This is a genomic window from Streptomyces sp. NPDC107575 (genome assembly GCF_055657265.1).
The window spans coordinates 334,638-392,058 of sequence record NZ_JBVKBG010000007.1 but is presented as its reverse complement, the minus strand read 5'-3'; the positions used below and the strand labels follow the sequence as shown (position 1 = coordinate 392,058).

Annotated in this window: 51 protein-coding genes and 2 tRNA genes (1 of these 53 running past the window's edge); 9 read left to right on the top strand and 44 right to left on the bottom strand. The window is 70.3% G+C overall.

What is annotated here, in order from left to right; translation table 11 throughout:
- The 11 genes from ACZ7L4_RS34245 to ACZ7L4_RS34195 all read right to left on the bottom strand — a co-directional run.
- On the bottom strand, positions 1–392 hold the 5' end (the start) of the coding sequence (locus tag ACZ7L4_RS34245) for an aminopeptidase P family protein (RefSeq protein WP_472108670.1). Its footprint begins 727 nt before the window's first position; 392 of the gene's 1,119 nt are visible here — the first part of the coding sequence; the start codon lies at positions 390–392; its stop codon lies beyond the left edge, outside the window.
- A gap of 1,252 nt (positions 393–1,644) precedes the next feature.
- The gene (locus tag ACZ7L4_RS34240) at positions 1,645–2,523 is read right to left on the bottom strand and encodes a Pro-rich N-terminal domain-containing protein (RefSeq protein ID WP_472108669.1); all 879 of its coding nucleotides are present in this window, start codon (positions 2,521–2,523) and stop codon (positions 1,645–1,647) included.
- 134 nt (positions 2,524–2,657) lie between these two features.
- Positions 2,658–3,758, bottom strand: coding sequence for a 3-dehydroquinate synthase (aroB, locus tag ACZ7L4_RS34235; protein ID WP_472108668.1), 1,101 nt, complete (start codon positions 3,756–3,758; stop codon positions 2,658–2,660).
- Entirely contained in the window at positions 3,755–4,273 is a 519-nt protein-coding gene (locus ACZ7L4_RS34230; protein ID WP_472108667.1) for a shikimate kinase, read from the bottom strand. Before ACZ7L4_RS34230 ends, aroB begins: the two co-directional genes overlap by 4 nt.
- On the bottom strand, positions 4,270–5,454 hold the full coding sequence (gene aroC / locus ACZ7L4_RS34225) for a chorismate synthase (protein ID WP_385763055.1): 1,185 nt from the start codon (positions 5,452–5,454) through the stop codon (positions 4,270–4,272). The genes ACZ7L4_RS34230 and aroC overlap by 4 nt, the downstream gene beginning before the upstream one ends.
- Before the next feature lie 130 nt (positions 5,455–5,584).
- Entirely contained in the window at positions 5,585–6,418 is an 834-nt protein-coding gene (locus tag ACZ7L4_RS34220) for a shikimate dehydrogenase (RefSeq protein WP_472108665.1), read from the bottom strand.
- Positions 6,399–8,027, bottom strand: a complete 1,629-nt coding sequence (gene mltG / locus ACZ7L4_RS34215) for an endolytic transglycosylase MltG (protein WP_472108664.1) — start codon at positions 8,025–8,027, stop codon at positions 6,399–6,401. Before mltG ends, ACZ7L4_RS34220 begins: the two co-directional genes overlap by 20 nt.
- Positions 8,028–8,155: 128 nt before the next feature.
- Positions 8,156–8,620: a Holliday junction resolvase RuvX gene (gene ruvX, locus ACZ7L4_RS34210; protein WP_326014249.1), complete on the bottom strand. Its 465-nt coding sequence runs from the start codon at positions 8,618–8,620 to the stop codon at positions 8,156–8,158.
- Positions 8,620–11,292 carry an alanine--tRNA ligase gene (alaS, locus tag ACZ7L4_RS34205; protein WP_472108662.1) on the bottom strand — a complete coding sequence of 891 codons (2,673 nt, stop codon included), beginning with the start codon at positions 11,290–11,292 and terminating at the stop codon, positions 8,620–8,622. The genes ruvX and alaS overlap by 1 nt, the downstream gene beginning before the upstream one ends.
- A complete protein-coding gene (locus tag ACZ7L4_RS34200; RefSeq protein ID WP_472108661.1) occupies positions 11,292–11,633 on the bottom strand; it encodes a DUF6167 family protein in 342 nt (113 codons plus the stop codon). Before ACZ7L4_RS34200 ends, alaS begins: the two co-directional genes overlap by 1 nt.
- 8 nt (positions 11,634–11,641) lie before the next feature.
- Positions 11,642–12,040: a DUF948 domain-containing protein gene (locus ACZ7L4_RS34195; protein ID WP_450816517.1), complete on the bottom strand. Its 399-nt coding sequence runs from the start codon at positions 12,038–12,040 to the stop codon at positions 11,642–11,644.
- 185 nt (positions 12,041–12,225) lie between these two features.
- Between ACZ7L4_RS34195 and ACZ7L4_RS34190 the strand changes: the two genes are divergently transcribed.
- A complete protein-coding gene (locus tag ACZ7L4_RS34190) occupies positions 12,226–14,469 on the top strand; it encodes an ATP-binding protein (protein ID WP_472108659.1) in 2,244 nt (747 codons plus the stop codon).
- A gap of 39 nt (positions 14,470–14,508) precedes the next feature.
- Here the strand turns inward: ACZ7L4_RS34190 and rpsD are convergent, their stop codons facing one another.
- From rpsD to ACZ7L4_RS34165, 5 genes are all read right to left on the bottom strand, one after another.
- The gene (gene rpsD, locus ACZ7L4_RS34185; protein WP_327664298.1) at positions 14,509–15,123 is read right to left on the bottom strand and encodes a 30S ribosomal protein S4; all 615 of its coding nucleotides are present in this window, start codon (positions 15,121–15,123) and stop codon (positions 14,509–14,511) included.
- 365 nt (positions 15,124–15,488) lie between these two features.
- On the bottom strand, positions 15,489–16,856 hold the full coding sequence (locus tag ACZ7L4_RS34180; RefSeq protein WP_472108657.1) for a replication-associated recombination protein A: 1,368 nt from the start codon (positions 16,854–16,856) through the stop codon (positions 15,489–15,491).
- A gap of 69 nt (positions 16,857–16,925) precedes the next feature.
- Positions 16,926–17,567, bottom strand: a complete 642-nt coding sequence (locus ACZ7L4_RS34175; protein WP_450816512.1) for a vitamin K epoxide reductase family protein — start codon at positions 17,565–17,567, stop codon at positions 16,926–16,928.
- A 179-nt stretch (positions 17,568–17,746) separates the two neighbouring features.
- A complete protein-coding gene (gene hisS / locus ACZ7L4_RS34170) occupies positions 17,747–19,009 on the bottom strand; it encodes a histidine--tRNA ligase (protein ID WP_472108656.1) in 1,263 nt (420 codons plus the stop codon).
- A 13-nt stretch (positions 19,010–19,022) separates the two neighbouring features.
- The gene (locus ACZ7L4_RS34165) at positions 19,023–19,733 is read right to left on the bottom strand and encodes an MBL fold metallo-hydrolase (protein WP_472108654.1); all 711 of its coding nucleotides are present in this window, start codon (positions 19,731–19,733) and stop codon (positions 19,023–19,025) included.
- Positions 19,734–19,875: 142 nt separating this feature from the next.
- Here ACZ7L4_RS34165 and ACZ7L4_RS34160 point away from each other — a divergent pair, with 142 nt between their 5' ends.
- Both ACZ7L4_RS34160 and ACZ7L4_RS34155 read left to right on the top strand, forming a co-directional pair.
- Positions 19,876–20,655, top strand: coding sequence for a peptidylprolyl isomerase (locus ACZ7L4_RS34160; protein WP_450816506.1), 780 nt, complete (start codon positions 19,876–19,878; stop codon positions 20,653–20,655).
- A 203-nt stretch (positions 20,656–20,858) separates the two neighbouring features.
- Positions 20,859–22,091, top strand: a complete 1,233-nt coding sequence (locus tag ACZ7L4_RS34155) for a DUF349 domain-containing protein (protein ID WP_472108653.1) — start codon at positions 20,859–20,861, stop codon at positions 22,089–22,091.
- A 66-nt stretch (positions 22,092–22,157) separates the two neighbouring features.
- Here the strand turns inward: ACZ7L4_RS34155 and ACZ7L4_RS34150 are convergent, their stop codons facing one another.
- The 15 genes from ACZ7L4_RS34150 to pgsA form a co-directional block, all read right to left on the bottom strand.
- On the bottom strand, positions 22,158–24,680 hold the full coding sequence (locus ACZ7L4_RS34150) for a RelA/SpoT family protein (RefSeq protein ID WP_450816502.1): 2,523 nt from the start codon (positions 24,678–24,680) through the stop codon (positions 22,158–22,160).
- Between the two features lie 170 nt (positions 24,681–24,850).
- Entirely contained in the window at positions 24,851–25,390 is a 540-nt protein-coding gene (locus tag ACZ7L4_RS34145; RefSeq protein WP_403848026.1) for an adenine phosphoribosyltransferase, read from the bottom strand.
- A 155-nt stretch (positions 25,391–25,545) separates the two neighbouring features.
- Positions 25,546–26,682 (bottom strand): protein translocase subunit SecF, encoded by a 1,137-nt coding sequence (gene secF / locus ACZ7L4_RS34140; protein ID WP_472108652.1) that lies wholly within the window; start codon positions 26,680–26,682, stop codon positions 25,546–25,548.
- A gap of 1 nt (position 26,683) precedes the next feature.
- Positions 26,684–28,438, bottom strand: a complete 1,755-nt coding sequence (secD, locus tag ACZ7L4_RS34135; protein ID WP_472108828.1) for a protein translocase subunit SecD — start codon at positions 28,436–28,438, stop codon at positions 26,684–26,686.
- A 140-nt stretch (positions 28,439–28,578) separates the two neighbouring features.
- The gene (yajC, locus tag ACZ7L4_RS34130) at positions 28,579–29,082 is read right to left on the bottom strand and encodes a preprotein translocase subunit YajC (protein ID WP_450816497.1); all 504 of its coding nucleotides are present in this window, start codon (positions 29,080–29,082) and stop codon (positions 28,579–28,581) included.
- Positions 29,083–29,246: 164 nt separating this feature from the next.
- Positions 29,247–30,326, bottom strand: a complete 1,080-nt coding sequence (ruvB, locus tag ACZ7L4_RS34125) for a Holliday junction branch migration DNA helicase RuvB (RefSeq protein ID WP_385763020.1) — start codon at positions 30,324–30,326, stop codon at positions 29,247–29,249.
- Positions 30,327–30,372: 46 nt separating this feature from the next.
- Positions 30,373–30,984 carry a Holliday junction branch migration protein RuvA gene (gene ruvA / locus ACZ7L4_RS34120; protein WP_385763018.1) on the bottom strand — a complete coding sequence of 204 codons (612 nt, stop codon included), beginning with the start codon at positions 30,982–30,984 and terminating at the stop codon, positions 30,373–30,375.
- Positions 30,981–31,538 (bottom strand): crossover junction endodeoxyribonuclease RuvC, encoded by a 558-nt coding sequence (gene ruvC, locus ACZ7L4_RS34115; protein WP_450816494.1) that lies wholly within the window; start codon positions 31,536–31,538, stop codon positions 30,981–30,983. The genes ruvA and ruvC overlap by 4 nt, the downstream gene beginning before the upstream one ends.
- Positions 31,539–31,642: 104 nt before the next feature.
- On the bottom strand, positions 31,643–32,395 hold the full coding sequence (locus ACZ7L4_RS34110; RefSeq protein WP_385763013.1) for a YebC/PmpR family DNA-binding transcriptional regulator: 753 nt from the start codon (positions 32,393–32,395) through the stop codon (positions 31,643–31,645).
- 44 nt (positions 32,396–32,439) lie between these two features.
- Entirely contained in the window at positions 32,440–33,045 is a 606-nt protein-coding gene (pdxT, locus tag ACZ7L4_RS34105; protein WP_472108651.1) for a pyridoxal 5'-phosphate synthase glutaminase subunit PdxT, read from the bottom strand.
- A complete protein-coding gene (gene pdxS / locus ACZ7L4_RS34100) occupies positions 33,045–33,944 on the bottom strand; it encodes a pyridoxal 5'-phosphate synthase lyase subunit PdxS (protein ID WP_472108649.1) in 900 nt (299 codons plus the stop codon). The genes pdxT and pdxS overlap by 1 nt, the downstream gene beginning before the upstream one ends.
- 109 nt (positions 33,945–34,053) lie before the next feature.
- Positions 34,054–34,599, bottom strand: coding sequence for a LemA family protein (locus ACZ7L4_RS34095; RefSeq protein WP_472108648.1), 546 nt, complete (start codon positions 34,597–34,599; stop codon positions 34,054–34,056).
- A gap of 32 nt (positions 34,600–34,631) precedes the next feature.
- The gene (locus ACZ7L4_RS34090; protein WP_385763005.1) at positions 34,632–35,792 is read right to left on the bottom strand and encodes a glycosyltransferase family 4 protein; all 1,161 of its coding nucleotides are present in this window, start codon (positions 35,790–35,792) and stop codon (positions 34,632–34,634) included.
- Complete coding sequence (locus ACZ7L4_RS34085; RefSeq protein ID WP_472108647.1) at positions 35,789–36,703, bottom strand: phosphatidylinositol mannoside acyltransferase; 915 nt, start codon at positions 36,701–36,703, stop codon at positions 35,789–35,791. Before ACZ7L4_RS34085 ends, ACZ7L4_RS34090 begins: the two co-directional genes overlap by 4 nt.
- Complete coding sequence (pgsA, locus tag ACZ7L4_RS34080) at positions 36,700–37,416, bottom strand: phosphatidylinositol phosphate synthase (protein WP_472108646.1); 717 nt, start codon at positions 37,414–37,416, stop codon at positions 36,700–36,702. The genes ACZ7L4_RS34085 and pgsA overlap by 4 nt, the downstream gene beginning before the upstream one ends.
- Before the next feature lie 208 nt (positions 37,417–37,624).
- Here pgsA and ACZ7L4_RS34075 point away from each other — a divergent pair, with 208 nt between their 5' ends.
- Positions 37,625–39,841: an elongation factor G-like protein EF-G2 gene (locus ACZ7L4_RS34075; protein WP_472108644.1), complete on the top strand. Its 2,217-nt coding sequence runs from the start codon at positions 37,625–37,627 to the stop codon at positions 39,839–39,841.
- A 162-nt stretch (positions 39,842–40,003) separates the two neighbouring features.
- Complete coding sequence (locus tag ACZ7L4_RS34070) at positions 40,004–41,776, top strand: hypothetical protein (RefSeq protein ID WP_472108642.1); 1,773 nt, start codon at positions 40,004–40,006, stop codon at positions 41,774–41,776.
- A gap of 9 nt (positions 41,777–41,785) precedes the next feature.
- Here ACZ7L4_RS34070 and ACZ7L4_RS34065 read toward each other — a convergent pair whose 3' ends face one another.
- Complete coding sequence (locus tag ACZ7L4_RS34065) at positions 41,786–42,349, bottom strand: HIT family protein (protein WP_472108641.1); 564 nt, start codon at positions 42,347–42,349, stop codon at positions 41,786–41,788.
- Between the two features lie 67 nt (positions 42,350–42,416).
- Between ACZ7L4_RS34065 and ACZ7L4_RS34060 the strand changes: the two genes are divergently transcribed.
- Positions 42,417–43,121, top strand: a complete 705-nt coding sequence (locus ACZ7L4_RS34060; RefSeq protein ID WP_472108640.1) for a potassium channel family protein — start codon at positions 42,417–42,419, stop codon at positions 43,119–43,121.
- 3 nt (positions 43,122–43,124) lie between these two features.
- Here ACZ7L4_RS34060 and thrS read toward each other — a convergent pair whose 3' ends face one another.
- Complete coding sequence (thrS, locus tag ACZ7L4_RS34055) at positions 43,125–45,104, bottom strand: threonine--tRNA ligase (protein WP_472108639.1); 1,980 nt, start codon at positions 45,102–45,104, stop codon at positions 43,125–43,127.
- Between the two features lie 157 nt (positions 45,105–45,261).
- On the opposite strand from thrS, the gene ACZ7L4_RS34050 reads away from it, so the two are divergent.
- The gene (locus ACZ7L4_RS34050) at positions 45,262–45,816 is read left to right on the top strand and encodes a DinB family protein (RefSeq protein WP_472108637.1); all 555 of its coding nucleotides are present in this window, start codon (positions 45,262–45,264) and stop codon (positions 45,814–45,816) included.
- 3 nt (positions 45,817–45,819) lie between these two features.
- Here ACZ7L4_RS34050 and ACZ7L4_RS34045 read toward each other — a convergent pair whose 3' ends face one another.
- Together ACZ7L4_RS34045 and ACZ7L4_RS34040 are read right to left on the bottom strand one after the other, a co-directional pair.
- Entirely contained in the window at positions 45,820–47,040 is a 1,221-nt protein-coding gene (locus ACZ7L4_RS34045) for a hypothetical protein (protein ID WP_472108636.1), read from the bottom strand.
- Positions 47,041–47,076: 36 nt separating this feature from the next.
- Positions 47,077–47,643, bottom strand: a complete 567-nt coding sequence (locus ACZ7L4_RS34040; RefSeq protein ID WP_266725606.1) for a DUF4365 domain-containing protein — start codon at positions 47,641–47,643, stop codon at positions 47,077–47,079.
- A 184-nt stretch (positions 47,644–47,827) separates the two neighbouring features.
- Between ACZ7L4_RS34040 and ACZ7L4_RS34035 the strand changes: the two genes are divergently transcribed.
- Positions 47,828–48,553, top strand: a complete 726-nt coding sequence (locus ACZ7L4_RS34035; protein WP_472108634.1) for an exonuclease domain-containing protein — start codon at positions 47,828–47,830, stop codon at positions 48,551–48,553.
- 75 nt (positions 48,554–48,628) lie between these two features.
- Here ACZ7L4_RS34035 and ACZ7L4_RS34030 read toward each other — a convergent pair.
- The 9 genes from ACZ7L4_RS34030 to ACZ7L4_RS33990 all read right to left on the bottom strand — a co-directional run bounded on the left by ACZ7L4_RS34030 (position 48,629) and on the right by ACZ7L4_RS33990 (position 56,708).
- Positions 48,629–48,700, bottom strand: a tRNA-Val gene (locus ACZ7L4_RS34030).
- 53 nt (positions 48,701–48,753) lie between these two features.
- A complete protein-coding gene (locus ACZ7L4_RS34025) occupies positions 48,754–49,209 on the bottom strand; it encodes an SRPBCC family protein (protein WP_472108632.1) in 456 nt (151 codons plus the stop codon).
- Positions 49,210–49,264: 55 nt separating this feature from the next.
- Entirely contained in the window at positions 49,265–52,009 is a 2,745-nt protein-coding gene (locus ACZ7L4_RS34020) for an exo-rhamnogalacturonan lyase family protein (RefSeq protein ID WP_472108630.1), read from the bottom strand.
- 118 nt (positions 52,010–52,127) lie between these two features.
- On the bottom strand, positions 52,128–52,727 hold the full coding sequence (locus tag ACZ7L4_RS34015) for a hypothetical protein (protein WP_472108628.1): 600 nt from the start codon (positions 52,725–52,727) through the stop codon (positions 52,128–52,130).
- On the bottom strand, positions 52,724–53,596 hold the full coding sequence (locus ACZ7L4_RS34010) for a carbohydrate ABC transporter permease (RefSeq protein ID WP_472108627.1): 873 nt from the start codon (positions 53,594–53,596) through the stop codon (positions 52,724–52,726). Before ACZ7L4_RS34010 ends, ACZ7L4_RS34015 begins: the two co-directional genes overlap by 4 nt.
- Positions 53,593–54,549 carry a carbohydrate ABC transporter permease gene (locus tag ACZ7L4_RS34005; RefSeq protein WP_472108625.1) on the bottom strand — a complete coding sequence of 319 codons (957 nt, stop codon included), beginning with the start codon at positions 54,547–54,549 and terminating at the stop codon, positions 53,593–53,595. The genes ACZ7L4_RS34010 and ACZ7L4_RS34005 overlap by 4 nt, the downstream gene beginning before the upstream one ends.
- Before the next feature lie 41 nt (positions 54,550–54,590).
- Positions 54,591–55,913: an ABC transporter substrate-binding protein gene (locus ACZ7L4_RS34000; protein ID WP_472108623.1), complete on the bottom strand. Its 1,323-nt coding sequence runs from the start codon at positions 55,911–55,913 to the stop codon at positions 54,591–54,593.
- 189 nt (positions 55,914–56,102) lie between these two features.
- Positions 56,103–56,174 (bottom strand) — tRNA-Val (locus tag ACZ7L4_RS33995).
- Between the two features lie 63 nt (positions 56,175–56,237).
- Positions 56,238–56,708 (bottom strand): TIGR02611 family protein, encoded by a 471-nt coding sequence (locus ACZ7L4_RS33990; RefSeq protein WP_472108621.1) that lies wholly within the window; start codon positions 56,706–56,708, stop codon positions 56,238–56,240.
- A gap of 190 nt (positions 56,709–56,898) precedes the next feature.
- Here ACZ7L4_RS33990 and ACZ7L4_RS33985 point away from each other — a divergent pair, with 190 nt between their 5' ends.
- Complete coding sequence (locus ACZ7L4_RS33985; RefSeq protein ID WP_004002642.1) at positions 56,899–57,312, top strand: SsgA family sporulation/cell division regulator; 414 nt, start codon at positions 56,899–56,901, stop codon at positions 57,310–57,312.
- Positions 57,313–57,421: the final 109 nt, after the last annotated feature.

The window sequence follows — 57,421 nt, the reverse complement described above, 5'->3', positions numbered from 1 at the left end:
TCGAGCAGGCGGAGCCGGGGCGCGACGGAGCCGAGCGCGCGGTGCCGGGCCACGGTCAGGTGGTGCTCCTCGACGGCGAGCGAGTCCGCTCCGCGGGAGGCGGCCACGTCCGCGGCGGCGACGGCCGGGTCGCCCGCGGGCACGTCCAGGACCTGTACGCGCAGCGCCTCGTCGATCCGGCCTTCGACGGGTTCGTCGCCGGGCGCCCGCGCGCACAGCAGGAGATCATCGCTGCCGCCGGGGTCGCGGCCCAGCAGGAGGGCGGCGCCGTTCGGTGCCGTTCCCGCCAGGTAGCGGACGTTGGCGGGCCGCGAGACGAGGGTGGCCGCGCTGCCACCCGCCGTCGCGCGCTCTCTGAGCCGGTCCCGTCGGGCCGCGTACACCTCTGCCATGTCGCCGAGCGTACGAGCGGGTGGGCTCGGCAGCCGCCGGAGCGCGTCCGGACGGGTCCCTCCGGGGGGAACGGGTGGGCTGCCGCCGGTGCGGGTGGGGTTTGCCGGGGTGGGCGGAGCGGTGCGCGGTACCGCGGGGCGTGGGGCCGCCGGGGTTGTGGCCGCCCGGGGCGTGGCCGCTCACCGGGGCCCACGTCTGTCGCGACCCCTGGCGCGGCGCCGCACCACCCCGGCTTCGCCGACCCCGGCCACCTCCCACTCACCCGCCCCCTCCAGGGGTTTCGGCCCGACCGGGGTCCGGCCGCGGATCGTTACGGGTACGGGTCCCGGGCCCAAGAGCTCATTCGAGGTTGACGCCTACCGTGCTGAGCACACGGCACCGAGCCCGGAGCTGCACCGGGGCCGCCGCACCGCGTGATCGACGCAGGCGCCGCATCCCCAACCCCACAGCGCCCGCTCACCTCCCACCCGCCGCCCCCTCCAGGGGCTTCGGCCCGTCCGGGCCCGGCCCGCCGCGTCGGTGTTGGGGCCTGACCTGACAGATACGCGGGTACGGAGTGCCCGACCTCCACCGTGGCCGGAGCCTCATCTCCGTTGCGCGGCACCGTGCGCCGCCTTGCCCACCCTGCCGCCCAAGGCGGCAGATTGCCCAAGGCGGCAGCGGCCGACCGCAACGGGTGGGGAGCCGTCCCCACGGCACAGTGCCCAAGACCGTGACAGCCGACCGCAACAGGGGGGCAGCCGTGCCCCCGTGGCAGATTGCCCAAGACATGGTTCGGTCGACCACGGATGGCGGGGAGCCGTGGCGGCGGCAGGTTGCGGCACCCCGTGAGGCCGACGCCCCCGGAGGGGGCGGGTGGGTGGGAGATGGGCGGAGGAAACTGGCCCGGTGCGCCGCAGGCCCTGGTCAGCCGGAGGCAACCGGCACGGCACGGCACGGGCATCGCACACCCTCATCCGCCGCAATCAACCCGCCCGGCACGGCGCACACCCTCGTCCGACAGACCCACCGTCGCGCCCGGCCCGGCCGACCCGCCGGAACCAAGCCCGCCCGGCCGACCCCACCGGAACCAAACCCGCCCACACCACCGTCGCGCCCGGCCCAACCGACCCCACCGGAACCAACCTCGCCCGGCCGACCCGCCGGAACCCACCTCGCCCGCACCACCATTGCGCCCCGCCGGACCACCAGAACGCCCCCGTCCCCGCCCAGCCACCCCGCCCGAGCCACGCCCCTCGTCCTACCCCACCCTCACCACTTCGGCGGGCTCGCGATCGCTCGGGCCAGGACCTCGTCCAGGACCTGGGCCGTGCCGGGCACGTCCAGCTGGGAGTTGTCGATGATCGGGAGGCCCGAGCCGTACCAGCCGGCCATGCGGCCGTGGATGCGGGCGACCTCCTCGTCGGTGAGACGCCGGTTGCCGCTGCGCCGGGAGTTGCGCTCCAGGACGATCTCCAGGCCGGGCAGGAGGACGACCGGAAGAAGGCCGGGCCCCACGTGCCGCTTCCAGCCGCCCAGGCCCACCACGGGCCGGTCCGGGAACACCGCATCGTCGAGGATGCAGGAGATTCCATTCGCCAAAAAGTTCCGCGCGGCGAAACCGCAGGTGCGGCGGGCCAACCGGTACTGCGCCTCGCTGTTGTCGTTCCACCCCGACTGCGGGTCGGCGAAGCCCGAGCGCACCCATTCACGTACGTCGTCGAGGCTGATGTGGGCCGTTGGGACGCGCCGGCTCTCCGCCCAATGGCGGGCGACGCTCGTCTTGCCCGCGCCCGCGGGCCCGATGAGCAGCACGGCGAGCGTGGTCGAGGTGGCGTCGGCGGGCGCCTGCGCGGGCGGCGGGCTCGGCACGGCGACGGGCGCGCCGGTCGGAAGCTGCACATGACCCGTGGTCTCGCGCGGCGGCTGCTGCGGCGGATGCGCGGCCTGCGGCGGTGGCGGGGCGGGGGCCTGCGGCGCCTGGATGTGCGGCGGCTGCGCGGGCGGGTGGTGCGGCGGCGCTCCGCTGAAGCCCGGCATGCCCGGCGGCGGCGGTGGCTGAGGCGCGTGACTCGCCTGCGGCAAGGGGCCGGACGGCACCTGCCCCGGCCGATGGGGCGGCGGCAGCGGAGACCCCCCTGCGTGCTGCATCCGGTGCCACTCCATCTCGTACGACGGTCAATTGGGCGCCGGCGAACGGGGCGCTACTGAACGGTACCGTCCCCGGCCGCCGTTGTGTGAACGGCCGGGGAGGTCACGACGTGCCCGAACGTGAACGGACCGCCCTATTCCGCCACTTCGCCGTACGCGGCGAGCAGCACGGCGGGGTCGGGCCCCTCGAGAACGGTCGGCCTGCCGAGCCCGTCGAGGACGATGAAGCGCAACAGGTCCCCGCGGGACTTCTTGTCGACCTTCATCGTTTCGAGGAGCTTGGGCCACTGGTCGTAGCGGTACGACAGCGGCAGGCCCACGGACTCCAGGACCGTGCGGTGCCGGTCGGCCGTCGCGTCGTCCAACCGGCCCGCCAGGCGCCCGAGTTCGGCGGCGAAGAGCATGCCGACGGAGACCGCCGCGCCGTGCCGCCACTTGTAGCGCTCGTTCTTCTCGATGGCGTGCGCGAGCGTGTGCCCGTAGTTGAGGATCTCGCGCAGGCCCGCCTCCTTGAGGTCGGACGAGACCACCTCGGCCTTGACCCTGATGGCGCGCTCGATCAGCTCGGCGGTGTGCTTGCCGGTGGGCGTGCGCGCCGACTCCGGGTCCTCCTCGATGAGTTCGAGGATCTTCTCGTCGGCGATGAACCCGGCCTTGATGACCTCGGCGAGCCCGGACACGAAGTCGTGCACGGGGAGGGAGTCGAGCGCCGCCAGGTCGCACAGGACCCCGGCCGGCGGGTGGAAGGAGCCCACCAGGTTCTTGCCCTCGGCCGTGTTGATGCCGGTCTTGCCGCCGACCGCCGCGTCCACCATGGCGAGCACGGTCGTCGGGATGGCGATCCAGCGCACGCCGCGCAGCCACGTCGCGGCCACGAACCCGGCGAGGTCCGTGGTCGCGCCGCCACCGACGCCGACGACGACGTCGGAGCGCGTGAAGTTGGACTGCCCGAGGGCCTTCCAGCAGTACGCGGCGACCTCGGCGGTCTTGGCCTCCTCGGCGTTCGGCACCTGGATGGCGATCGCCTCGAAGCCCTGGTCGGCCAGGTCCGCGCGGAGCGCCTCGCCGGTCTCGGCGAGCGCCTCCGGGTGCACGATGGCGACGCGCTTGACCTTGTCGCCGATCAACGAGCCCAGCTCGCCCAGGAGTTGACGCCCCACCAGGACCTCGTACGGGTCCGTGCCGGCGGTCCCGCCGACGTGGATACGGGTGACCTGCTCCGGCTGCTCGCTCATGCCTGCTTCAACTCCAGTGCGTCGAGGACCGCTTCGGCGACCTCTTCGGGGGTGCGGCCGTCGGTGGCGACGACCACCCGGGCGACCTCGGTGTACAGATGCCTGCGCGCCTCCATCAGCTCCCGCCACTGCTTGCGCGGGTTGACGGCGAGCAGCGGCCGGGCCGCGTTCAGGCCGGTGCGCTTGGCCGCCTCCTCGACGTCCATCGAGAGATAGACGACGGTGGGGTGGGCGGCGAGCAGGGCGCGGGTGTCGGCGTCGAGGATCGAGCCGCCGCCGAGCGCGAGGACGCCCTCGTGCTCGGCGAGCGCCGTCGCGACGGAGGCCTTCTCCAGGGCGCGGAAGTGCGCCTCGCCCTCGTCGACGAAGATGTCGGCGATGGTGCGGCCCTGTGCGGTGACGATGTCGTCGTCGGTGTCCCGGTAGGCGCAGCCGAGCCGCTCGGCGAGCAGCGCGCCCACCGTCGACTTGCCGACACCCATCGGTCCGACGAGGACGACCTGCGGGCCGCTCACCGGATCTGGAGGTTGTCGAGGTACGACGTGACGTTGCGCCGGGTCTCCGGCACGCTGTCGCCGCCGAACTTCTCCGCGACCGCGTCCGCGAGGACGAGCGCGACCATGGCCTCGGCGACGATGCCGGCGGCCGGCACGGCCGAGACGTCGGAGCGCTGGTGGTGGGCCTGGGTGGCCTCGCCGGTGGCGACGTCGACGGTCTTCAGGGCGCGCGGCACGGTCGCGATCGGCTTCATCGCCGCGCGCACGCGCAGCAGCTCACCGGTGGACAGGCCGCCCTCGGTACCGCCCGCGTGCCCGGAGACGCGGCGGATGCCGTCGTCCGTCTTCACGATCTCGTCGTGCGCCTGCGAACCGGGCACCCGCGCCAGCTCGAAGCCGTCGCCGATCTCGACTCCCTTGATGGCCTGGATGCCCATGAGCGCTCCGGCCAGGCGGGCGTCGAGCTTGCGGTCCCAGTGCACGTGCGAGCCGAGGCCCACGGGCACGTCGTAGGCGAGGACCTCGACGACGCCGCCGAGCGTGTCGCCGTCCTTGTGGGCCTGGTCGACCTCGGCCACCATCTGCTTCGACGCGTCGGCGTCCAGGCAGCGCAGCGGGTCGGCGTCCAGCTTCTCGACATCGGCGGGGGTCGGGTAGACGCCCTGCGGCGCCTTGACCGAGCACAGCTCGACGACGTGGGAGACGATCTCGATGCCGGCCGTCTCCTTGAGGTACGACCGGGCGACCGCGCCGAGCGCCACGCGGGCGGCCGTCTCGCGGGCGGAGGCGCGCTCCAGGATCGGGCGGGCCTCGTCGAAGCCGTACTTCTGCATGCCCGCGAGGTCGGCGTGGCCGGGGCGCGGGCGGGTCAGCGGCGCGTTGCGCGCCATGTCCTTGAGGATCTCCGGGTCGACCGGGTCACCGGACATGACCTGTTCCCACTTGGGCCACTCGGTGTTGCCGACCATGATCGCGACCGGCGAGCCGAGGGTCAGTCCGTGCCGGACACCGCCGAGGAACGTGACCTCGTCGCGCTCGAATTTCATCCGGGCTCCGCGGCCATAGCCGAGGCGGCGCCGTGCCAGGTGGTCCGCCACCATCTCCGTGGTGATCGGAACGCCGGCGGGAAGTCCCTCCAGCGTCGCGACGAGTGCGGGGCCGTGCGACTCCCCCGCGGTCAGCCAGCGCAACCTGCTCAACGGTGCTCCTCATGCTCGCGCTCTGTGTATGGGAACGATCCTCCCACGTCCGCGGAGCCCGGCGTTTCCGGTGTCCGGGGTGCGGACGCCACATGAGACGCGTGCCACACGCGCGAGCCCGGCGGCAAGGTCAGCCGAGCGCCTTGACGCCCGCCTCGCGCATCGCGGCGAGCACCGGCCGGGTGTCCCCGGTGAACTGCTCGAACTGGAAGACGGCCTGGTGCACGAGCAGGTCGAGCCCGCTGAGCACCGCCCCGCCGCGCCGCTCCCAGGCCGCGGCCAGCGGCGTGGGCCACGGATCGTAGAGGACGTCGAACAGCGTGCCGACGGTCTCGGGGACCGCCTCGACCAGGTGGTCCGTGCCGCCCTTCGGTGTCGTGGCGATCACCAGCGGCGCCTCGAAGGCCGCCGGTGCCTCGGACCAGTCGGCGGTGCGCACCCGCACGCCGAGGCGCTCGCCCCAGCCGCGCATCTCGTCGGCGCGCTGCTCGCTGCGTACGTAGGTGACGACCTCGCCGGTGCAGATCCGGGAGAGGGCGGCGAGCGCCGAGGACGCGGTGGCGCCCGCGCCGAGGATCGCCGCCGACTCGACCTTCTCCACGCCCCGCTCGTGCAGCGCCGCGATCAGCCCCGGGATGTCGGTGTTGTCGCCGACCTTCCGCCCGTCGGCACGCAGCACGACCGTGTTCACGGCCTCCACGGAACGCGCGGTCTCGGTGATCTCGTCGAGCAGCGGGATCACCGCCCGCTTCAGCGGCATCGTCAGCGAGAGTCCGGCCCACTCGGGCCCGAGCCCGGAGAGGAATGCGGGCAGCGCCGCCTCGTCGGTCTCGAACCGGTCGTACCGCCAGTCGTCCAGGCCCAGCGCCCTGTACGCCGCGATGTGCAGCTGCGGCGAGAGGGAATGGGCGATGGGCGAACCCAGAACCGCCGCCCTGCGCACGTCAGTTGGACTGGCTGGCATTGAACTTTTCCTTCAGCTTCTCGAACTCGGCGTTGGTCTTCGCGAACTCGGTCTTGTGCATGCCGTCCGTGGCCACGAAGTAGATCCAGCCGTCGCTCGTCGGCTTGAGTGTCGCGGCGAGCGCCACGTCGCCGGGGTTGCCGATCGGGCCGGGCGGCAGCCCCTTGCGCGTGTAGGTGTTGTACGGGTCCTTGTTGCTGTTGATCTCGGACTCGCCGATGTTGATGTTGCTCTGACCCTTGAGGTAATTGAAGGTCGAGTCGAACTGCAGGAGCTGGTTGGTCTCCGTGTTCGAGGTCTTGAGGCGGTTGTAGACGACCTCGGCCATCTTCCGGAAGTCGTCGTGCGTCTTGCCCTCGGCCTGCACGAGGCTCGCGACGGTGAGGACCTGCCACGGGTTGTCGAGCTTGAGCTTCTTGGCCTCGCCCTCGAGGTCGAGCTGCTCGTACTTGTCGTTGGCCCGCGCCACCATGTCCTTGAGGACCTCTTCGGGCTTCATGCCCTTGGCGGCCGCATAGCTCGACGGGTAGAGGAAGCCCTCCAGCGGGTCCTTGACGCCGCGCCGGTTCAGCGCCCAGTCGGGCAGGCCGAGGTCCTTGTAGTCCTTCTTCGCGACCTTGGCCGTGGTGCCCTTGGCGACCTTGAGCTTCTTGTCGATGTTCGCGTAGACGGCCGCGTTGCGGGTGCCCTCGGGGATCGTGAGGTTGGCGCGGCTCGACGGGCTGAGCAGCATGTCGACCGCGCTCGACGCGGACATCTGCTTCTCCATGACGTACGCGCCGTCCTGGATCGACTTGCCCTTCGGGTCGGCCGACTGGGCGGCGACGAACGCGTCGACGCTCTGCACGACGCCGGCGTCCTTGAGCTTCTGCCCGATCGTGTAACCGCCGGAGCCCTGCGGGATGACGACGGTGACCTGCTCGCCGTTGCCACTGCCCGCGTAGTCCGGGGCCGCGCCGAAACGGTCCTGGTAGAACTGGTAGCCGAAGTAGCCGACGCCGCCGACACCCGCCGCGAAGATCGCGGTCAGGACCAGGCAGGCGCAGCCGCTGCGCCGCTTCTTCGGCTTCTTGCCGCCGCGGCCCCGGCGCCCGCCGCGCCCCTCGTCGTAGTCGTCCTCGTCGTCGCCACCGCCGTTGAAGAACGCTTCCTCGCCCTGGTCGGGGCCGGCGTCCCAGCCGGTCCCCGGGTCCTGCGGGCGGCGTCGGCCCGGCGGCTCCGGCGGCGGGTAGGCGCCCGGAGTGTTGTAGTAGTCCGGCTCCTCGCCGTTGTACGCGGCGTGCTGGCCGGTGCCGTACGGGTCCGCGGGGTCGACACCGTACGGGGGCTGACCGCCCTGACCGTTGTCCCAGCCGCCCTGGCCCTGCTGGCCGCCGTACGACTGCTGCCCGTAGCCGGGGTCCTGGCCGTAACCGGGCTCCTGCCCGTAGCCGTAGCCCTGCTGACCGGTGTCCCAGTCACCGCCGTAGGCCTGCTGCGGGTCGTAACTCCCCTGGCCGCCGTAGGGCGCCTGGCCGTGCCCGGCCTGCTGCCCCCATCCCTGGTCCCCGTACAGAGGGTCCGCGGGATGCCACGGTTCGGGGCCTTGGCCCCGGCCATACTCAGTCATCGGTCCCCTACAAGCCGCGAGGCGGGGTGGGCCGCTGTCCGATCTGGAAGGTCAACCGTTCCGCCTCTTGATGCTGTGCGGCGGCTATTCGAACACCGCCGGTCGCGCGGAACGTTACCGTATCGCGATCAGACAACCACTTCGACGCCCTCGCCGGGAGCAGTTCCTGACGCCCGTTCGGACTCCAGGGCCTGCTGGAGGATGATGACCGCGGCCGCCTGGTCGATGACAGAGCGGCCCTTTTTGGACTTAACGCCGCTGGCGCGCAGTCCCTGACTGGCCGTCACTGTGGTCATCCTCTCGTCGAGAAGTCTCACTGGAACGGGTGCCACGCCCCGGGCGAGTTCCTGCGCGAAGCCGCGGACCTTGGCGGCCGCGGGACCCTCGCCGCCCTTGAGGGAGCGAGGGAGCCCGACGACGATCTCGATCGGTTCGTACTCCTCGACGATCTGCTTCAGCCGGCGGTGGGCGGCCGGGACGTCGCGTCCCGGCACGGTCTCCACCGGCGTCGCGAGGATCCCGTCGGGGTCGCAGGACGCGACCCCGATCCGGGCGTCCCCGACGTCGATCGCCAAGCGGCGGCCTCGGCGCATCAGTTCGCGGTCTCCGCGACGAGGCGCTCGACGGCGTCGATGGCCTCACCGATCGCGGCCGGGTTCTGGCCGCCGCCCTGCGCGACGTCCGGCTTGCCGCCGCCACCGCCGCCGAGGGTCTTCGCGGCCGTACGGACCAGGTCGCCGGCCTTGAGGCCGCGGTCGCGGGCGGCGTCGTTGGTCGCGATGACCGTGAGCGGCTTGCCGTTGGCCGTGGTGAAGAGGGCGACCACCGCGGGGCGGCCGCCCTGGATGCGGCCGCGCACGTCGAGGACCAGCTTGCGCAGGTCGTCGGAGCCGGTGCCGTCCGGTACCTGGCCGGTGACGACGGCGACGCCGCGGACGTCCTTGGCGCCCTCGGCGAGACCGCCGGCGGCCTGGAGGACCTTCTCCGCGCGGAACTTCTCGATCTCCTTCTCGGCGTCCTTGAGCTTGCCGAGCATCGCGGAGACCTTCTCGGGCAGCTCCTCGGAACGGCCCTTGATCAGCTCCTGGAGCTGGGCGACGACCGTGTGCTCCTTGGCGAGGAAGCTGTACGCGTCGACGCCGACCAGGGCCTCGATGCGGCGCACGCCCGAGCCGATGGAGGACTCGCCGAGCAGCTTCACCAGGCCGAGCTGGGCGGTGTTGTGCACGTGCGTGCCGCCGCACAGCTCCTTGGAGAAGTCGCCCATGGTGACGACGCGGACCCGCTCGCCGTACTTCTCGCCGAACTCGGCGATGGCGCCCTGCTTCTTGGCGTCGTCGATCGACATGACCTCGGCGTGCACGTCGAGTTCGCGCGCCAGGACCTCGTTGATCTTCTGCTCGACGTCCGTCATCACGGCCGTCGGAACGGCGGCCGGGGAACCGAAGTCGAAGCGGAAGCGGCCCGGCTGGTTCTCGGAACCGGCCTGCGCGGCCGTCGGGCCGAGCGCGTCGCGCAGCGCCTGGTGCGTGAGGTGCGTGGCGGAGTGGGCGCGGGCGATGGCGCGGCGGCGCTGCACGTCGATGACCGCCTGGGCGGGGGCGCCGACGGTCACCTCGCCGACCTGGACGACGCCCTTGTGGACGTAGACGCCGGGGACCGGCTTCTGGCAGTCGCGGACCTCGATCACCGCGCCGTTGTCCAGCTTGATGCGGCCGGTGTCGCCGATCTGGCCACCGCCCTCGGCGTAGAACGGGGTGCGGTCGAGCACGACCTCCACCTCGTCGCCCTCGGTGGCGGCCGGCGAGGAGACGCCGTTCACCAGCAGGCCGACGACGCGGGACTCGCCCTCGGTCGAGGAGTAGCCGATGAAGTCGGTGGCACCGGCGGCGTCCGCGATCTCGCGGTACGCGCCGACGTTGACGTGGCCGGTCTTCTTGGCCTGGGCGTCCGCCTTGGCGCGCTCCCGCTGCTCCTTCATCAGGCGCCGGAAGCCGTCCTCGTCCACGGACAGGCCCTGCTCGGCGGCCATCTCCAGGGTGAGGTCGATCGGGAAGCCCCACGTGTCGTGGAGCAGGAACGCCTTGTCGCCGGCGAGGACCGACTTGCCGGCGGCCTTCGTCTCGGTGACGGCGGTGTCCAGGATGTTCGTGCCGCCCTTGAGGGCCTTGAGGAACGCGGCCTCCTCGGCGAGCGCGACCTGCTCGATGCGCTTGCGGTCGGTGATCAGCTCCGGGTACTGCAGGCCCATCGTGTCGATCACGACGTCGAGCAGCTCCTGCACGACGGGGCCGGTGGCGCCGAGGATGCGCATGTTGCGGATGGCGCGGCGCATGATGCGGCGCAGCACGTAGCCGCGGCCCTCGTTGCCGGGCGTGACGCCGTCGCCGATGAGCATCGTCGACGTACGCATGTGGTCGGCGACGACGCGCAGCGAGACGTCCGACTCGTGCTTGTCGCCGTAGCGGACGCCGGTCAGCTCGGTGGCCTTGTCGATGACGACGCGCAGGGTGTCCGTCTCGTACATGTTCTGTACGCCCTGCAGGATCATGGCGAGGCGCTCGAGACCGAGACCCGTGTCGATGTTCTGCGACGGCAGGTCGCCGAGGATCTCGAAGTCCTCCTTGCCGATGCCGGCGCCGCGCTCGTACTGCATGAAGACCAGGTTCCAGATCTCCACGTAGCGCTCGTCGTTGACCAGCGGGCCGCCCTCTTCGCCGAACTCGGGGCCGCGGTCGTAATTGATCTCGGAGCACGGGCCGCAGGGGCCGGGGACGCCCATGGACCAGAAGTTGTCCTTCTTGCCGAGGCGCTGGATGCGCTCCTTCGGCACGCCGACGACCTCGTGCCAGATGCGCTCGGCCTCGTCGTCGTCGAGGTAGACGGTGATCCAGAGCTTCTCGGGCTCCAGGCCGTAGCCACCGTCCGCCACGGAGCTGGTGAGCAGCTCCCAGGCGTACTTGATGGCGCCTTCCTTGAAGTAGTCGCCGAAGGAGAAGTTGCCGCACATCTGGAAGAACGTGCCGTGGCGGGTCGTCTTGCCGACCTCTTCGATGTCCGGCGTACGCACGCACTTCTGCACCGAAGTGGCGCGCGGCGCGGGCGGCTTGACCTCGCCCAGGAAGTAGGGCTTGAACGGGACCATGCCCGCGGGGACGAGCAGCAGAGTCGGGTCGTCCGCGATGAGCGACGCCGAGGGCACGACCTTGTGGCCACGCTCCTCGAAGAAGCTCAGCCAGCGGCGACGGATTTCAGCCGACTCCATCAGTGGTCCTCATTCCGATTGTTGATCGAGTACCTGGTGTTCTCGAGGTACTTGGGTTGCTTGGTGTTCTGAATGACGGCGAATCGGCGCTGCGGCAGCCCATCGGGCTCCGGACGCTCATTGATGCCGAGGGCGTCGCCGAGCTCGGCCTCGCGCTCCGCCATGTTGTCGCGGACGTCGAGCGCGAAGTCCTTGAGCTTGTGGCCTGCCTCGACCGCCTTGTTCGCTGCCTGCGCGGCGAGCGACTCCGGCGTCAGCTGCTTGAGCTTGCGGTTGACCTTGGTGGTGGCCCATACGCCGGCGGCTGCGCCCGCGGTGAACCAGAACGTACGACGGAACATGTCTGCGGTCAGTCCCTCTTCACGATCACGGTACGACGCTGCTGCTTGGCGGGCGCGTCCTTGCCCCGGCCACCGATGGCCCGGCGCACTCCGTAGCCGAACGCGGCCACCTTGACCAGCGGGCCGCCGAAGGTGGAGGCCACGGTGGAGGAGAGCGCCGACGCGTTCGAGGTGACTTCCTGGACGTCCGAGGCGATCGAGTCGACGCGGTCGATCTGGGTCTGCGCGGAGCGGACCGCGGCGGAGGCGTCGGCGAGCAGCGGGACGGCCTGTTCGGTCACGTCCGCGACCAGCTTGGTGGTCGCCCTGAGCGTCTGGGCCAGCCTCACGAGCGCCACCGCGAGGAAGGAGACCAGGATCGCCCAGAAGACAGCCACCAGAATCCCGGCAACCTCTCCACCGGACACTTGGCACCGCTCCCTAGCTCTGTGCGAAAGCCCTGTGCGAAAGCACAGCTGCTGAACATCGAAAAGTCGTCCCCCGAGCCTATCGCGCCCGACCCCGCGCTCCGTACCGCATTCGCGTCCCGAGCGGTGGATGTTCGACGATCCGATTGTACGGACCGCACACGCCTGAGTACGCTCTGTGCCCCATGCGACGCACTTCGCGCCCCACTGATGTCCCCGCCGGTCCCCCACAACCCGGCAACCTCCCCCACGAACTCAATCGCTTCGTCGGCCGCGCCGGCGAACTCACCGCACTGACGGCGGCCCTGGAGGCGGGGCGCCTGGTCACGGTCACCGGGGTCGGCGGCGTCGGCAAGTCCCGCTTCGCCTCGCACGCCGCCGCCCGGGTTCCGCGGTCCCTGTGTCCCGACGGGGTGTGGCGGGTGGAGCTGGCGAGCGTGCGGCTGCCGGAGCTCGTCGAGTACACGCTCGCCGAGGCCCTCGGCCTCACCGACCACACCACTCGCGCGCCCCGCCAGGTCCTCGTGGACCACCTCGCCGAGCGCCGGATCGTCCTCGTGCTCGACGGGTTCGAGCACCTCGTCGACGCGTGCGCCTCCCTCGTACGGGACCTGCTGCGCGCGGCGCCGGGGCTCCGGGTGCTCGCGGTGGGCCGCAGGCCACTGGCGGTCGACGGGGAGCAGGTGTTCCCGCTGGCCCCGCTGCCGCCGGCCGACGCGGCGGAGCTGTTCGCGGACCGGGCCACGGCGCTGCTGCCCGGGTTCCGGATGGACGGGCGCACGCTGGTCGACGTACTGGAGGTGTGCCGGCGTCTCGACGGTCTGCCGCTCGCGGTGGAGCTCGCCGCCGGGCGGCTGCGGGTGCTTTCGCCGCCGCAGCTGATGGAGCGGCTCGACGACCGGTTCCGGCTGTTGCGGGGCGGCGGCCGGGATGTGCTGCCGCGCCACCAGACGCTGCGCACCACGATCGGCTGGAGCCATGAACTGTGCACGCCCCAGGAGCGGTTGCTGTGGGCACGCCTTTCGGTGTTCTCCGGCTCCTTCGACCTGGAGGCGGCGGAGTACGTGTGCGGTGGCGAGAGCCTGCCGTCGGACGACGTCGTCGACGTCCTCGACGAGCTGCTCGCGCAGTCCGTGGTCGTCCGCGAGGAGGCCCGGGTCGAGGTGCGCTACCGGATGCTCGACACGGTGCGCGCGTACGGGGCCGAGTGGCTGGACGCCCTGGGCGACGGCCGCCGGATGCGGCGCAGGCACCGCGACTGGTACATGGGCCTGGCCACCTGGTGCGAGCTGGACTGGTTCTCGCCGCGGCAGGGCGACGTGGCCTCCCGGATCGAGACGGAGCTGCCGAATCTGCGCGCCGCCCTCGAACACTGCCTGACCGAACCGGGCGAGGCGCATCTGGGCCAGTACCTGGCCGGCACGCTCTGGTTCTACTGGGCGGGCTGCGGGCGGCTCTCCGAGGGGCGGCACTGGCTGGACCGCAGCGTCGGCCTGGACGTCGGGTTCGACGACGGCGACGTCTGCCCGGGAGGCGGTGACGGGGAGGCGGAGTACGCGGCCTCGCGCCTCAAGGCGCTGTGGGTGCTCGGCTACGTCGCGATCCTGCAGGGCGACACGGTGCCCGCGCTCGCCGCGCTGCAGGAGTGCCGCGACGAGGCGGAGCGCACCGGGGACGCCACGGCGCTCGCGTACGCGGTGCACCGCACCGGGTGCCTGGCCCTGGTCACGGACGACATGCCGCGGGCCGAGGACCTGCTGCGCACCGCGCTGTCCAGCTACCGGGAGATCGGCGAGCTCAACAGCAACGTCCTGATGGGCCAGGTCGAGCTGGCGATGGCGCTCGCGTTCCAGGGCGATCTGGCGGAGGCCGTGGCGCTGTGCGCGGACGTACGACAGGTGTGCGAAGACCACGGGGAGCGCTGGACCCTCGCGTACGCGCTCTATGTGCTGGCGTACGCGCAGTGGACGGAGGGCGGCCACGCGCAGGCCCGCGCGCTGCTCGACGAGTGTCTGGCCATCGACCACGAGTTCCACGACCTGCTGGGCACGGTGCTGTCGCTCGAGCTGCTGGCCCTCGTCACGGTCGAGGAGGGGGACGCCGCGGAGGCGGCGGTGCTGCAGGGGGCGGCGACCCGGATGTGGTCGTCCGTGGGGCTGCCGCTGTTCGGCTCTGCCCACTACAACGCGCCGCACGAGCTGTGCGAGACGCGGGCGCGGCGGGCGCTCGGCGATGCCCGGTTCGCCGAACTCGCGCGCACGGGCGAGCAGTTGGAGCAGGACGAGGCGGTGTCCCGCGCGCTGAGCCGCGGCGGGCGGCGGCGGGCGCCCGCGGCGGTCCCGCATCCGGCCCGCCCCGCGGAGCCGGTCAGGGACAAACGCGAACCCGCCGCCTCCCGCACCTGGAAGGGCGGGGAGACGGCGGGCTGAAACGCAGGTGGTACTACGTCCGCGAACCGGGGATCCGGTTTAGCGGGCGTAGTACTCGACGACGAGCTGCTCGTCGCAGATCACGGGGATCTCCTTGCGGTTCGGGTCACGGTCCAGGCGGAAGGCCAGGGCCTTCAGGTTCACCTGGAGGTAACGCGGGGTCTCGCCCTCGGGGGCGAAGCCACCCTCACGCGCGACCTGGAACAGCGGCTTGTTGCGGCTGCGCTCGCGGACCATGACGACGTCGTCCGGCTTGACGCGGAAGGACGGCTTGTCGACCTTCTGGCCGTTGACCTCGATGTGGCCGTGAACGACCATCTGACGGGCCTGGTAGATCGTGCGGGCGATGCCCGAACGGAGAACCAGGGCGTCGAGACGACGCTCGAGCTCGATGACGAGCGCCTCACCCGTCTTGCCCTCGACCTTCTTGGCGCGGTCGTAGGCGCGGGCGATCTGCTTCTCGCTCAGGTCGTACTGAGCGCGCAGACGCTGCTTCTCGAGCAGACGGACCTTGTAGTCCGAGTTCTGCTTGCGGCCGCGGCCGTGCTCGCCCGGCGGGTAGGGGCGGGCCTCGAAGTACTTGACGGCCTTCGGGGTCAGCGCGATGCCGAGGGCACGCGACTTCTTGACCTTGGGGCGGGACTGGTTCGGCATGAACCAAACACCTCGTGTTTCTGATGCGAATACGGCTTCACCAGGGTTCGGGGAGGTCGCAATCCGCAGCCCGGGAAACCCCACCGCTGTCCTTGCGGACGGCAGGGCAGCCGCTCCCAGGTCTGGGCACATACGTGCAGCACGCGAGTGGCCCACCGACCGGGCTCCGGGCCCTTGCGGGCCGGGCTGGTGGTGGGCTGCCCGCGACACCTTCGACGGTGCGCGACGCTCCTGGATCTCCTGTGCCGCGCGGCTGTGACGCCGTACGGTTCGGGGGATCCGGCTTGATGTCCCGCTCTGGTGGTGCCGGTCTCCCTTTCGGGATCCCGGGCACGGGACACAGCACTTCGGGGCAGTCTACCGGATCAGTCGGACCCCTCGCCGCCAGGGCCTCCGAGCCGCTCGCGGACCCGCTCCACCACGTCCGCGTACCGGGCCTCCGCCCCGTAGCGCGTCGGCTGGTAGTAGCGGCGGCCCGCTATCGCGTCCGGAGCGTACTGCTGGGCCGCGATGCCGCCGGGCACATCGTGCGGATACACATAGCCCTGCGCGTGGCCCAGCTTGGCGGCGCCCTTGTAGTGCCCGTCGCGCAGGTGCGGCGGGACGGGGCCGGCCAGGCCCTTGCGGACGTCCTCCATGGCGGCGCCGATCGCCGTCGTCGCCGCGTTGGACTTCGGGGCCAGGGCGAGGGCGATCGTCGCGTGGCTCAGCGTGAGCGCCGCCTCCGGGAAGCCGATCATCGCGACGGCCTGGGCGGCGGCGACGGCGGTCGGCAGGGCCGTGGGGTCCGCGAGGCCGATGTCCTCGCTCGCGGAGATCATCAGGCGGCGGGCGATGAAGCGGGGGTCCTCGCCGGCCTCGATCATGCGGGCCAGGTAGTGCAGCGCCGCGTCCACGTCCGAGCCGCGGATGGACTTGATGAGGGCGCTCGCCACGTCGTAGTGCTGGTCCCCGCCCTTGTCGTACGTCACCGCCGCGCGGTTCACCGACTCCTCGACGCTTTCGAGGGTGATGGTCTCCTCGCCCTTGGCGATGGCCGCTCCGGCCGCCGCCTCCAGGGCGGTGAGCGCACGCCGGGCGTCGCCACCGGCCACCCGCAGGATGTGCGACTCCGCGTCCTCGGCGAGCGTGACCGCGCCGGCGAGGCCGCGCTCCTCGGTGAGCGCACGCGCGAGCAGTCCGCGCAGGTCGTCGTCGGTGAGCGATTCGAGGGTGAGCAGCAGGGAGCGGGACAGCAGCGGGGAGATCACCGAGAAATACGGGTTCTCCGTGGTCGCCGCGATCAGCGTCACCCAGCGGTTCTCCACGGCGGGCAGCAGGGAGTCCTGCTGGGCCTTGCTGAAGCGGTGGATCTCGTCGAGGAAGAGGACGGTGTCCTTGCCGTGGGCGCCGAGCGCACGGCGGGCGCCCTCGATGACGGCGCGTACTTCCTTGACGCCCGCGGTGATCGCGGAGAGCTCCACGAACCGCTTGTTCGTCGCCTTGGACACCACGTACGCGAGCGTGGTCTTGCCGATGCCGGGCGGGCCCCAGAGGATCACCGAAGAGGCGCCCGCGGGGCCCGAGCCGCCCTCGCCGACGAGGCGGCGCAGCGGCGAACCCTGTTTCAGCAGGTGCTGCTGGCCGACGACCTCGTCGAGGGTGCGCGGGCGCATCCGGACGGCCAGGGGGCTCGCGGACGGGTCCTTCTCCTGGCGCTCTTCGGCTGCGGCGGTGAACAGGTCGGCTTCCACGGTCAAAACCCTAAGTCACGCCACTGACAACGCTGCGGGCACGGGCCGGTCGGAGCCGCTCGGTCCCGCTCAGGCCCAGAGCGAGGCGCCCCAGCGCGTGAAGATCAGCACGGCGATGATCCCGATGTGCAGCACCGGCAGGGCCCAGGTGAAGTCCTCGAAGAACGTCTTGACCGGGCGCGGCGCGGGCAGGAACCCGTTGCGGATGTTGGACGACGTGACGTACCAGAACATGATGATCGTGGCGACCCAGGCCAGGCAGCACCACAGGCACAGCGCGTTGATCCGGTACAGGGACTGGAACTGCAGCCAGGACACGAAGCAGACGCCGAAGAGGCAGCCGAAGTTGAAGGTCAGCCAGTACCAGCGCGGGAACCGCGCGCGGGCCAGCAGGCTCATGCCGACGCCGATCACGATGGCGTAGGTGACGAGGCCGAGCCACGGGTTCGGGAAGCCGAAGGCCGTCGCCTGCTCGCTCTTCATGATGTTGCCGCAGGAGATGACCGGGTTCAGGGAGCAGCCCGGCGTGAAGTTCGGGTCCTCGGCCAGCTTGAGCTTGTCGAGCGTGATGATCCACGAGGCGAGCAGCCCGGCCGCCCCTGTGATCACCAGGAGCAGTCCGAAGGCTCGGCTGCCGCCGACGGATCGCGGTGCGGGCTCGGCACCGGTGTCACGGGAGACGGTGTCGCTTGCTGTGGTCGTCTTGCTCATCACGCCGATCCGTAGGTGAGTACGCGAGTGGGGGTGTGCTGCGGTCGTGCTCATTCTGCCGCAACCGCCCCGGGATCCACCGTTCGTTGGGCATAAGCATGTACGCCTCAGGGGGCCGAATTGTTCGAGCCCCCGGAAGTCTGTTTCCGAGGGCTCGAACATCAACTGTGTAAATCGGCCTACTTCAGCTTCGCGGTGAGCACGTCGACAATCGCGTCGACCGCGACGGCGTCCTGCTCGCCCGACTCCATGTCCTTGAGCTGCACGACGCCCTCGGCCAGGTCCCGCTCACCGGCGACGAGCGTGAATCGCGCGCCCGAGCGGTTGGCGTTCTTCATGGCGCCCTTGAGGCCCTTGCCGCCGAAGGAGAAGTCCGCCGAGATCCCGGCCTTGCGCAGCTCGGTCACCTTGGCGAACAGCACGCGCCGCGCCTCGTCGCCGAGCGGCACCGCGAACACGCTGGTGGTGGCGGGCAGCGCGAGCTCGACGCCCTCCGCCTCGAGGGCCAGGACCGTACGGTCCACGCCGAGCGCCCAGCCGACGGACGGCAGCGAGGGGCCGCCGATCATCTCGGACAGGCCGTCGTAGCGGCCGCCACCGCCCACCGCGGACTGCGAGCCGAGGCCGTCGTGGACGAACTCGAAGGTCGTGCGCGTGTAGTAGTCCAGGCCGCGGACCAGCTTCTCGTCGTCCTCGAAGGCGACGCCCTCGGCGGTGAGGAGTTCGCGCACCTGCTCGTGGTACGCCTTGCACGCGTCGCACAGGTAGTCGCGCAGCAGCGGGGCGTCCGTGAGCTGCTTCTGCACGTCGGGCCGCTTGTCGTCGAGGACGCGCAGCGGGTTGATGTCGGCGCGGCGCAGGGTGTCCTCGTCGAGGTCGAGCCCGCGCAGGAAGGTCTGCAGCGCCTCCCGGTACACCGGGCGGCACTCCTTGTCGCCCAGCGAGTTCAGCAGGATGCGGAAGTTGCGCAGGCCGAGCGAGCGGTACGCCTGGTCGGCCAGGATGATCAACTCGGCGTCCAGGGCCGGGTCCTCGGCGCCGATCGCCTCGGCGCCCACCTGCGAGAAGTGCCGGTAGCGGCCCTTCTGGGGGCGCTCGTAGCGGTAGTACGAGCCCGAGTACCAGAGCTTGACCGGGAGGTTGCCCGCCTTGTGGAGGTTGGCCTCCAGGGCGGCGCGGAGCACGGACGCGGTGCCCTCGGGGCGCAGCGCGAGCCGGTCGCCGCCCTTGGTCTCGAAGGCGTACATCTCCTTGGTGACGATGTCCGTGGACTCGCCGACACCGCGCGCGAAGAGCTCGACGTTCTCGAAGCCGGGCGTCTCGATGTAGCCGTAGCCGGAGTTCCGCAGCGGGGCGGAGATCGCCTCGCGGACCGCGAGGTACGTCGCGGAGTCCGGCGGAAGCAGGTCGTAGGTGCCCTTGGGGGCCTGGAAGGTACTCACGGGAGGTTTCTCGTCACATTCCTCGTCGGGGAGCCTCGGTGGAGGATCCCTGGCCGGCGGCCACCTGCCGCAGATACGGGTTGGTGGCGCGCTCCTGGCCGATGGTCGTCTGGGAGCCGTGTCCGGACAGCACCACGGTCGAGTCGTCGAGCGGCAGGCACACACGGCCCAGCGATTCGAGCATGTCGTCCATGGAGCCACCGGGCATGTCGGTGCGTCCGATGGAGCCGGCGAAGAGCAGATCGCCCGAGAAGAAGACGGACGGGATGTCCGCCGTCTCGGGCATCTGGAAGGTCACCGACCCCTTGGTATGGCCCGGCGCGTGCGCGACGCCGAAGTCGAGCCCGGCGAGCTTCAGCCGCGCGCCGTCGGACAGCTCCCGCACGTCGTCCGGCTCCCCCACGGTCAGCTCGCCCATCAGCGGCATGCCGATGGAACGGCCGATGCCCTTCTCCGGGTCGCTCATCATGTAGCGGTCGGAGGGGTGGATCCAGGCCGGGACGTCGTGCGCCCCGCAGACCGGGACGACCGAGGCGACATGGTCGATGTGCCCGTGCGTGAGGACGACCGCCACCGGCTTGAGGCGGTGCTTCTTGAGCGCTTCCTCGACTCCCTGGGCGGCCTGGTGGCCGGGGTCGATGATCACGCACTCCTCACCCGCGGCGGGGGCAACCAGATAACAGTTGGTGCCCCAGGCTCCGGCGGGGAACCCGGCAATCAGCACAATCGTCCTTCGTATGTCGTCGAAACGGAATGCGGCGGATCAGAGCCTACCGGCGCGGCCGATTCCACAGCGAACCCATATACGGTACGGGGCACTATCAGGGGCCCCAAGAAGGTCACGAGACGTACGAGGAGAAGACCCGGTGGTCAGCAAGGATCAGCGGCAGCGTCAGCTCGCCCGGGAGAAGTTCCTGCGCCAGCAGCAGCGGCGCGAGTCCGCTCGACGCAAGGCGCGCACCCGCAACACCGTGATCGCCTCCGTGCTCGCGGTGGCCGTCCTCGGCACGGGCGGCGCGTACGCCGCCGGGGCGTTCAGCGGTGACGGCAAGAAGGACACCTCCGGCGCGGAGGCGAGCCCGTCGGCCTCGCCGAGCAAGAAGGCGTCGGAGCCGAAGATGACGGTCGACAAGAAGGCCAAGTACGACATGGCCTTCAAGACGAGCGCCGGCGACATCACGGTCGCGATGGACGCGGCGAAGACCCCGCACACGGTGAACTCGTTCAAGCACCTCGCGGACAAGGGCTTCTTCGACGGGACGAAGTGCCACCGCCTCACCACCAAGGGCATCTACGTCCTGCAGTGCGGCGACCCGGAGGGCACCGGCGCGGGCGGCCCCGGATACACGATCCCCGACGAGAACCTGAAGGGGCTCGGCAAGCCGGCCAAGGACGGCTCGGTGACCTACAAGGCGGGCACGGTCGCGATGGCCAACACCGGGCAGCCGGACTCGGGCGGCAGCCAGTTCTTCCTCGTCTACAAGGACAGCAAGCTGACGCCCACGTACACGCCGGTCGGCACGATGGACGCGAAGGGCCTCAAGGTCGTCCAGGACGTCGCCGCGAAGGGCGTCACCGGCGGCTCGGGCGACGGGGCGCCGAAGCAGGCCGTCAAGATCAGCAAGGCGACGGTCGGCAAGGAGTGAGGCCACAGCGCCGCCCCACGCGCGCGTAGGCACGGAATTGTGCCGCGCTGAGTGCGGACAGTGGGGCGGCCGGTCGCCTAGATTGGCTTCGTGCGGCGCGGATTCGAGCCGCGTTGTGGAGGGCGGGCCGGGCCCGCCAGGAAACTGTGGACGATGCCCCGGGGTGGGACACCCCCGCGCAGGCATCATGTGGAGGAGGCGCTGTGAGCAGCGACCCGTGGGGCCGCGTCGACGAGACGGGGACCGTGTACGTGCGTTCGGCCGACGGCAGCGAGCGAGAGGTCGGTTCGTGGAAGGCGGGGTCCCCTGACGAGGCCCTGGCCTACTTCAAGCGCAAGTACGACGGCCTGGTCGTCGAGATCGGGCTCCTCGAACGCCGGGTGAAGACGACCGACCTGTCGGCCAAGGACGCCATGACGGCGATCGAGCACCTGCGGGAGCAGGTCACGGACGCGCACGCGATCGGTGACCTGGAGGCGCTCGGCAAGCGGCTCGACAAGCTGGTGGAGAGCGTCGAGGCCCGGCGCGAGGAGCGCAAGGTCCAGAAGGCCAAGCAGTCCGACGAGGCGCGGCACGCCAAGGAGGCGCTGGTCGTCGAGGCGGAGGAGCTGGCCCAGTCCGAGCAGTGGCGGGCGGCCGGCGAGCGGCTGCGCGCCCTCGTGGACACCTGGAAGGGCCTGCCGCGCCTGGACCGCAAGTCGGACGACGAGCTGTGGCACCGCTTCTCGCACGCCCGCTCGGCGTTCTCCAAGCGCCGCAAGGCCCACTTCGCGTCCCTCGACGCGCAGCGCGAGGAGGCCCGCAAGGCCAAGGAGAAGCTGGTCGCGGAGGCCGAGTCACTGTCGAACTCGACGGACTGGGGTGCCACGGCGGCCCGTTACCGCGACCTGATGGCCGACTGGAAGGCCGCGGGCCGCGCCCAGCGTGAGCACGAGGACGACCTGTGGAACCGCTTCCGCGGCGCCCAGGACGTCTTCTTCGCGGCCCGCAGCGCGGTGTTCGCCGAGCGCGACGCCGAGCAGGGCGAGAACCTCAAGCTCAAGGAGGCGCTCGCCGACGAGGCCGAGAAGCTGCTGCCGATCGGGGACCTGAAGTCGGCGCGCGCCGCGTTCCGCTCGATCAACGAGCGGTGGGAGGCCATCGGCCACGTCCCGCGCGACGCCCGGCCGAAGGTCGAGGGCCGGATGCACGCCGTGGAGCGCGCGATCCAGGAGTCCGAGGAAGCCGAGTGGCGGCGGACGAACCCGGAGGCGCGGGCCCGTGCGGAGGGCCTCACCGGTCAGCTGCAGGCCGCGGTCGACAAGCTGAGCGGTCAGGTCGAGCAGGCCCGTGCCCAGGGCAACAACTCCAAGGCGGACAAGCTCCAGAAGGAGCTGGACGGCCGTCAGGCGCTGCTTGACCAGGCGCTGAAGGGGCTGCACGAGTTCGGAGGCTGACGAACTGCTCTCCTACGTAGAGGGGCCCCGGCACCAAGTGCCGGGGCCCCTCTACGTAGCTGATGCTTACGGCCTGCGCGCCGACGTCACCCTGTACACGTCGTACACGCCCTCCACGCCCCGTACGGCCTTCAGGACGTGACCCAGGTGCTTCGGGTCGCCCATTTCGAACGTGAAGCGGGACGTGGCCACCCGGTCGCGGGAGGTCTGGACCGCCGCGGACAGGATGTTCACGTGCTGGTCCGACAGGACCCGGGTCACGTCGGACAGCAGCCGCGAGCGGTCGAGTGCCTCGACCTGTATGGCGACCAGGAAGACGGACGACTGCGTGGGCGCCCACTCGACCTCGAGGATGCGCTCCGGCTCGCGCGAGAGCGAGTCCACGTTGACGCAGTCGCTGCGGTGAACCGATACGCCGCTGCCGCGCGTGACGAAGCCGATGATCGGGTCGCCGGGCACCGGCGTGCAGCAGCGCGCCAGCTTCACCCAGACGTCGTCGACGCCCTTGACCACGACACCGGGGTCGGCGTTCGAACGGCGCTTGGAGCGGCCACGCGAAGGCGGCGCGCTCTCCGCGATGTCCTCGTTCGCCGCCTCCTCGCCGCCGAGGGCCTGCACGAGCTTCTGGACCACGGACTGCGCCGTGACATGGCCCTCGCCGATCGCCGCGTACAACGACGAGATGTCCGGGTAGCGCATCTCGTGCGCGAGCGTGACGAGCGAATCGCCGGTCAGGATCCGCTGGATCGGCAGGTTCTGCTTGCGCATGGCACGCGCGATAGCGTCCTTGCCCTGCTCGATGGCCTCCTCGCGGCGCTCCTTGGAGAACCACGCACGGATCTTGTTGCGCGCACGCGGCGACTTGACGAAGCCGAGCCAGTCCCGGGACGGGCCCGCGCCCTGCGCCTTGGAGGTGAAGACCTCCACCAGGTCGCCGTTGTCCAGGGTGGATTCGAGGGGCACCAGGCGTCCGTTGACGCGTGCTCCTATGGTCCGGTGGCCGACCTCCGTGTGGACCGCGTACGAGAAGTCCACCGGGGTCGCCCCGGCCGGGAGCGCTATGACGTCGCCCTTCGGCGTGAAGACGAAGACCTCGTTGCGGGAGAGGTCGAAGCGGAGGGACTCCAGGAACTCGCCCGGGTCCTCCGTCTCCTTCTGCCAGTCGAGGAGTTGGCGCAGCCACGCCATGTCGTTGAGGTGGTCGTCCTTGCCCTTGCCGGACGACTTGGGCGCGTCGGTGCGCACCTTGGAGGCGCCGGCGACGGCCTCCTGCTTGTACTTCCAGTGCGCGGCGATGCCGTACTCGGCGCGGCGGTGCATGTCGAACGTACGGATCTGCAGCTCGACGGGCTTGCCGTTGGGCCCGATGACCGTCGTGTGCAGCGACTGGTACATGTTGAACTTGGGCATCGCGATGTAGTCCTTGAACCGCCCCGGAACCGGGTTCCAGCGGGCGTGGACCGTGCCCAGCGCCGCGTAGCAGTCGCGGACCGTGTCGACGAGGACGCGGATGCCCACCAGGTCGTAGATCTCCGCGAAGTCACGGCCGCGGACGATCATCTTCTGGTAGACGCTGTAGTAGTGCTTCGGGCGTCCCGTGACGGTCGCCTTGATGCGGGCCGCGCGCAGGTCCGACTGCACCTCGTCGGTCACTATGGCCAGGTACTCGTCGCGCTTGGGCGCGCGCTCGGCCACGAGCCGCACGATCTCGTCGTACATCTTGGGGTAGAGGATCGCGAAGGCGAGGTCCTCCAGCTCCCACTTGATGGTGTTCATGCCCAGGCGGTGCGCCAGCGGAGCGTAGATCTCCAGCGTCTCGCGGGCCTTCTTCTCCTGCTTCTCGCGCTTGAGGTAGCGCATGGTGCGCATGTTGTGCAGGCGGTCGGCGAGCTTGATGACCAGGACGCGCGGGTCCTTGGCCATCGCGACGACCATCTTGCGCACGGTCTCGGCCTGCGCGGCCTCGCCGAACTTGACCTTGTCCAGCTTGGTGACGCCGTCGACGAGCAGGGCGACCTGGTCGCCGAAGTCGCGCTTGAGGGTGTCCAGGCCGTACTCGGTGTCCTCGACCGTGTCGTGCAGCAGGCCCGCCATCAGCGTCGCCGGGTCCATGCCCAGCTCGGCGAGGATCGTCGTCACCGCGAGCGGGTGCGTGATGTACGGGTCGCCGCTCTTGCGCTTCTGGCCGCGGTGCCAGCGCTCGGCCACCTGATAGGCGCGCTCGACCTGGCGCAGCGTGGACGTCTCGATCTTCGGGTCGTTGCTGCGCACTATCCGCAGCAGCGGCTCCAGGACCGGGTTGTACGGGTTCGAGCGCTGGACGCCGAGGCGGGCCAGGCGGGCGCGGACGCGGTTGGAGGAGCCGGAGCGCGCGGCCGGCTGGTTCGTGGCCGCGCGGATCGCGGGCGGGGGCGTGGGGCGCGGCTGGTTGGCGGGAGGCTTGGTGCGCGGCTGCTCGGCCGCCGTACCGCTCGGCGGCGCAGGCCTCGCCGCCTTCGCGTCCTTCTCGGGCGTGCGGGAAGGAGCCGCGGCGCGCGTGGCCTGTTCGTCATGCGTGGCGGCGGAGAGTGGCTTGGCCTCGTCTGGCAACGGCGCTCCTCGTGCGCGACGGGTCCCCCGTTCAGGTCCCGGAGAGCCCATGGTATCGATCCGGCGTCCTCGGCTCGCCCTGGGCCGACGGGACGCCTTCGTACTGGTGAAACACCAGTGGCGGGCACCGGATTCCTCCGGGCCCGCCGTCAAGGCTGTGAGCTGCGGTTTTACACCACGAGCAGGGCGTCGAGCGGCGCACCCTGAAGTGCGGATTCCAGTCGTCCGCGGCCGGGCAGAAATCCCAGTTCCATGAGGACGGCGCAGCCCGCGACCTCGGCGCCGGCCCGGCGGATCAGGTGGACCGCGGCCTCGGCGGTGCCGCCGGTGGCCAGCACGTCGTCGATCACCATGACGCGGTCGTCGGCGCCGAGGTCCTCGGCGTGCACCTCGATCTCGGCGGAGCCGTACTCGAGGTCGTACGACTGCGCGAGCGTCGCACCGGGGAGCTTGCCCGCCTTGCGTACGGGGATGAAGCCGAGGCCCGCGCGGATCGCGACGGGGGCGCCCAGGATGAAGCCGCGCGCCTCCAGGCCGACGATCTTCGTGGCGCCGTTGCGGACACAGAGCTCCGCGAGCGTGTCGGTGAGGGCCGTGAAGGCCGCCGGGTCCGCGAGCAGCGGCGTGATGTCCTTGAACAGGACACCGGGCTCCGGATAGTCCTGCACATCGCGGATGCGGCTGAGGAGCAGCTCCTTGATGTCGGTCATTTCTGCACCTCAGCGAGTATGTGAAGAGTTTTTCCAGAAGGTTCGACCGCTTTGCGGCGACCGCCAACCCTAGCAGTCGCGGCTGTCGGGATACGCCAAGGGCGCCAGGGGCCCGAAGGCTCCTGGCGCCCTTGTGACGACCGTGAGGTACCGGCTCAGCGGCGCTTGCCCGAGGGGCGGCCGCGGCCGCGGTTGCGGGCCGGCTGGTTGCGCGGACCGGTGGCCGCGGGACCGGCGCCCGCGGGGGCGGCGTCCTGCGGCTCGTCCTCCGACTCCTGCGAGCCGTCGGCCTGGTGGCCCACGACGGCCGTGTCGGCCTTCGCCGCGGCGGCGGCCCGCTTGGCGAGCACCCGCTTCTTGAGCGCCTTCATCTTCGGCTCGCGCTCCTTGAGGTCGGCGACCAGCGGAGTGGCGATGAAGATCGACGAGTACGCACCGGCGGCGAGGCCCACGAAGAGCGACAGCGAGATGTCGTTCAGCATGCCGGCGCCGAGGAAGCCGCCGCCGATGAACAGCAGACCGGCGACCGGCAGGAGCGCCACGATCGTGGTGTTGATCGAGCGGACCAGGGTGCTGTTGATCGACCGGTTGGCGACCTCGCTGTACGTCCAGCGCGTCTGCTTCTCCAGGCCCTTGGTCTGTTCCTTGAGCGAGTCGAAGACGACGACCGTGTCGTAGAGCGAATAACCAAGGATGGTCAACAGACCGATCACCGTGCCCTGCGTGACCTCGAAGCCCACGAGGGCGTAGATCCCGACGGTGATCGTGATGTCGTGGATGAGGGCGACGAGGGCCGCCACCGCCATCCGCCACTCGAAGGCGATCGCCAGATAGATCACGACGAGGACCATGAAGATGGCCAGGCCCTGCCACGCCTTGTTGGCGATCGAGGCGCCCCAACTGGGGCCCACCAGGTCGGCGTTGATGTCGTCGGCCTTGATGTCCATGTCCTTGGACAGCTCGGCCTTGATCTGGTCCGACTTGGCGGTGTCGACGCCCGCGACCTGGATGCGCAGGCCGCCCGAGCCGAGCTCCTGGACGACCGCCGGGTGACCCGAGGCGTCCGCCGCGTACTCCTCGGCCTTCTGGGCCGAGACGCTCGTCTTGGGCGTCGTGAAGATCGCGCCGCCCTCGAACTCGATGCCCATGTTCAGGCCGCGCACCCCGAGGCCGACGATGGCCGTGATGGTGATGAGGATCGAGACGCCGTACCAGATCATTCGCTTGCCGATGAAGTCGTAACCGACCTCACCGCGGTACAGCCTGGCGCCGAGATTGCCCAGCTTCGACATCTCACGCCTCCTTCGGGTCGACAGGGCGGGTGGCGCGGCGGGTGCGACGCAGCGGAGGCTGCACGCCGAGGCGCTTCGGGTCGAGGCCGGACCACTTGTGCCCGCCCGTGAAGAACTTCGTACGAGCCAGGAGCGTCATCAGCGGCTTCGTGAAGAGGAAGACCACCACGATGTCGAGCAGGGTGGTCAGGCCGAGCGTGAACGCGAAGCCCTGCACCTTGCCGACGGTCACGATGTAGAGCACCGCGGCCGCGAGGAACGACACGAAGTCGGAGACCAGGATGGTGCGCCGGGCCCGCGGCCAGGCGCGCTCCACCGCGGGGCGCACGGAGCGGCCCTCTCTGATCTCGTCCCGGATTCGCTCGAAGTACACGATGAACGAGTCCGCGGTGATACCGATGGCCACGATGGCGCCACAGACGGCCGGCAGGTTCAGCGCGAAGCCGATGGCCGGGCCGAGCAGCGTCATCAGGGTGTACGTGAGGATGCCGGAGGTGAGCAGCGAGGCCAGGGCGATGAGCGACAGGCCCCGGTAGTAGACCACCAGGTAGATGACGACCAGTGCGAGGCCGATGGCGCCCGCGATCAGGCCGGCGTCGAGCTGCTCACCGCCGAGCGCGGCGGTCACCGAGGTGACGCTCTGCTCGTGGAAGGTCAGCGGCAGGGCGCCGTAGGACAGCACGTTCGCGAGGTCCTGGGCGGACTCCTGGGTGAAGGAGCCGGAGATCTCGGCGTTCTGGCTCAGGGTGGAGCTGACGCTGGGGGCGGAGACCACGTCGCCGTCGAGCACGATGGCGAACTGGTTCATCGGCGACTGCTGGCTCTTGAGCTTGCTGGTCGTCGCCGCGAACTTCTTCGAGCCCGCGCCCGTGAACTCCATGTTCACGACCCACTGGCCGGACTGCTGGTTGATGGTCGCCTGGGACTTCTTGACGTCCTTGCCGCCCACCTCGGACGGGCCGAGGATGTACTTCTGCCACTGCCCCTGGCTCTGGCCGCAGGCAATGATCGGGTCCGTGGACTTCGCGCCCTCGTTGATCTTGGTGCGGGCCGCCTTGTCCGTGCAGTCGAGCTGCATGAACTTCTTCTGGAGCGCGGCGGTCGCCGGGTCGGTGCTGGGGCTCGGCGCGGCCTTCGCGTCGTCGCCGCTCTTCGCGGAGGCGCTCGGCGTCGCGTCGGCCTTGAGGCTGTCGGTGACGGCGCGGCCCTGCGTCGTGGCGCTGGGCGTCGGCGTGGCCGTCGACTTGTCGGTCGCCTTGTCCGAGCCGGAGGTCTTGTCGGTCGCCTTGCCGCCTGTCGAGGCGCTCGGGGACGGGGTGGCCGACTTGTCGCCCTTGCCGGCGGGCTGGCCGGCGGTCATCGTGAGCACCGGACGGAAGTAGAGCTGCGCGGTCGTACCGACCTGCTCGCGAGCCTGCTTCTCGTTCGTCCCTCGCGGGATGTTGACGATGATATTGCTCTTGCCCTGCGTCTGGACCTCGGCCTCGGAGACACCCATGCCGTTGACGCGGCGGTTGATGATGTCCGCCGCCGTGTCCATGTTGGTCTTGTTGATCGCGTTGGGCTTGCCCGGCTCGTTCTTGGCCTCCAGCGTGATGCTGGTGCCGCCCGCGAGGTCGATGCCAAGGCGCGGGGTGAACGTGCCGGAGGCGAACATCCCCCCGACGAGCGCGACCATGATGATCACGATCAGGCCCAGGGCGCGCCCCGGCTTCGACTGGGCACCTGCCCCTCGGCTCTTCTTAGGTGTGGCCACCTTCTCGTACTCCCTCTCCATCCGTCCGGCATCGGGGTTGGGTGCCAGGACGGCCATGAAATGGTCGAGAGTCCGCGCGGGTCACGCACGGACAGGAACCGCGGGGCACATCGAGCGGTCGCCCCACGGTTCCGGCCGTACTACTTCGCGTCGGACTCGCCGTCGGTCTTCTTCACCTCGGCGTCGTCGGCCTTCTCGGCCTTCTCAGCCTTTTCGGCCTCGGCGTCCTCAGCAGGCTCGTCCTTCTTGCCGAGGTCGATGCGCGAGTCGTCCGCGGCGGCGGTCTCGTCGGTCTCGGTGAGGGAGGACGCGTCGTCCGGCACGACGGCGTCGTTGGTCAGTTCGTCATCATCAACGACTTCCTCGCCGTGGACGATGCGGTTGTACTCGTCATCGGTGAGCACGGCGCCGATGGCGTTCTTCGCGAACATGAGGTGGACCCCGGGGCCGGCGTCGAGAAGGACCGCGTCGTCGTGGACCTCCTTGACCGTGGCGTACATGCCCCCGATCGTGCGGACGCCGGAACCGGGCTGCATCTCATTGCGCATCTTTGCGGCCTGCTGCTGCTTCTTCTTGGCAGACCGGGTCATCAGGAACATAGCCCCGATGAGCACAATGAACGGGAGGAGGGTCACAGGACTCACGGGTAGGAACTTCCTTCATTCGGCCGTGTCGAAAGGCGGCCGCGTCGATGATGGGGTATTACGCCGCCGCAAAGGCGACGTCGGCGGAGTCTAAGCGAGTCCGCACGGTGGGAACAACGCTCAGCATGGCACCGGGGTTCCAGCCCCGGCGAGTACGCGCGCCGTCATGCCCCGAAGAGGTCTTGTTGTCCGCCTGCCCCAGGTCTCCCTTGGGGTGCGGTGAGTCCCAGGTGGGCCCACGCGGCGGGAGTCGCCACACGTCCCCTGGGGGTGCGCGCGAGGAGTCCTTCCCTGACGAGGAAGGGCTCGGCGACCTCTTCCACCGTCTCACGCTCCTCCCCCACGGCGACGGCAAGTGTCGAAAGTCCCACAGGACCGCCGCTGAACAGCTTGAGCAGGGCTTCGAGGACGGCACGGTCCAGGCGGTCGAGGCCGCGGCCGTCCACCTCGTAGACGCCGAGGGCGGCGGACGCGATGTCCCTGTCGATCTGTCCGTCGGCCTTGACCTGCGCGTAGTCGCGTACGCGGCGCAGCAGGCGGTTGGCGATACGGGGGGTGCCCCGGGAGCGGCCGGCGATCTCGGCGGCGCCCGCGGTGTCGATCTCCACATCGAGGAGGCTCGCCGAGCGGTGGATCACCCGCTCCAGCTCGGGAGGCCCGTAGAACTCCATGTGCGCGGTGAAGCCGAAGCGGTCGCGCAGCGGCGGCGGCAGCAGCCCCGCGCGCGTGGTCGCGCCGACGAGGGTGAACGGCGGCAGCTCCAGCGGGATGGCGGTGGCGCCGGGGCCCTTGCCCACGATGACGTCGACGCGGAAGTCCTCCATCGCCATGTAGAGCATCTCCTCGGCGGGCCGCGACATCCGGTGGATCTCGTCGAGGAAGAGGACCTCGCCCTCCTGGAGCGAGGAGAGGATCGCCGCGAGATCGCCCGCGTGCTGGATCGCGGGCCCCGAGGTGATCCGGATCGGGGCGCCCATCTCGGCCGCGATGATCATGGAGAGGGTGGTCTTGCCGAGGCCGGGGGCGCCGGAGAGCAGGACATGGTCGGCGGTGGCGCCACGCGCGCGGGCGGCGCGCAGGACCAGGTCGAGCTGTTCCCTGACCTTCTCCTGGCCGATGAACTCGCCCAGGTCCTTCGGACGCAGGGCCGCCTCCACGGCCTGGTCCTCGGTGTCGGCGGACGCACCGACGAGCCGGTCGGCCTGCGGCGTCGCGGCGTCGTCGGTGGTCTCGTCCCAGTTCATGTGTGGTGCCTCGCGTTATGGGTGGGGGCGGGTGGTGGGCCGGCGGTCAGCGCGTGCGGTTGAGGGTCTGCAAGGCCGCCTTGAGGAGCTGGCCCACCTGCGGCGTGCCCTCGGTGGCCTCGGCCTGCGGGGCGACCGCGTCGACCGCCTCGTCGGCCTCGCGGGTGGCGTAGCCGAGGCCGATCAGGGCGGCGTGCAGCTGCTCGCGCCAGCCGTTGGTCACGGCCGTGCCGATGGCCGGGCCGCCCGTGCCGAGGGGCTCGCCGAGCCGGTCCTTCAGCTCCAGGAGCAGCTTCTGGGCGCCCTTCTTGCCGATGCCGGGGACGGCCGTGAGCGACTTCTCGTCACCGGTGGAGACGGCTCTGCGCAGCGCGTCCGGGCTGTGCACGGCGAGCATCGCCTGGGCCAGTCGCGGGCCCACGCCGCTCGCTGTCTGCAGCAGCTCGAAGGTCTGCTTCTCGTCGTCGTCCGCGAAGCCGTACAGGGTGAGCGAGTCCTCGCGCACGACAAGGGAGGTGGCGAGCTTGGCCTGCTGGCCGATGCGGAGCGTGGACAGCGTGTTCGGCGTGCACTGGAGGGCCATGCCGACACCGCCCACCTCGACCACCGCTGCGTCGGGCGCGAGGGCGGCGACGGGGCCGCTGACGAAGGCGATCATGCGGTACGGCCTTTCGATGCGTGTGACGGCTGTGCTGCCTTGGCCGCGTGCTGGGCCACGGCCTGCTGGAGTCTGTTCTGCGCGGGGGCGCGCCAGATGTGGCAGATGGCGAGGGCGAGGGCGTCGGCCGCGTCGGCCGGCTTGGGCGGCGCGTCGAGCCTCAGCAGGCGCGTCACCATGGCGCCCACCTGTGCCTTGTCGGCGCGGCCCGTGCCGGTGACGGCGGCCTTGACCTCGCTGGGCGTGTGCAGCGCCACGGGGATGCCGCGGCGCGAGGCGCACAGCATGGCGACGGCGCTGGCCTGGGCGGTGCCCATCACCGTGCTCACGTTGTGCTGGCTGAACACCCGCTCCACGGCGAGGACTTCGGGCCGGTGCTCGTCGAGCCACTGCTCGATGCCCTGCTCGATGGCGACGAGGCGGTGGCCCAACTCGGCGTCCGGAGGCGTCCGTACGACACCGACGCCGCGCATCGTCAACGGTCGCCCCGCGACGCCCTCGACGACGCCGACACCGCACCGGGTCAGCCCCGGGTCCACGCCCAGTACGCGCACGCCTCTCCCCCACTTCTCTCGCCTGTTCGTGCAGGCTATCGGGTGGCGCTGACAAAGCGGCGGGCCGATGGGGTGTGTCCCATCGGCCCGCCGCTGATGTCACGTCAGGCGTCGACCTTCTCCATGACCTCGTCGGAGACGTCGAAGTTGGCGAAGACGTTCTGCACGTCGTCGCTGTCCTCGAGCGCGTCGATGAGCTTGAAGATCTTGCGCGCGCCCTCCTCGTCCAGCTCGACCTGCATGGTCGGGACGAAGTTGGCGTCGGCCGAGTCGTAGTCGATGCCGGCGTCGACGAGTGCGGTGCGGACCGCGACCAGGTCGGTGGCCTCGGAGAGCACCTCGAAGGACTCGCCCAGGTCGTTGACCTCCTCGGCGCCCGCGTCGAGCACGGCGCCCAGGACGTCGTCCTCGGTCAGCTCGGCCTTGGGGACGATCACGACGCCCTTGCGGTTGAAGAGGTACGAGACCGAGCCCGGGTCGGCCATGTTGCCGCCGTTGCGCGTCATGGCGACGCGCACGTCGGACGCGGCGCGGTTGCGGTTGTCGGTGAGGCACTCGATGAGCACCGCGACACCGTTCGGCCCGTAGCCCTCGTACATGATCGTCTCGTAGTCGGCGCCACCGGCCTCGAGGCCGCCGCCGCGCTTGACCGCGGAGTCGATGTTCTTGTTGGGGACCGACTGCTTCTTCGCCTTCTGGATGGCGTCGTACAGCGTCGGGTTGCCCTCGATGTCGGTGCCGCCCATGCGCGCCGCGACCTCGATGTTCTTGATCAGCTTCGCGAAGAGCTTGCCGCGCTTGGCATCGATCACGGCCTTCTTGTGCTTCGTCGTAGCCCATTTAGAGTGGCCGGACATCTGCCTGTCTCCTTCGCGTAACCAATTTACGAACGCCAGAGATCCTACAAGGAACCCGAGGCACCCTTCGCCCGCACCATGTCCACGAACACGGCGTGGATCCTGTGGTCCCCGGTGAGCTCCGGGTGGAAGGACGTCGCGAGGGCGTCGCCCTGGCGCACGGCCACGATGTGCCCCTCGTACTCGGCGAGCACCTCCACCTCGGCGCCCACGGACTCCACCCAGGGAGCCCGGATGAAGACGCCCTCTACAGGATCGCCCTCGATGCCCCGGACGTCGACCGCCGCCTCGAAGGACTCGTTCTGACGTCCGAAGGCGTTGCGCCGCACGATCATGTCGATGCCGCCGATGGTCTCCTGGCCCGAGCGCGGGTCGAGGATCTTGTCGGCGAGCATGATCAGCCCGGCGCACGAGCCGTAGACGGGCAGCCCTTCGCGCACACGCGCGCGCAGCGGCTCCATCAGGCCGAAGAGGTGGGCCAGCTTCGAGATGGTGGTCGACTCGCCGCCGGGGATGACGAGCCCGTCGACCTCCGCCAGTTCCTCGGGGCGCCGCACCGGCCTGGCCACGGCGTCGGCCGCGGCCAGGGCGACGAGGTGCTCGCGCACGTCGCCCTGGAGCGCGAGCACTCCGACCACGGGTGTGGTCATCACCAGCCCCGGTTCGCGTAACGCTCGCCCTCGGGGAGCGTGTCGCAGTTGATGCCGACCATGGCCTCGCCGAGGTTGCGGGAGGCCTCCGCGATGATCTTCGGGTCGTCGAAGAAGGTGGTGGCCTTCACGATGGCGGCGGCGCGCTTGGCCGGGTCGCCGGACTTGAAGATGCCGGAGCCGACGAAGACGCCCTCGGCGCCGAGCTGGCGCATCAGCGCGGCGTCGGCGGGGGTGGCGACACCACCGGCGGAGAACAGGACCACGGGGAGCTTGCCGAGCTCGGCGACCTCCTTGACCAGCTCGTACGGGGCGCGCAGCTCCTTGGCGGCGGCGTACAGCTCGTTGTTGTCGTAGCCGCGCAGGCGGGCGATCTCGTTCTTGATCTGCCGCATGTGGCGGACGGCCTCGACGACGTTGCCGGTGCCGGCCTCGCCCTTGGAGCGGATCATCGCGGCGCCCTCGGCGATGCGGCGCAGGGCCTCGCCCAGGTTGGTGGCGCCACAGACGAACGGCGTCGTGAAGGCGAACTTGTCGCTGTGGTTGACCTCGTCGGCCGGGGTGAGCACCTCGGACTCGTCGATGTAGTCGACACCGAGGGACTGCAGCACCTGGGCCTCGACGAAGTGGCCGATGCGGGACTTGGCCATCACCGGGATCGAGACGGCGCCGATGATGCCCTCGATCATGTCCGGGTCGGACATCCGGGCCACGCCGCCGTCCTTGCGGATGTCGGCCGGCACCCGCTCCAGGGCCATCACGGCCACGGCGCCGGCGTCCTCGGCGATCTTCGCCTGCTCGGGCGTGACGACGTCCATGATGACGCCGCCCTTGAGCTGCTCGGCCATGCCGCGCTTGACGCGTGCGGTGCCGGTGGCGGTGTTTTCGGAAGTGGACACGGGTGACCTCACTCGGTGAACGAAGGCTTTTGCAGCACCGAGGAAACCTCTGGGGAACAGGCCACTACAAGGGCCAATGGGCAGCCGGTGGCTCCTTTTGGCCTGGGATCTAGTTGGTGGCGCGGTCCGCGAGCGCCGCCGGAGGCTCGTCGTCCATCTCGAAGGCCAGCGGGAACGGGGCGTGTCCCGCGAGCCGGAACCAGCGGACCTTGCGGTGCCGGCGCAGGGCGCGGGCCGCGCGTACGGCGTCGTTGTGGAAGCGGCGGGCCATGGGGACGCGGCGGACCGCCTGGGCGAGCTCCTCAGCGGCCTCCTCGCCGCCGGGGGCCTCCCGGACCACCTCGACCTGGTCGGGCTCGCTGAAGACGGCCCTGAGCGCCTGGCTGAGCTCGCTCTCGGCGACCTCGCGCTGCTCCTCCTCGGCCTGGCGCGCGGCGTGCGCCGCCTCGTACAGCACGATCGACGCGGCCGGGTCGAGCACGCCCGACGTGGCCAGTTCCTGGGCGACCGAGGCGCGGCGCAGGAGTTGGGCGTCGAGCGCGGCGCGGGCCGCGTCGATACGGGCGTGCAGACGGTCGAGCCGTCCCGCGGTCCAGCTCAGGTAGAGCCCGATCGCGAAGAGGGCTACGGCGATCCAGATGAGGGTGACGGTCACGGGCGGCAAGGCTACCGGGGTCGCGGCGGGGGTCAGTCCCGCGCCAAGCCGAAGCGCGCCCGCAGGCCCGTCCGCTCGTCGGCCGCCACCGCCGCCGCGCCCTGGGTCACCGTCTCGTACACCGAGAGGATGTCCGCGCCGACCGTGGACCAGTCGAAGCGGCGGACGTGCTTGCTGCCACGCGCGCGTAGTTCGGCGCGGCGCTCCGGGTCGCCGAGAAGGCGCAGGGCCGCGACGGCGAGGGTGTCCGCGTCCTCGTTGGTGAACAGCTCCCCCGCCGCGCCCTGGTCGAGGACCTGGGCGAAGGCGTCCAGGTCGGAGGCGAGCACGGGCGCGCCCGCCGACATGGCCTCCACCAGGATGATGCCGAAGCTCTCGCCTCCGGTGTTGGGCGCGACGTAGACGTCGACGCTCGCCAGGAGGCGTGCCTTGTCCTCGTCGCTGACCATGCCGAGGAACTCGACGCGGTCGCGCATCTCCTTGGGGAGGGAGGCCACCGCCTCGTCCTCGTCGCCTCGTCCGGCGACCAGAAGGCGGGTCTGCGGGCGCTCCGCGAGGATCTTCGGCAGCGCCTTCATGAGCACCGGCAGGCCCTTGCGGGGCTCGTCGATGCGGCCGATGAAGCCGATCGTGTCCCCCTGCCACTCGGCCTTGGGCTCGGCCCGCGCGAAGAAGTCGACGTCGACGCCGTTCGGGATCACGACCGCGTCGCCGCCAAGGTGCTCGACCAGGGTCCGGCGCGCGTACTCGCTCACCGCGATGCGCGCGCTGATCTTCTCCAGGGCGGGCTGCAGGATCGGGTACGCGGCGATCATGGCGCGCGAGCGCGGGTTGGACGTGTGGAAGGTCGCGACGATCGGGCCCTGCGCGGCCCAGCAGGTCAGGAGGCCGAGCGACGGGGACGCCGGCTCGTGGATGTGGATCACGTCGAACGTGCCGTCGTGCAGCCACCTGCGCACGCGCGCGGCGCTCAGGAAACCGAAGTTGAGCCGCGCCACCGAGCCGTTGTACGGGACGGGGACCGCGCGGCCCGCCGACACGACGTACGGCGGCAGGGGGGTCTCGTCGTCCGCGGGCGCGAGGACGGACACCTCGTGCCCCAGGGCGATGAGGTGCTCCGCCAGATCGCGGATGTGGAACTGGACGCCGCCCGGCACGTCCCAGGAGTACGGGCAGACGATTCCGATCCTCACGCCGACCTCTCTTCGAAATGGTCGAGGTCGGCGAGCCACAAGCGCTGCAGCATGTGCCAGTCCTCCGGATGGTCCGCGATCCCGGTGGCGAAGGCATCGGCCAGCGCCTGCGTCATGACAGACGTCTTCTCGGCCCGCGTACCTGTCTCCGGCACGTCGACGGGTGGATGGACGCGACCACGCATGACCGGCGAGTCGTCGTACCAGAGGGTGACCGGGAGCAGCAGCGCGCCAGTCTGCTGGGCGAGCATCGCGGGCCCGGCGGGCATCCGCGTGGTCTCGCCGAAGAACTTGACCTCCACACCGGAGGACGACAGGTCCCGGTCGGCCACCAGACAGACCAGGCCGCCCGCGCGCAGCCGCCGCGCGAGCGTCCCGAAGGCGGCGCCGCCGGTGTGCGGCAGCACCTCCATGCCGAGGCCCTCCCGGTAGGCCACGAACCGGTCGTAGAGGGTCTCCGGCTTGAGCCGCTCGGCGACGGTCGTGAACGGGGTGTCCAGCTTGGTGGTGACCCAGGCGCCCGCGAGGTCGTAATTGCCCATGTGCGGCAGCGCGAGGACGACGCCCTTGCCGGCGTCCAGGCCCTCGGTGAGGTAGTGGACGTCCTTGACCGAGAAGCCCTCCTGGATGCGCTGTTTGCTCCACGCGGGGAGCCGGAAGGACTCCATCCAGTAGCGCAGGTACGAGCGCATGCCCTTCCTGGAGAGCTGCTGCAGGCGCTGTGGCGTGGCATCGGGCACCACGCGCGCGAGGTTGGCCTCCAGGCGCAGCACGCCCTTGCCGCGCTTCTTCCAGGCGGCGTCCGCGATCGTGCGGCCGAGGCGCTGGGCGACCGGCTCGGGGAGCTTCTTGACGGTCCCCCAGCCGAGCCCGTACAGCGCGTCGGTGATCCGCTCCTGCGTGCCGCTCACGAGGTGGCCCCCTCCTGTGCTGCCGCCGCCGCGTCGGCCTCCGCGGACTCGCGGCGCACCGTGACGACGCGCTGGATCAGCGTGACGAGGCTGCCCACGGCGACGATCCACAGGGCGACCGGCAGCAGGTACTGGATGCCGGGCACGCCGAACTTGTGCAGCCCGGCGAAGCCCGCGGCGACGAGCGAGATGACGAGCCGCTCGGCGCGCTCCACAAGGCCGTTCACGGCGACCGGCAGGCCGATCGATTCGCCCCGCGCCTTCGTGTAGGACACGACCTGGCCGCTGGCGAGGCAGAAGATCGACACGGCGCACAGGACGCTGTCGTTCCCGCCACCGGCGTACCAGAGCGCCAGGCCGCCGAAGATGGCGCTGTCGGCGACGCGGTCGAGCGTGGAGTCCAGGAAGGCGCCCCAGCGGCTGGAGCGGCCCAGCTGGCGCGCCATGTTCCCGTCCACGAGGTCCGAGAAGACGAACAGCGTGATGACGACGGTTCCCCAGAAGAACTCACCGCGCGGGTAGAAGACCAGCGCACCGGCCACGACTCCGGCGGTGCCCAGGAGCGTGACCGCGTCGGGGCTGACTCCGCGGCGGATGAGAAACGCGGCGAACGGTGTGAGGACACGCGTGAAGAATGCACGCGCGTACTTGTTCAGCATGGCCTTCCCGAGGGTCGGTGGCCGCGCGGCCCCTCTGGCCACCGGCTGGCCCATCGTAGCCAGGAGCGCGCGTAGAACGCGGACGGGCCGCCACGCGCGCGTGCGATCCCGTACGACGTATGGACGCACAGTGACCCGAGTGGAAAGCTCGAAGACACCGCGGGCGTCGCCGAAGCCGCCTCCGCACGCGGATTCGCGTGTCCGCGCCCACAGGCCGATTACGACCTAGGACCTCACCGAGCAACAAACCGGGAGGCAAGGCATGGGCGACAAGACCAACGGACACCCCGGAGCCGCCGGCAGGGCAGCGACGGCCGACCATCCCGCGTCCGTACGGAATGTGGTGCTGGTCGGCCACAGCGGATCGGGCAAGACGACCCTCGTGGAGGCCCTCGCGCTGACCGCGGGGGCGGTGAACCGGGCGGGCCGCGTCGAGGACGGCACCAGCGTCTCCGACTACGACGAGATCGAGCATCGCCAGCAGCGCTCGGTCCAGCTCTCGCTCGTCCCGCTGGAGTGGGACGGGTTCAAGATCAATCTCCTGGACACCCCCGGCTACGCGGATTTCGTCGGGGAGTTGAGGGCCGGTCTGCGGGCTGCGGACGCGGCCCTTTTCGTCGTCTCGGCGGCCGACGGGCCCGAGACGATGGCCGGCGCGACGCGCATGGTGTGGGAGGAGTGCGCCGCGGTCGGCATGCCGCGGGCCATCGTGATCACGCACCTGGAGGCGGCGCGCGCCGACTTCGAGGACATGACGCGCACGTGCGCGGAGGTCTTCGGCGGCGACGACCCCGACGCCGTCCTCCCCCTGTACCTCCCCCTGCGCGGCGAACAGGCGCCGGACGGGCACGCGCCCGTGACGGGCCTGATCGGACTGCTCACGCAGCGCCTCTTCGACTACGCGTCGGGCGAACGCAAGGAGTCGGAACCGGACGCCGAGCAGGCCTCGCTGATCGAGGAGGCCCGCAACCGGCTCATCGAGGGGATCATCGCCGAGAGCGAGGACGAGACCCTCATGGACCGCTATCTGGGCGGCGAGGAGATCGACGTCAAGACGCTCGTCGACGACCTGGAGCGGGCCGTCGCGCGCGGCGTCTTCCACCCGGTCCTCGCGGCGGCCCCGGCTGCGGAGGACGCACGGCAGGGCATCGGCACCGTCGAACTCCTCGAACTGATCACCGGCGGCTTCCCGACCCCCTTGGAGCGGGCCGCCCCCGACGTGAAGGGGCGCGACGGGAAGGAACTCGACATCCACGCCTGCGACCCGGAGGGGCCGCTGGTCGCGGAGGTCGTGAAGACCGCGTCCGACCCGTACGTGGGGCGGGTCTCGCTCGTCCGCGTCTTCTCCGGCACCCTGCGGCCCGACGAGACGGTGCACGTGTCGGGCCACGGCCTGACCGACCACGGGCACGAGACCCGCGCCCTGCACGAGGCGGACGAACGGATCGGGGCGCTCTCGGCCCCCTTCGGCAAGCAGCAGCGCACGCTGACGCACTGCATCGCCGGCGATCTGGCGTGCGTCGCGAAGCTGAGCCGGGCCGAGACCGGGGACACGCTATCGGCGAAGGAGGCGCCGCTGCTCATGTCTCCCTGGGAGATGCCCGACCCGCTGCTCCCGCTGGCCATCCAGGCACACAGCAAGGCGGACGAGGACAAGCTCTCGCAGGGGCTCTCACGCCTTGTCGCCGAGGATCCGACGATGCGCCTGGAGCAGAACCAGGACACGCACCAAGTGGTGCTGTGGTGCCTCGGAGAGGCACACGCGGACGTCGCTCTCGAACGGCTGCGCAGCCGGTACGGCGTGCAGGTCGACGTCATCGCGCACAAGGTCTCCCTCCGGGAGACGTTCGCGGGGAAATCGGCGGGGCGCGGCCGGCACGTGAAGCAGTCCGGTGGCCACGGCCAGTACGCGATCTGCGAGATCGAGGTGGAGCCGCTGCCCGGCGGCTCGGGCATCGAGTTCGTGGACAAGGTCGTCGGCGGCGCGGTCCCCCGGCAGTTCATCCCGTCCGTGGAGAAGGGCGTGCGGGCGCAGGCGGCGAAGGGCGTAGCGGCCGGGTATCCGCTCATCGACGTACGGGTGACGCTGCTCGACGGCAAGGCGCACTCGGTGGACTCCTCCGACGCCGCGTTCCAGACGGCGGGGGCGCTGGCGCTGCGCGAGGCGGCGGCCGACGTACGGATCCATCTCCTGGAGCCGGTGGCGGAGGTCGAGGTCCTCGTCGGCGACGACTACGTCGGCACCGTGATGAGCGATCTGTCCGGGCGGCGCGGCCGCGTCGTCGGAACCGAACAGGCGCCGGGCGGCCGGACGTTGATCCGGGCCGAGGTTCCGGAGATCGAGATCGGCCGCTACGCCGTGGACCTGCGCTCGTTGTCGCACGGCACCGCCCGTTTCAGCCGCACGTACGCCCGGCACGAGCCGATGCCGGCCCAGCTGAGCGAACGGATCCGCGAACAGGCCCAGGACGTCCCGTAGTCGGCCGGGGGTCGCGCACCCGCACCGGCTTCCCGTTCCCCGGGGCCGGTGTCGGTGGCGGCCGCTACGCTGGTCGAAGATCAGCCGGATCCGGCCGACGGCGCGCCCAACAGGTGTGCGGGGCGGGCAAGTCGGGAAAAGCCGCAGCGACGGCGTGCGGTGATGGGGGTGGCAGTGGCGGACACGATCAAGCCGGCTTCGGCCGACGGAATATTCGACTTCCGACCGGGCGCGCAGATCCCGCTGCAGGGTTCCGCGGGCCAGACCGCCGCGACGTTCGCCATCGCCTCGGCCGCGTACCGGGACGACCCGGCGGTGAAGATCGAGGAGACCAACAACGAGTGGCACAAGTCCCAGGTGAAGAAGGGAATGTGGTCGCTCTTCGCGCCGAACCTCGGTGAGGCCTTCGCGCGGGCCGTGCAGGTGCGGATGCTGGGCGGCGCCCGCAAGCCGCTCATCCAGTCGTTCGGCACGGAACCGCAGGTCGTCGTGGAGCACTGCCTCGCGGCCAACCGGATCCGGCGCCAGCGCGACAGCCTCCTGACGCTGGTCACGGTGGTATTCGGCTTCCTGTTCCTGCCCGGATTCCTGCTCTGGGTGACCGCGTTCGAGATCCGCCGCAGGGACACCATCCGGGTGGCCGGGGCCGAGAAGGAGGTCGCGGAGGCCGAGGGCAAGAGCACCAAGGAGAAGCGCGAGGCGAAGAAGCACGAGCGCGCGGCGCACGGCCGGGCCGCCCTCGCCATGGCGATCATGGCCGTCGTGTTCGTCGCCGTCGCGATCGTGCTCGTCAAGCTTCCGTCCGACAGCGGCTGGACCTGGTATCTGCGCGCCTGCTTCGTGGCGCCCGTGATCGGCGGCTGGTGGGCGCGCCGGATCTGCGAGCGCACCGCCCACGACCTGCGCGACCGCTGGGGCGGGCTGCTGTCCGGCGGCGGGATCGGCGCGAAGATCCCGGAGGCCGTGCCCGGCAGCCCCGGCGAGACCGCCGCGGAGCAACTGCGGCAGAACCTCGCCAAGTTGTCGGCCGAGCAGCAGTCGAACTCGGTGTTCTACGCCGGCCCCAAGGGCATCCTGGGCATGGGCACGCGCTGGGGCGGCTGGCAGCTCGCCGAGGACCTGGTGTCGAAGGAGCCCGGCAAGGACATCCACCCGTTCCGCAGCTGGGACGTGGTCCGCGCGATCCACGACCAGCTCCGCCTCCTGGAGCGCAAGCCGATCCACACGGGAGGCTTCCCGACGCCTTCGGTGAAGCACTGGATCGTCTCGCCGATCGGGGAGAACGCGAAGAGCGTGACCCGCCCCTCGGGAGTGAACGTGGAGGCGTTCGAGACCAGGCAGCACGAGATAGAGCGGATCTGCAACGAGCAGCAGTTCGGCGGCGGCAGCCGCCACTACCTGGGCGTGCAGTTCACGCTCTGGGACGGCCAGTTGGTCATCACCATGCTGATCACGGTCACGGTGCTGCACCAGACGCTGCGGATCGAGGTGACCGGTCACGCGCTCGGCCCGGTGCACTCCCTGTTCACGTCGAAGCCGGAGCCGCGGACGAAGGTGATCTCCAAGCCCATACGGTTCTGGGAGACCACGGAGAAGACGCTCCCGCTGATCACCTCGGACGAGGCGGTCCGGATCGCGGTCCGCGCCCCCTTCACCTGGTATCCGCCGCTCCTGGACCACCTCGGCGGCAAGCTGGTGCTGCCCGAGCCGTTCGGCCTGCGGCACGCCTGGGCGGACCAGCCGTGGCGGCACCGCTTCATGGCGGACGACGCGCTGCGCACGGCCACGCCCGTGCTGCGCGTGGTGCACGCGGCGGCCATCAGGGTGCTCGACGAGAACGGCGTGGACACCGAGAAGTTCGGCAACCGCTCGGGCTTCCTCAGCGGCGCGGTCCAGGACCCGACGCCGGGGAAGGCCGACACGTACAACGCGTAGGAGACATCCTCAGTCGGTCGGCCAGGCCTTCGCCAGGGCCGTGCGCGTATCGGCGAGCATCTGCGGCAGCACCTTGGTGTGGCCGACGACCGGCATGAAGTTGGTGTCGCCGCCCCAGCGCGGAACGATGTGCTGGTGCAGATGGGCGGCGATACCAGCGCCCGCGACCGCGCCCTGGTTCATGCCGATGTTGAAGCCGTGCGCACCGGAGGCGGCGCGCAGCGCGGCCATGGCGCGCTTGGTGAAGTCGGCGAGTTCCGCGGTCTCGTTCAGGTCGAGGTCGGTGTAGTCGGCGACGTGCCGGTAGGGCAGCACCATCATGTGCCCGCCGTTGTACGGGTACAGGTTGAGGATCGCGAAGACGGCGTTGCCGCGGGCCACGATCAGCGCGTCCTCGTCGGACTTGCCGGGAGCCGCGCAGAAGGGACAGCCGTCGTCGGCTCCGGGGCCGCTCGGTTTGCCCTCGCCCTGGATGTACGCGATGCGGTGCGGGGTCCACAGACGCCCGAATCCGTCCGGCTCACCCACTGGACCGACCTGCTGCTCCGGCTCACTCGTCATGCAATGCAGCATATGGCGTCACCTCACGGGGGCGTGTCGGCGGGTACCACCCCAGGTCGGCGCGGGCGATGCTGTCCGGATGACCGACACCCCACTCGCCCGCTGGGAGCGGCACAACGGCGTCGTCCTGGCGGTGGCCTCGCTCGTCTACCTCGCCGGGTACGCGGTCCGCGTCCTCGGACACGGCCTGCCGGGCCCCGTCCGTGACCTGTGTCTGGCGGCGACGCTCACGGCGTGGGCAGTGTTCCTCGTGGACTACGTGGTGCGGCTGCGGCTGAGCGGACAGCGGCTGCCGCGCTTCCTGCGCACGCACTGGCTGGACACGCTCGTCCTGCTGCTCCCGCTGCTGCGCCCCGTCCGGATCGTGCAGGCCTACGAGACGGTGCAACGCCGGCAGAACGAGCCGCGGCTCTCGCTGCACGCGCGCGTGATCGCGTACGCGGGACTGTCGGTGACGCTGCTCGGCTTCGCCGGCTCGCTCGCCCTGTACCAGCAGGAGCACACGGCGCCCGGCGCGGACATCCGCACGTACGGCGATGCGGTGTGGTTCACCTGCACGACGCTGTCGACCGTGGGCTACGGCGATCTGGCCCCGGTGACACCGCTCGGCCGGCTCGTTGCGGTGGGCGTGATGGCCTGCGGTCTGGCGCTGCTCGGCGCGGTCACGGGGTCGTTCTCGTCGTGGCTGCTGCAGGTGTTCGCGCGGGAGGGCGAGCGGGAGGCGGGGCCGGACGGCGAGAGGCCCCCGGGGAACTCCCCGAGGGCCTCCGACGGAAAACGCTGAGCGTCAGACCTGCGCCCGCTCCTCGACGACCTTCGCGATCTTCGCGATGGCCTCGTCGACCGGGATGCCGTTCTCCTGCGAACCGTCGCGGTAACGGAAGGACACCGAACCGGCGTTCATGTCCTCGTCGCCCGCGATGACCATGAAGGGCACCTTGGCCTTCTGCTGGTTGCGGATCTTCTTCTGCATGCGGTCCGAGGACTTGTCGACCTCGACGCGCAGCCCCTGGGCGCGCGCCTTCTCGGCGAACTCCTCCAGGTACGCGACGTGGCCGTCACCGATCGGGATGCCGACGGCCTGCACCGGGGCGAGCCACGCCGGGAACGCACCCGCGTAGTGCTCCAGGAGCACGCCGAAGAACCGCTCGATCGAGCCGAACAGGGCGCGGTGCAGCATGACGGGCTGCTGGCGCGAGCCGTCCGCCGCCGTGTACTCCAGGCCGAACCGCTTCGGCTGGTTGAAGTCGACCTGGAGGGTCGACATCTGCCAGGAGCGGCCGATGGCGTCCTTGGCCTGCACGGAGATCTTCGGGCCGTAGTACGCGGCGCCGCCCGGGTCGGGCACGAGCGGCAGGCCCTGCTTCTCGGCGGCGGAGCGCAGCGCCTCGGTGGCCTCCGCCCAGTCCTCGTCCGTACCGATGAACTTGTCGGAGTCGTCGCGGGTGGACAGCTCCAGCTCGAACTCGGTCAGGCCGTAGTCGCGCAGCAGGTCGAGGACGAAGGTGAGGAGCTTGTCGAGCTCCTCCGCCATCTGCTCCTTGGTGCAGTAGATGTGCGAGTCGTCCTGCGTGAAGCCGCGCGAGCGGGTCAGGCCGTGCACGACGCCCGACTTCTCGTAGCGGTACACGGTGCCGAACTCGAAGAGCCGCAGCGGCAGTTCACGGTAGGAACGCCCGCGGGACTTGAAGATCAGGTTGTGCATCGGGCAGTTCATCGCCTTGAGGCGGTAGTTCTGCTCGTCGAACTGGATGGGCGGGAACATGCCCTCCGCGTAGTGCGGCAGGTGGCCCGAGGTCTCGAAGAGCGCTTCCTTCGAGATGTGCGGGGTGTTCACGAACTCGTAGCCGGAGGCCTCGTGGCGGCGCCGCGAGTAGTCCTCCATGACCTTGCGGATCACGCCGCCCTTGGGGTGGAAGACCGCGAGGCCGGGGCCCAGCTCGTCCGGGAAGGAGAACAGGTCCAGCTCGGCGCCGAGCTTGCGGTGGTCGCGCTTCTCGGCCTCGGCGAGGAACTCCAGGTACGCCTTCAGCTCGTCCTTCGACGGCCACGCGGTGCCGTAGATGCGCTGGAGCTGCGGGTTCTTCTCGCTGCCGCGCCAGTAGGCGGCGGCCGAGCGCATCAGCTTGAACGCGGGGATGACGCGGGTGGTGGGCAGGTGCGGGCCCCGGCAGAGGTCCTTCCAGCACAGCTCGCCGGTCTTGGCGTCGAGGTTGTCGTAGATGGTCAGCTCGCCGCCGCCCACCTCTGCGTCCGCGCCGTCGGCGGCCTGCGCCGCGTTGCCCTTGAGGCCGATGAGCTCCAGCTTGTACGGCTCGTCGGCGAGCTCGACCGCGGCGTCCGCGTCGGTGGTGACGCGGCGCGAGAAGCGCTGCCCCCGCTTCTGGATCTCCTGCATCTTCTTCTCGATGCGCTTGATGTCCTCGGGGGTGAACGGCTCCTTGACGTCGAAGTCGTAGTAGAAGCCGTCCTTGATGGGCGGGCCGATGCCGAGCTTGGCCTCGGGGAACAGCTCCTGCACGGCCTGCGCCATGACGTGCGCGGTCGAGTGCCGCAGGATGTTCAGGCCGTCCTCGGAGGAGATCTCCACGGGCTCGACGGTCTCGCCGTCGGCGACCTCGTACGCGAGGTCCTTCAGCTCACCGGCCACACGGGCCGCGACGATGCTGCGCTCACCGGGGAAGAGCTCGGCGGCCGTAGTGCCCGTCGTCACCACGCGCTCTTCCCGCTCGGAATCGCGTTGGATGGTCACACGGACGTCAGACACCGGACTTCTCCTACCTGAAGATGGAACGCCGCGCCATTACCTGTGACGCGCGCAGCAACGATCGTACCGAGTCACCAGGGCCGCTCGCGAAACGGTTACCCGGGACGGCCGCCCGCAGGCCGGGCAACTGTCAGTGCCGGGATCTAGCGTGAGACCTATGACACTCGACTGGAACACGCTCCTCGCCGACCAGCTCGACTGGCACTGGCGCCATCAGCTCCGCGACCGCCTGGCGGGGCTGAGCGACGACGAGTACTTCTGGGAGCCCGTGCCGGACTGCTGGACCCTGCATCCGCGCGGCACCGGCACCGCCGCCATCCAGGGCGGTTCCGGGGACCTCACGATCGACTTCGAGTACCCGGAGCCGGTCCCCGCCCCGGTGACGACGATCGCGTGGCGCCTCGGCCACATCCTCGTGGGCGTGCTCGGCGCCCGGAACGCGTCGCACTTCGGGGCGGAGCCGGTGGACTACATGACGTACGACTATCCCGGCACGGCCGCCGACGCCCTGGACCGCCTGGACGCCGCGTACGCGACGTGGATCGCGGGCGTGCGCGGCCTGGACGAGACGGCGCTCGCCCGCCCGTGCGGTCCGGCCGAGGGCCCGTACGAGAAGGAGCCGATGGCGACGCTCGTGCTGCACATCAACCGCGAGATGCTGCACCACTCGGCGGAGATCGCCCTGCTCAGAGACCTGTACGCGCATCGGTAGCAGTCACGGCTCCTCGCCCGCGCACGCCTCCTCGAAGAAGTCCAGGTTCTCCTGGAGCGACTTCATCATCCGGTCCCGCTCGGCCTCCTCCACCTGCACGGGTACGACGCCGGTCGCGTCGGTGAGACGGCGGAACCCGCCCCGGCTCTCCAGCCGGCCGTGCACGCGGATCGGCAGGCCCACCAGGTGCGCGTGCCCCGCGATCCGGTACGCCTCCTCGTCCAGCGTCATCCGTACGTGCGGCACCTCGACGCCCGCGAGCACCCGGAGCCGTACGGTGCCCGGGCCGCGCGGCCCGGCGCGGCGCATGCGGACGACGGTGCCGGTGACGCGGACGGAGACGGCGGGTTCGGCGTACAGGAAGCGGGCCCCGGCCTCCCGCAGCACGTCGAGGTCGCCGGGTGAGAACTCGACGGGCGCGTCGCCGTCCGTGCACTCCCCCGGCACCCCGGCGGCGGGCGCCCAGGCCACGCCGACGCGCGCGCCCTCGGTGCCGCGCACCAGCGCGACGAGCGCCTCGGTGAGCTCATGGCTGACGCCCGCCTCGATCGCGCCGTCGAACGCGTCCATGCCACCGGTGGCCCGCCGGTAGTCGATGGCCTCGCGCACCGCGTACAGCGCCTGGTGCAGCCGGACGGCGAGCATCCGCCCCGTGGCGACCGGCACGAACGCGGTGAGACGGCGCCCGCCGGACGCCGTCTGCACCAGTACGTTCTCCAGGGCCGCGGCCGCGGGCCGCCGGTGCCTCGCCCCGTAGTACCCGGCCCGGCCGCGCGCGGCGAGGGCACCGGCGAGCAGCATCTGCCGTGCCGCGCCCCGCAGTTGCTCCTCGGCGGGCCAGGGCGAGGCGCCCGCGGGCCCCGCCGGGACATCGCGCGTCCAGCGGATCTCGTCGCTCGGCACGGCGAGGGAGACAAGGACCTCGCGCGCTGAGGGCGTACCGCTGCGTTCGAGGGCGACGAGCGCCTCGCCGAGGAGTTCCTCGCTGTCCGGGAAGGCCCGGCTCTCCGGCACGAGCAGGCTGGTCCGGGCGCCGGCCCCCGGCAGCGTCCAGCGCGCGTACCGGCCGGCGGCCCCGCCGCGCCGCTGCCAGCCGTGCCGGTCGAGCAGGGCGCCGAGCACCGCGGGGTCGACCTGTCCGGGCTCGGGCCCGACGAGGTCGACGGGGTGGCCGCGCCCCGCGCCGAGCGGGCGCAGGGATTCATCGATCGGGCGGTGCTGCATCACACAACTCCCTTCGGCCCGGGCCGAGTTGGGCCGTCAGGGCCGTCCACCCGCGCCCACCCTCGCCATGATCTCGCAGAGCGCGCGGTCGTCGAAGATCCGCGCCGTCGGGACGCGCACGGTGGTCCTGCGCCGCCCGGTGACCGGGTGTCCGGCGAGGTTCATCCAGTAGCAGCAGTGCCGCAGGTCGAGCCGGTCGTGGGCGGCCCGCAGCCAGTCGTCCTGCGAGCGCGGCACGAGCATCACGACGAGGATCTTGTGCACCGAGACCGGGGTGCGGGCCAGCTTCTCCAGGTGCGCGTTGTCGAGCGTGAACGCGAAGGAGGGACCCGGCGGGTCGGGCGCGACCTGGTACGTCGCCTTGAGCTGCACCTTGATGGTGACCTCGTCGTCGATGGCGTGCCCGGGCGAGCTGTGGCTGACGTGCCAGTCGATGCCGTTGTCCGGAAAGGGCTGGGAGAGCGAGCACCCCGCGGCGGCGGCCACGGCGTGCAGATAGCCCACCTGCAGGGTCTCCATGCAGGCGGTGGTGGCGAGTGTGCCGCGCGGCGGTGCGATCCGCTCGGGCAGCAGCCCGCCTCGTTCGGGCCGCGCGAGCGCCATGGTCCAACTGGCCTTCCGGGAAAGCGGGTTCGCGCCGATGGCACCCCGCTGAACTGCCGTGACTCGTACCTGTGTTGTCACCGCTCGGCGTACGACGCAAACAGCGCGGGTATCACCGCTTGGGGCAGGGACAACACGTCGACGGGACGTCATCTGCCGCGCGGGAAGCAGGAGTTGAGAGATCATGACGTGCTGGTACGAAGGGCCGCTGGCCGCCTTCGACACCGAGACGACCGGCGTGGACGTGGAGAACGACCGCATCGTGTCGGCCGCGGTCGTGGTGCAGGACGCGGCGGGAACGCGACCGCGAGTGACGCGCTGGCTGGTGAACCCCGGGGTGCCGGTGCCCCCCGGTGCCACCGAGGTGCACGGACTGACCGATGAGCATCTTCAACGCAACGGGCGCTGGCCCGCGCCGGTGATGGAGGAGGTCGGCCGCGCGCTCGCCGAGCAGGCCGCCGCCGGCCGACCGCTGGTCGTGATGAACGCGCCCTTCGATCTGACGCTGCTGGACCGCGAGTTGAAGCGGCACCGGGCCTCGTCGCTCTCCCACTACCTGGAGACGGCGTCCCTGTGCGTGGTCGACCCGCGCGTCCTGGACAAGCACCTGGACCGCTACCGCAAGGGCCGCCGCACGCTGACCGACCTGTGCGAGCACTACGAGGTGGAGCTGGCGGAGGCGCACGACGCGGGGGCGGACGCCCTGGCGTCCCTCGATCTGGTGCGGGCGGTGGGCCGCCGGTTCGCGTCCCGCCTGGAGCGACTCTCCCCCGCGGAGCTGCACACCTTGCAGGCGGTCTGGCACGCGGCGCAGGCCCGCGGCCTGCAGGCCTGGTTCGCGCGCAGCGGCAACCCGGAGGTGGTGGACCCGGCGTGGCCACTGCGCCCGGAACTTCCGGCGGCGGCCTGATCGTTCCCCCGTCGGGGCCCGAAAGGAAAAACGAAAAACCGGCCCACCAATACGGCGGACCGGTCATTCTCCGGGTGGGCGATACTGGGTTCGAACCAGTGACCTCTTCGGTGTGAACGAAGCGCTCTCCCACTGAGCTAATCGCCCGGGAACGCGTTGAACAATACAGGTCGCGGCGCCCTGTGTTCAAACCGGTTGCGTCAGGCCGGTCGCAGATGGGCGGCGAGCCCCCGTCGCCCGCCGCGCATCATCCACGCGTGGTTCGCGAGGAACACCGGCCGCCCCGCGACCGCGAACCGGCGCATCAGCGGTTTGCCGACCTCGACCTCCTGGTCGTACACCGCCCGCGTCCCGCCGCCGGGCAGCGGCGTCAGCGTCCAGCGCGCCCAGCCCTCCAGGTCCCCGGTCATCGTGATCTGCAGGATTCCGGCGGCCGGATCCCGACGCGTCTCGCGCGCCGTGACGTGCAGCTCGTACGGGAGGAAGGACCGGAAGACGGCGATGCCGCTGGTCGCGCTTCCGTCCAGCGGCGTCACCCTGCGGACCTGGGGCCACCACCGCGGGTACTCCTCGGCCCGCTCGAGCACCGCGTACACGGCGCCCGGCGGGGCGGGCAGTTCCCACACGCTGCGAAAGCGGTAATGGTTCCAGTCCACGTTCCACGGCCTTCCCGTCCACGGCCTTCCAGTCCATGGACAGAGTCTGCCGGGGTCAGGGCATCTTGTCGCCGACCAGCGCCAGGTTCTCGATGGCGGCGAGTCCGTACAGGGCCGTGTCGTTGGTGTAGACCCAGTTCGCCTCGGTGCCCGCGACGAGGGTCACCGGCCCCTCCACCTTCTCCGTCTTCCACGGCGAGGACTCGGTGTACCCGTCGCTCTTGAAGAACTTCTCCCAGGCCCGCTTGGCCAGCTTGTCGTCGCCGGTGCGCACGGCGGCGTAGGCGTCGAGCCGGGAGTGGCCCTGGAAGAGGATGAGCGAGCCGAAGTCGGAGCCGTACCGTTCCTTCTGTTCCGCCTTGGTGGCGTTGAAGTAGCGGCAGTAGTCGTAGTACGCCTCCTCGAACTTCGGCATGTCGACCTGGTCGATGAGCTCCGCGCACAGCTCGTTGAGGCCGAAGACCGCCGAGAGGTGGGAGACGCCGACGACCGGCTTGTCGGCGATCGCGAACTTTCCGGTGTCGAGGTCGTAGAGCCCGCTGCCCTGCACGAACCCGTTCGGCTGCGCGGCGATCGTCTCCATGGTCGACAGGACGCGGGCCTTCGCCTTCTCCCACTTCGGTCCGCGCCGCTCCCACTCGGTGAGCCAGGCCGAGACGAGGCCGCTCCAGTCGGTGCCGAAGCCGATGGACAGGGCGTGCGGGTCGGGCTTGTAGTCGGGGTCGGGGCGGACCTTGCGCTGCGGGTCGAGGACGAGGAACGTCTCGTCGGAGTCGACGTTGGCGTGCATGAGGTCGCCGACGCGCTCGTCGCCGGTGAGAAAGTAGTAGTAGCGGCGGTACGTGGTGTTGGCGATGCGCTGCTGCTTGGCGGAGTCGGCGTAGTGCTGGACGCCGTGCCGGGTGCCGAGGCCCGCCCATTTGCCGAGGTGGTAGACGTCGACCTCGCCGGTGTGCCGGGTCATGGCCTCGGCGAAGCGGAAGATGTCGGCGCGCCCTGAGCGCAGATAGGCCATCCACAGCCAGATGTCGGGCGACAGCTCGGAGTTGTCCCAGGCGTAGCCGCCCACGTCGTAGCGCCACTGGTGGCGCGCCGGGTCGTAGGAGTGCATCACGTCGCCGTAGTCCCAGAAGCCGTACCAACGGCGCATCTCCACCTGGTCCTTGTAGTAGGTGAAGAGGAAGTCGAGGTGGTCCTCGATCTTGGCCTTGGCGGGGGTGGAGCGGTCCGGTTCGGAGAACAGTCCCGGCCCGAACACCTTCGCCTTGATGAGCTGCTTCGGCGGGGCGGCCAGCTGCGGCTGTACGCGCACGGCCTCGACCTGCCGGGCGAACGCCTCCGGCTCGGGCGTCGCATCGTTGGCCCAGAACATCAGCTCGCTGGTGCGGGCGATGCCGTACGGGGTGCCGAACTCGGGCTCGTAGTCCTCGTATGTGATGTTGAGGCCCTCGAGCTGTTCGGCGAAGGTGTCCTGGCCCATGCCGTCGTGGTAGAAGCGCAGGTCCATGGGCTGGGCCTCGGGCGACCAGAGCCAGAGGGTGACCTCGGCCTCGTCGGTCTGGGCGCCGCGGATGTCGAGTCCTGCCGGGTGCTTCTCCCAGAAGTCGCGCAGGCCGAAGGAGAGTCCGCCGCCGGCACCGCCGACGTAGCCGAAGCCACTGGCGCGGCGGCCGCCGCCGGCGCCGATCCAGCCGTGGCCCTTCTTCGTGCGCTTCTTGAGCGTGAACCCGTCCGCCGACAGTTGGGAGAGGCTGTAGTCGCCCCACTCCGGGATGTACTGGAGGCGGGTCGTGACGCGCTGGTCCCAGGTCGAGGGGTCGGGCAGCTTCTCGCCCGCGAACTGGGCGGCCTGCACGGCGGCACCCGGGTCGCGGCGCAGTCCGGTGATGCCCTGGACGGCTTCGCGGAGCATGCCGGTGCCCTCGCCGCCGATGCGGATGTGCCGGTCGTACGGCTTGTCGCGCATCGGCACGGTGAAGCGGACGCCGAGCCCGCGGATGAAGTCGCCGGAGGCCTTGCCGGGTTCCTGGGTGCCGTCGTACGTGATGGTGTGCACCATGCGGAACGATTCGGCGCCCGCGTAGAAGTAGAAGCGGATGGAGAAGGGCAGCCAACTGCGGTTCCCCTTGCGGTGCTTGCCGTCGATGCGGACGACGGCGCGGACCGGTCCTTCCTGCTCGACCTTCGTCTCCTCGATGACGGACTCGAAGCGTTCGTACTTCTGGGTGCCCTGGTCGCCGTCCTCGATCTCGCCCTGCCGCAGGAGGACGAGGCGGCCGTCCTTGGCGATCTCCGTGGAGCCGCGGGTGACGGTCTTGACCAGGCTGGATCCGCTCTTGCCGAGCTTCGCGACGATGACGCCGGTGTCGACGGTGACGACTCCCCCGCTGGTCGAGACGCTCACCTTCTTGTCGGGCGCGGCGGCGGTTCCGGCGGCGAGCTTCAGCTTTCCCGCCCCGGCGCCGGGGCCGACGGCGTGCGCGGTCCACTTCAGGGAGCCGTCGGGCCACTGGGCAAGGGGCCAGGTCTGGACGGGGACCCGCTTGCCGTCCTCGGTGGTGAGGGCGAACTCCTGCCCCTTGTCGTACGCGCCCTTGGGCCAGGGCACGCCGACGGTGGCGCCGGGGGCCGCGCCGAGCCCGCCGTCCTCCAGCCAGCCGAGCGTGACGGGCTCCGCCTCCGCGGGGGCTGCGGCCGGTGCGGCCTGCGCCTTCTTGTCGCCGAGCGCCCAGCTGAACTGCGCGGCGGCGCCGGCGACCGCGGCGGCCTTGAGGAGGGACCTGCGGGGAATGGGGGACATCGTCGTTCCTTTCCGTGCATGCCAAACGTGGGGTACGAGAAGGGGGTTGAGGGGGTGTTACGTATGACGGATTCGCGTTGTACGTATGACGGGATCGCGTACTACGTATGACGTCGGCTCACCCGGCCCGGCCGCGCTCCTCCACCGCGACCGCCGCGGCGGCGAGGATGCCGAGGACCGGGACCGCGAGGGGCGTGAGGAACTCGGCGCCGAGGATCACGAGCGCGATTCCGCAGACCAGGAGCAGGGACCCGCCCGGGGTGCGTACGGTGCGCCGGGCGGCGTCGCGGAGGAGCGCCCGCCAGGACCGGTCCGGCTGCCACACGGCGGCGGCCCGCAGCACGATCACGGCGCCACCGATGAGCGCGAAGATGCCGACGGCTGCGGCGAGTTGGCCGCCCGGCAGTCCGGCGCGAGCGACCCGTACGTCGACCAGGACGGCGAGCCACGCGACCACGCCGACCAGGCCGACGAGCCAGCCGCGCCGGGCCGCCGCACGGAGGTCGGCGACGAACTCCCGCCATCCGCCGCCCTGTTGAGTGACATGGCGGCGCAGATGCCGGGCCCCGGCCGCGAAGGCCGCCGGAGCGGTGACGACGGGCACGGACGCGAGCGCGATCCACACCCCGGTCAGCAGGCACTCGGCGAAGACGGCGAACCCGACGCGCCGCCGCGATTCGACAGCCGGTCGCGGCTTGCGTACGGCGGCGGCCCTCACTTGAGCCCCGACGTGGCCATGCCGTCGATCAGATACCGCTGGAAGGCCATGAAGAAGGCGATGACCGGGATGAGCGCCATCATCGCCATGGCGATCTGACCGCCGTAGTCGGAGATGCCCTGCTGGTCGCGGAACATCATCAGGCCGAGCGAGACCGTGTACTTGGAGGGCTCGTTGAGGTAGATCAGCGGGCCCATGAAGTCGTTCCAGGCGTTGATGAACGTGAAGATCGCGCTGGTGATCAGGGCGGGCCGGCACAGCGGCAGCACGATCGACCAGTAGATCCGCAGGTGTCCGCAGCCGTCGAGGCGTGCCGCCTCGTCCAGTTCGCGCGGGAGTCCGCGCATGAACTGCACCATGAGGAAGACGAAGAAGGCCTCGGTGGCGAGGAACTTGCCCGCGAGCAGCGGCACGTACGTGTTGATGAGCTCCAGCTTCTGGAACATCACGTACTGCGGGATGAGCAGCACGTGGTACGGCAGCAGCAGGGTGCCGATCATCAGCGCGAAGAGCAGGTTGCGCCCCTTGAAGGGGATCTTCGCGAAGGCGTACGCGGTCAGGGAGCTGGAGACGACGACGCCGACGACGGCCAGGCCCGCGTAGAACAGCGAGTTGGTGAAGAACGTGCTGATGGAGATGCCGGCGATGCCGTCGGCGAGGCCCTTGACGTTGTCCAGGATGGGGTCGGCGGGGAAGAGGTCGAGCGAGCCGATGATCTGCTTGCCGGGCTTGAAGGCGGCGCCGATCACCCAGACGACCGGGTAGAGGACGACGCAGAGCACGGCGAGCGCGAAGACGTGCCAGACGATGGAGCCGGTGCGCTTGCGCGGGTTGGCCTGGCTCGACAACTCCGGTGCGACGGTGGTCACTTGACGTCCTCCTCGTAGTGCACCCACTTCTTCTGGGACCAGAACAGGACGGCGGTGACGAGCGCGACGGCCAGCAGCAGCATCCAGGCCATCGCGGACGCGAAGCCCATCTGGGACTGCTGGAAACCCTTTTGGTACAGGTAACAGGTGTAGACGAGGGTGGCGTCGGCCGGTCCGCAGAACGTGTTGGAGACGACGTACGCGGAGCCGAAGATCTGGAACGAGTGGATCGACTCCAGCAGGACGTTGAAGAAGAGCACCGGGGAGATCATCGGCAGGGTGATGTTCCAGAACCGGCGCAGCGGTCCCGCGCCGTCGACGGCAGCGGCCTCGTACAGCTCCTTCGGCACCTGCTTGAGCCCGGCCAGGAAGATGACCATGGGCGCGCCGAACTGCCAGACGGTGAGCGCGACGAGCGAGTAGAGGATGAGGTCGGGGTCGCCGATCCAGCCGCCGAGGTTCAGGCCGAGCGAGCCGAGTCCCTTGTCGACGACGGCGTTGTCGGAGAAGATCGCCCGCCAGACGAAGCCGACCGAGACGCTGGCGCCGATCAGCGACGGCGCGTAGAAGGCGGCGCGGTACAGGCCCTGGCCGCGGCGGCTCTGGTTGAGCAGCAGCGCGACGCCGAGGGCGAGCAGCAGCTTCAGCGGGGTGCCGATGACCACGTACTTGAGCGTGACCTGCACGGACTTCTGCCAGCGCGGGTCGTCGAACATGGCGGTGAAGTTGTCGAGGCCGATCCACTTGGGCGCCGCGAACAGGTTGTAGTCCGTGAACGCGTAGTAGAGCGAGGCGATCATCGGCCCCGCCGTGAGCAGCAGGAATCCCGCGAGCCACGGCGACATGAAGAGATAGCCGGCGAGGTTGTCCCGTCGTCCCCGCCGCTTTTGTGCGACGGGTCGGACAACGTTCACCTCGTCGGCCAGGACTGTGGCGTCCTTGACGAGCGACATGGTGCTGTTTCCCCTCGGAAACTAGGACAGGCCCAGGGCTGTCAGGCCTGGAAGGCTGCCTCGGACTCGCTGAAGAACTGCTTCACGGCCGCGGGGACCTTCTGCTTGGCATTGGCGACGTCTCCGGCGATGCGCAGGAACGCGGCCTCGACGACGTCCGCACCCGAGGGGTGCGGCGTGATCTTGCCGAGCACACCGGCCTTGTCGACCTCGGTCTCGTACGCGGCGATGCCCTTGTTGGCCTCGGCGACGGCCTTGTCGGTCTCCGCGCCGGGCTTGTACGCCTCGAACTGGTCGTCGGTGGCGAGCACGCCCATGTCGTAGCCCAGGACCTTGCCGACCTCGGGGTCGTGGACCATGAAATCGATGAACTTGGCGGCCTGCGCCTGGGCCTTGCACTTGGTGGAGATCGACAGCATCAGCGAGCCGAGGTACTGGCCGGTGTCCTTGCCGTCGGTGGTCGGGATCGGCGCGAGCGCGTAGTCGGAGTCGCCCTCCCCCTCGTAGCGCACCGAGAAGTTGTCCCAGGTGAACTCGGCGCCCGCGAGCCCGGCCGAGAGCCCGGACTTCGGCTTGACCTGCTCGATCTTCTTGGGGTCCGCGACGATCCCGGACTTCACGCGCTTGTAGTAGTCGGACCACCACTGCGTCAGATCGTCCTGGGTGAAGCCGAGTTTGCCGTCCTTGAAGAAGGCCTTGCCGTTCTGACGGAGATACAGGTCGTAGAGGTACATGACCCCGGCGTAGCCCGTGTCGCCCGCGATCTTCAGCTTGTCCTGGATGGTCTGCAGCGAGTCGAAGTACTCGTCCCAGGTCCAGCCGAACTTCGGCCGCACGCCCGCCTTGTCCCAGGCCTTCTTGTCGATGACGAGCGACATGGTGTTGGCGCCGACCGGAACCGCGACCTGCTTGCCGCCGGAGACCTGACCGGCCGTCTCGACGCCGCTGCGGAACTGCTTGAGGCTCAGATTCCCCGCGTCCACCTGGGACTTGAGGTCGAGCAGAACTCCGCGCTTGTCGTACTTCGCAAGGAAGGCAACGGAGTTGAGGAATACATCCGGAGGATTTCCGCCCGAGGCCTGCGTCTGGAACTTCTCCCAGAATGCCTGGTAATCGGTGAATTCGGGCTTGATTTTGATCTTCGGATTCTTCTTCTCGAAGAGCGCGATCGCCTTCTTGATTTTCACGGCGCGCGGTTCGCCGCCCCACCAGGCGAATCGCAGGGTCGCCGGCCCCTCCGCGTCCCCCGCGTCTCCTGACCCTCCGTCACCACCGCACCCGGCCGCCGTCAGACCGAGCACGGCGACCGACGCCCCCGTGACCTTCAGCAGGCCCCGACGATCAAGATCCCTGTTCATAGGCACAGCCAGCCCCTCCACCCTGCGCATTGAATCGTTTTAGGTAAGCGCTTGCCGAGCAAAAGTAGAGACGGGTGGGGAGTGCGTCAACAGTTCGGACGAAGTTGGCGCTCGAAGCGCTTCGAAACCGCAGGTGGGCGCCGAAAAACGCCGAGGGCCCCGGAGACTCGATGTCTCCGGGGCCCTCGGTCCGGGTGGGCGATACTGGGTTCGAACCAGTGACCTCTTCGGTGTGAACGAAGCGCTCTCCCACTGAGCTAATCGCCCGGGCGCAGGAAGAACATTACCCCATGTCAGGGGGTGCCTGGGACCATCCTGCGCCGCCCGCGATCACTGCTTGATGTTCCACGGCATCTCGAACCCGAACTTCCACAGGTAGACCCCGCCGAGCACGGCGATGATCACCACGCCGATCGAGGTCAGGATGATGTTCCGCCGCCGCACCTTGGGGTCGAGGGCGCGCTGCGTCGCCTCCGTGACCTTCCGCTTCGTCCAGCGCAGGACCAGCTGAGCCCAGACGAACTCGGTCGCCCAGATCGCCATGCCACCGAAGATCACCAGCCAGCCGGGCCCGGGCAGCGGCAGCATGATCACGCCGCCCACGACGACCGCGAGACCCACGATGAAGACGCCGACCTGCCAGCTGAGGTGCAGCGTCCTCCTGGCCTGGATGAACCCCGGCGCCCGCGACCCCAGCGGCTTCCCCTCGGCCGCCTCGCCGTCCGCACCGGCCCCGGAGGCCGCATCCGCCCTCTCGGGCGCCTCGGGCTCCTTGGCCCCCTTGTCACTCCCCGTATTCATGCACTCAAACCTACCCGACTCTTTCGCGTCACCGGAATGGGCGTTGTCCCACAGATAAGACTCGGCCGTACGAGCTACCTAAAGACGCTCAAAACACTCAGAGGGGTTTACAACGGCACCGTAGGTGGCATGTCGATTTCGCCGACGTGCGAATCCCCGAGCGCACACTGAGCGAAAGGCCCTGGCGCTTATGAACACCACGGTCAGCTGCGAGCTGCACCTGCGCCTCGTTGTGTCGAGCGAGTCCTCACTGCCCGTTCCCGCAGGTCTGCGGTATGACACGGCCGATCCGTATGCCGTGCACGCCACCTTCCACACCGGAGCCGAGGAGACAGTCGAATGGGTGTTTGCCCGCGACCTCCTCGCCGAAGGCCTTCACCGGCCGACCGGCACCGGCGACGTCCGAGTCTGGCCGTCCCGCAGCCACGGTCAGGGCGTTGTCTGCATCGCCCTGAGCTCTCCCGAGGGCGAGGCTCTGCTCGAGGCCCCGGCGCGGGCCCTGGAGTCGTTCCTCAAGCGAACGGACGCCGCCGTGCCACCCGGCACGGAACACCGCCACTTCGACCTCGACCAGGAGCTGTCGCACATCCTCGCGGAAAGTTAGCGCCGCGGAACGAGGAGGCCCGCGCCGGCACCCGGTCGGCGTGAGCAGCGCGAGAGCGTGCCGTGCCGTCCACTCGGGGAGACGGCACGGCATCACGGTCGGGACAACC

Excerpts from the sequence above, each read along its gene's own strand:
- alaS (WP_472108662.1), bottom strand. The coding sequence starts at position 11,292 with ATGGAGTCGGCTGAAATCCGTCGCCGCTGGCTGAGCTTCTTCGAGGAG.
- ACZ7L4_RS34060 (WP_472108640.1), top strand. The coding sequence starts at position 42,417 with ATGACCGACACCCCACTCGCCCGCTGGGAGCGGCACAACGGCGTCGTC.
- ACZ7L4_RS34110 (WP_385763013.1), bottom strand. The coding sequence starts at position 32,395 with ATGTCCGGCCACTCTAAATGGGCTACGACGAAGCACAAGAAGGCCGTG.
- ACZ7L4_RS34005 (WP_472108625.1), bottom strand. The coding sequence starts at position 54,549 with ATGTCGCTCGTCAAGGACGCCACAGTCCTGGCCGACGAGGTGAACGTT.
- ACZ7L4_RS34040 (WP_266725606.1), bottom strand. The coding sequence starts at position 47,643 with ATGGCGCTCGCGCGGCCCGAACGAGGCGGGCTGCTGCCCGAGCGGATC.
- ACZ7L4_RS34045 (WP_472108636.1), bottom strand. The coding sequence starts at position 47,040 with ATGCAGCACCGCCCGATCGATGAATCCCTGCGCCCGCTCGGCGCGGGG.
- pgsA (WP_472108646.1), bottom strand. The coding sequence starts at position 37,416 with ATGGGCCAGCCGGTGGCCAGAGGGGCCGCGCGGCCACCGACCCTCGGG.
- mltG (WP_472108664.1), bottom strand. The coding sequence starts at position 8,027 with ATGACTGAGTATGGCCGGGGCCAAGGCCCCGAACCGTGGCATCCCGCG.
- ACZ7L4_RS34070 (WP_472108642.1), top strand. The coding sequence starts at position 40,004 with ATGGGGGTGGCAGTGGCGGACACGATCAAGCCGGCTTCGGCCGACGGA.
- ACZ7L4_RS34220 (WP_472108665.1), bottom strand. The coding sequence starts at position 6,418 with ATGCCAGCCAGTCCAACTGACGTGCGCAGGGCGGCGGTTCTGGGTTCG.
- ACZ7L4_RS34175 (WP_450816512.1), bottom strand. The coding sequence starts at position 17,567 with ATGAGCAAGACGACCACAGCAAGCGACACCGTCTCCCGTGACACCGGT.
- secF (WP_472108652.1), bottom strand. The coding sequence starts at position 26,682 with ATGTCGAAGCTGGGCAATCTCGGCGCCAGGCTGTACCGCGGTGAGGTC.
- ACZ7L4_RS33985 (WP_004002642.1), top strand. The coding sequence starts at position 56,899 with ATGAACACCACGGTCAGCTGCGAGCTGCACCTGCGCCTCGTTGTGTCG.
- ruvA (WP_385763018.1), bottom strand. The coding sequence starts at position 30,984 with ATGATCGCCTTCGTCAGCGGCCCCGTCGCCGCCCTCGCGCCCGACGCA.
- rpsD (WP_327664298.1), bottom strand. The coding sequence starts at position 15,123 with ATGCCGAACCAGTCCCGCCCCAAGGTCAAGAAGTCGCGTGCCCTCGGC.
- ACZ7L4_RS34065 (WP_472108641.1), bottom strand. The coding sequence starts at position 42,349 with ATGCTGCATTGCATGACGAGTGAGCCGGAGCAGCAGGTCGGTCCAGTG.
- ACZ7L4_RS34190 (WP_472108659.1), top strand. The coding sequence starts at position 12,226 with ATGCGACGCACTTCGCGCCCCACTGATGTCCCCGCCGGTCCCCCACAA.
- ruvX (WP_326014249.1), bottom strand. The coding sequence starts at position 8,620 with ATGCGCCGAGGCCGCCGCTTGGCGATCGACGTCGGGGACGCCCGGATC.
- ACZ7L4_RS34035 (WP_472108634.1), top strand. The coding sequence starts at position 47,828 with ATGACGTGCTGGTACGAAGGGCCGCTGGCCGCCTTCGACACCGAGACG.
- aroB (WP_472108668.1), bottom strand. The coding sequence starts at position 3,758 with ATGAGCGAGCAGCCGGAGCAGGTCACCCGTATCCACGTCGGCGGGACC.
- ACZ7L4_RS34145 (WP_403848026.1), bottom strand. The coding sequence starts at position 25,390 with ATGACCGACATCAAGGAGCTGCTCCTCAGCCGCATCCGCGATGTGCAG.
- ACZ7L4_RS34050 (WP_472108637.1), top strand. The coding sequence starts at position 45,262 with ATGACACTCGACTGGAACACGCTCCTCGCCGACCAGCTCGACTGGCAC.
- ACZ7L4_RS34075 (WP_472108644.1), top strand. The coding sequence starts at position 37,625 with ATGGGCGACAAGACCAACGGACACCCCGGAGCCGCCGGCAGGGCAGCG.
- ACZ7L4_RS34240 (WP_472108669.1), bottom strand. The coding sequence starts at position 2,523 with ATGCAGCACGCAGGGGGGTCTCCGCTGCCGCCGCCCCATCGGCCGGGG.
- pdxT (WP_472108651.1), bottom strand. The coding sequence starts at position 33,045 with ATGACCACACCCGTGGTCGGAGTGCTCGCGCTCCAGGGCGACGTGCGC.
- ruvB (WP_385763020.1), bottom strand. The coding sequence starts at position 30,326 with ATGAACTGGGACGAGACCACCGACGACGCCGCGACGCCGCAGGCCGAC.
- ACZ7L4_RS33990 (WP_472108621.1), bottom strand. The coding sequence starts at position 56,708 with ATGAATACGGGGAGTGACAAGGGGGCCAAGGAGCCCGAGGCGCCCGAG.
- ACZ7L4_RS34200 (WP_472108661.1), bottom strand. The coding sequence starts at position 11,633 with ATGTTCCGTCGTACGTTCTGGTTCACCGCGGGCGCAGCCGCCGGCGTA.
- ACZ7L4_RS34020 (WP_472108630.1), bottom strand. The coding sequence starts at position 52,009 with ATGTCCCCCATTCCCCGCAGGTCCCTCCTCAAGGCCGCCGCGGTCGCC.